The sequence below is a fragment of the Enterococcus sp. 9D6_DIV0238 genome, from assembly GCF_002174455.2.
Classification (GTDB): Bacteria; Bacillota; Bacilli; order Lactobacillales; family Enterococcaceae; genus Enterococcus_L; species Enterococcus_L dunnyi.
The window spans coordinates 2852672-2910342 of sequence record NZ_CP147246.1 but is presented as its reverse complement, the minus strand read 5'-3'; the positions used below and the strand labels follow the sequence as shown (position 1 = coordinate 2910342).

The window sequence follows — 57671 nt, the reverse complement described above, 5'->3', positions numbered from 1 at the left end:
AGTTTGATAATTCATGTATTCCTCCTAGCTGATAAATAATCGTTTTACCGGCTGATCAAAAGACTCGATCGGCCAGTGCTCTTGAATTTGTTCACTGAATACCAAACTACATGTTTCTCCTTGGAACTGCAGCAAAAATCGATCATAAAATCCGCCGCCAAAACCAATCCGAAACCCCGAACGAGTAAACACGATTCCCGGTACAATCAATAGATCGATCACCTCACGCCCTACTTCAGGTTCATCGACGGGCTCTTCGACACCAAAAGCAGTCTTTGTAAATTTAGTTTCCGGCCCAACTGAATGAAAGGACAGACGCCGCTCAGTATTTGTAACAGGGATCAGCATCGACTTGCCTTCTGCCCAGCCCTGCTTTAACAAAATATGCGTATCAAATTCAAAATCCATTGGCTTCGTGATTGCGATCGTTTGCGCTTTTTGCCAGAGAGGATCGTTGAATAACTGTTGACTGATCAAATATTCCTTTTGTTCTTTTAGTGCTGGATGATCATGGAGCCATTTCAAATTCGCCAAGCCTAATGTTCTTAAACGTGCCTTCTCCATCCAACCCCTCCTAGATAGAAAATTCCCTAAAATTCAGTATTCCAATACTTCTTATCTCAATTTTTGACTTACCTTATAAGTTTATAGAAAAATACCCGAAATAGCAAACAGATGCTTAGTGATTTTCAGAATCAAGCAACTTTTTTTGCAGCCAGCTGCTGATCGCTTTATAAACTTCCTTTTTCTCTTCTTCTAGCAAAATTTCATGCCGCAGCTCAGCAAAGAGAACCAACGCTACATCGATAGCCGCTTGGTCTAATTCTTTGGCAACTTTTCTAGGTCCTTTACCAAAGTCACCGACTGGATCTTGTTCTCCGCTAATAACCAATATCGGGATGTTTTTCTCAATGTTTTCAGCCCAGCCTTTTCGATTTGCCTTATCGACCAATCGAAATAGTGTATAAAAGCCGTTGTTGGTAAAAGTAAAACCTGTCAACGGGTCTTGCTCATATCGTCGAACATTTTCCTGATTTTTACTTAACCAGTTAAAAAATCCTGGTTCAGGAAAATGCTTATTGAATGAACCAAATGCTAGCTGATCCAATTTCTTATTGATTTTTTTAGGAAATGTCATGTTTAATCCGCCTGTTAAGGATAATGCAAGCGGCAGCATGGCAGCTTTTTGGCCCGTTCCCATGAAAATAGCCCCGCTGATTTGAGGGTTATATTCCTGTAAATACGTCCGCAAAGCAAACGAGCCCATACTGTGACCAAGCATAAAATGCGGAAGTTCGGGATATTTCTCTGCGACCCAGCTGTTGACTTGATCGATATCCTCTAGCACGAATCCGATCGAATCACCCTTGCCGAAATAACCATGCGTTGAATGTTCTGCAGAAATCGATTCTCCATGTCCTAAATGGTCATGACCAACAACGATAAAGCCTAGATCATTTAAGTAAACGGCAAAATCATGATAACGCTCGATATATTCTGCCATCCCATGAATCAGTTGGATCGTTGCGACCGGTGTTTTCTCTGTTGTCCAGTAAATCAAATGATTGTCTGTCTTCTGATCTGCTGACAAAAAAGTTTGATGTTCCATTGCCATCCCTCTTCTCGATTGATACTATATATTATATGTTAGCACTGAGCGAATTACTACCCATCTTTAGTTTTAGCTACAAAAAATACAGGCAGTGCCTTTAAAGAAAGGAGTGACATGATGAAAATTCAAATCATTGGTGCTTCTGGCACCGGAAAAAGTACTTTGGGCCAATATATTGCTGAAAAAGAACTAGTGAAATGGATCGATACTGACCGCTACATTTGGCAAGACGACACCTTCACAAAGGATTATGCTATCCCTGAACGTTTGAAACGCTATCAAAATGACCGCAAATTATTTAAAGACTTCATTGCTTCCGGCTCCGTCTTTGGCTGGAATCCTGAAGGCTTTATGGATCGTGACCTATTGGTTTTTCTTTTTCTCGATGAAGATCTGCGAATGGAGCGCCTGAAAAAAAGAGAAATCGAAAGAGGCGGCGATTCTGCACTGATTTTTGATGAAAATGGTGAGCAAACAAATGAGTTTATTGAATGGTGCAAAACCTACTATAATGCTCAGAAGCCTTCAGATATAGGAACCTATGCTGAGCACCGCTACCAAATTGAACATTCAGTAAGTCCGGTTCTAAAGCTAAATAGTGATAATTCCTTGGAAACATTACATCACTTAATCATCGACGCATTTCACAAGCAATATAAAGGAAGAAGCTGATACCAACAACGTGTTGCTCGGTATCAGCTTCTTCCTTTATTCGATTTCATTCTGATTGCAGCGTGATCACAGGATTGACCGATTGATCGACCACGATCTCCTCGGTCCCGTATCGTTCCCCTAAAATGTATTTTGCAATATGGATCGTCCGATCACTCATTCGTTCCAAATTCGACGCAATGTCAATAAATAAAACGCCATCTGCGGCACGCCCCTTACCACTGTTCATTGTTGAAATATATTTTTTCCGGAGCTTTTTGACCATTTGATCGATTTGTTCCTCTCGATCCAGCATGTGAGCAGCCATCTCTTTGTCATCATTTTCAAAGGCAACCAAAGAATCACGAATGTTTTTCATGACTTTTTCAAATAGATCGACCACATCTTCATCATATAAAATCAGAGAGTCCCGTTCAGACACTTTTCCAGCCTTCTTGTCTTTTGCTTTTTGCTTCTTTTCAAGCTGAATTGCTTCTGTAAGATTTTGGATAATGTTTCGGCAATGATCACCGATCCGTTCAAGATCTTTCGTCAGCTCCAGCATCATCGTTTGTTCATGACTTTCAGCTATCGATAATTCTACAGCCGAAAGCTGAACGAGATATTCCGTTAAACGGTTGTCGATGTCATTGATAGCTGTTTCATATTGACCAGCATTTTCTTTATCGATCTCATGTTGATTTTCATAATAGGCTTTCGTTGCATCGAAAGCGCCAAGAACATAATCACCCATTTGCAGCAACTCGATCTTCGCCTGATTAAGTGCTAAAGTTGTTGAGCTTTGAATAATGGATTCATTCAGATTTGATGGTTTGAAATCAATACTTTTATCTTTTCCTGGAATGATTTTTCGCACAAATAATTCGATTTTGTCGATAAACCAAAATTGGATCAATAAATTCGATACATTGAATAAACCATGAGCAACAGCGATCTGCATTGCCGGTTGAAGATTAAACACATCAGAAATACGGACAACAACAGCTGTGAACGGTGTCAACAATGTCGTAAAAATAATCGCCCCGATCAAATTGAAAATCACATGCGCTGCGGCAGTTCTCTTTGCAGCCACGCTGACACCTAAAGCAGCAATGACCGCCGTGATCGTCGTACCAATATTGTCACCAAATAGAATCGGCAGCACTGAACCGATCGCTAAACTCCCTTGACTATAAAGCTGTTGTAAAATTCCGATCGTCGCACTGGAGCTTTGCAGCACCATTGTCAATAACGTCCCGATTCCTACCCCTAAAACTGGATGATGAGACACATTGACCATCAGCTCCGAAAACTGCGGCAAATCACTTAACGGCGCCATTCCATCTCCCATCAGTTTCAATCCGTAAAATAAACAACCAAAACCAAAAAGAATCTGACCGATCGTATTGACTGTCTCACGTTTTGAAAAGAAAAGTAATATCGAACCGACGCCAATGATCGGTAAGGCATACGAGCTTAAATTGAACCCAATAATAAATGCGGTGACCGTCGTACCGACATTCGCTCCCATGATCACACCGATCGCCTGACGTAAAGACATAAAGCCGACACTGACCAAACCAACGGTCAAAACCGTTGTTCCCGAGCTACTTTGAATAATTGCTGTCACAATCAAACCTGCTAAAACAGAACGTAAAGGTGTCGAAGTAAATGTATTTAAAATTTCCCGCAACGAATCCCCAGCGGACTTTTGCAAACCATCTCCCATATACTTCATACCGAACAAAAATATTCCTAAACCGCCTAGAAAAGGAAATAAAACCTCTTGATAGGACACACGTGTTCCTCCTCTTACCTTGACTTTTTACTTTGTTACGCATTACACAAAAACGTTTTCACTTTTAAGAGTACAGAAAAATCCATAGGTTGTAAATAAAATATTGTTATTTTCATTAAAAATTCATGGTCCCTCATTTTCTACAAGCCACTGAAATACTCTACATGAAAAAAGGCTGAGATAAAAAGCGTTTAGCTCTGATAAATTAAGAAGGAGTTACTTTTTTTCTCGCCGTTTATTCAAAATCAAAGCCTGAAACAAAACTGTTTTTTAGTTTTGCCTCAGGCTTTTCATTTTATTTTATTCTTTCATTAAACCATCAACATGTATACACCAGCAGCGATCACTGCCCCGATAACAGGTCCGACGATCGGTACCCATGAATACGCCCAGTCAGAAGTTCCCTTTGTTGAAATCGGTAGTAATTGATGGGCTAAACGCGGACCAAAGTCACGCGCTGGATTGATCGCATAGCCTGTTGGTCCACCAAGAGATAGTCCGATCGCTAAAATCAAGGCACCAACGATCAGAGGAGTCAAACCATCAGTAATACTATTTTGTGAAAATGACAGCAGTCCTAAAACTAAAACAAATGTACCAATAATTTCTGTGATCATATTTGCCGGATAGTTACGAATCGCAGGTCCTGTCGCGAATGTCCCTAACACAGCTCCTTGATCTTCTGTTTGATTCCAGTGAGGCAAATAGGCCAACCAAACTAAGAATGCGCCAACAACAGCTCCTAGAACCTGCGCAATGATGAATGGAACAACTAATCCCCATTCAAAATTGCCAGCCATAGCCATTGCGATCGTTACAGCAGGATTCAAATGCGCCGGTCCCATAAATCCAGAGATATAAACCGCCATCGTTACCGCCATTGCCCAACCAAAAGCAATCACGATCCAGCCGGAAGCTTCTGCTTTACTTTTTTTCAGATTAACAGCTGCACAGACACCATCACCTAAAAGAATCAAAATCATTGTTCCTAAAAACTCACTAAAAATCTGTGTCATACTAGAAGTATCCATTTTACTTCGCTCCTTCTTTCAATGTCGTTAAATCAGATTCCGCTATTAGTTGATTCAATTCTTGTTCATAACCTGCTTTTTGTTGTTCGGACCAATCATAGTAATTGGCCATTTCAGAAATAACCCCTTGTTTGACTGTGTCCAGTGTATCTCGCATAAACAACACATGATTCGTTCTGCGAATGAGATAATCAGAAGGAGTCAACGTCATTTCATTTTCAAGTGCATAATGCAATCCTAAGGTTTCTGCTAAAGTCAATCCTTCAACTGGGGTTGTCTCAGAGATTTTTTCAAAGAGCTGTGTCACATTTGAGCCATATAAATGGGCGAGATATTCTGCATCCTCCTCAGGTAATCCTTGCTCAACGCCATATCTTGCTAACGCTTTCAATTCTGCTTCAGCATTAGTAGCATCGATATCTCCACCAGAGACTGCATATGTTTTCGAATCGATCAGCTCAATAGTTTTGTTAAATTCTTCTTTTAGGATACGTTGAATTTCTTTAAGCGCACCTTCAGCCATTTTACGGTAATCAGTGATTTTCCCGCCAGATAAGGTCAACAAACCATCCTCAGAACGCTCCAGCAAGCTTCCTCTAGAAACAGCCGATGGGTTTTCTTTGCTTTCAGACAAGGAATCTTCTAAGTGATTTAAGACATTTTCTACATCAAAACGAGTGGCCGTTTTTTGCTGATATTTTTCAACGATATCAATGACCTGATCAAAACTTTGGTCAGAGACCTTTCCATTGTTCCCGCCATTATAGTCTGAACCACCATTTTCAGAAATCAGCGGACGCAGTCCAGCCCAGCTTGATTCGATATCATCGATCGTCACATTTGCTTCAGGATAGCGATTATTGACGATTTCCAGCAAGTAATCTACATCTTCCTGAGTCACTGTTGGATGTTCATAATCACCCGTATAGTCCGTATCCGTCGTACCAAAATACGTTTTCTTTTCTCTTGGAACAACGAAGACCATTCGGCCGTCATGCTTCCCTGTATCAAAATATGTTGGTTGGGGCACAAACAGCTTACTGCTGTCGACAACTAAGTGAACACCTTTAGTCGGACGCATTTGCGGAGTTACTTTTTCCTTAGTATCTAGTCCGCGGACTTTATCAGACCATGGGCCAGTTGTATTGATCACGATATTGGCTTTGATCTCAAACTCTTCGCCTGTTAATAAGTCTTTTGCTTTGACTCCGCTGATTTTCCCGTGATCATAAATAAATCCGACTGCTTTGACTTTACTGACCATTGCTCCGCCATCTTGAGACGCGCGTTTGATATTTTCGATCACCAGTCTAGCATCATTGTTTCTAAAATCTAAATAGACACCGCCGCCTTGTAGTCCTTCATGTTTAAGCTGAGGCTCACGCTCTAAGACTTCTTCTTTTGTTAATGTATAGTTTTCATATTTGGTGCCGATCACGTTCGCTAAACGGTCATATAGATCCATTGCAACCTTGACTGAAAACATGTTGAAAGTCGCCTTCGGCTCATCGTAAATCGGTAAAAGCATAGGATCAGGTTTGGGGATATGAGGAGCAATGGCTTGAACAACTGCCCGCTCCTGCACTGTATCCGCCACGACTTCAACATCAAAATTTTTCAAATAGCGAATCCCGCCATGAACTAATTTCGTAGAACGTGAAGAGGTTCCTTCAGCAAAATCCTGCATTTCGATCAAACCGGTCTTCATTCCAGTCGCACTTGCTTGCAGCGCAACACCTGCTCCTGTAATTCCTCCGCCAATAATCAACAAGTCTAATTGTTCGTTTTTCAAGGTTTCAATCGATTTTTCTCTTGTTTTTATTGAAAATGTCATCACTGTTCACCTCTTCCTTCTATTTCGATTTATGCTTAAACATTTGCGTTGCTGCAACAGCCTGCTGCCAACCTTCATACAAATCATCGCGTTCAGCATCAGACATTTTTGTCTCAAAAATTTGTCCTTCTTCATAGAACGCTTTTAATTCATCTAGGTCTTTCCAGAAGCCAACTGCTAATCCTGCTAAGAAAGCTGCACCTAAGGCAGTCGTTTCAAGATTTTGAGCTTTTTGAACAGAGGTATTTAAAATATCTGCTTGAAATTGCATCAATAAATCATTATTGGCTGCACCGCCATCTACCTTCAAGATCGGGATATCGATGCCTGTGTCATTTTTCATCGTATCAATGATATCTCGTACCTGATAAGCCACTGACTGTAATGTTGCTTTGACGAAATCTTCTCTCGTTGTTCCGCGAGTTAAGCCAAAAACTGCACCTCTAGCATCAGAATCCCAGTAAGGAGCGCCCAGTCCAGTAAATGCAGGCACTACATAAACTTCATTTTTATTATGAGATTCATTTGCAACTGCTTCTGATTCTGCAGCTGTTTGGATCATTTTTAAGCCATCTCTCAGCCATTGAACAGCTGAACCAGCGACAAAAATACTTCCTTCTAGAGCATAATAGACTTTTCCATTGATCCCATAACCGATCGTTGTTAATAAATTATTATCTGAAAGTTGTGGTTTTTCTCCTGTGTTCATTACAATAAATGAGCCTGTACCGTACGTATTTTTGACCATTCCAGGTTCAAAAGCCATTTGGCCGAATAATGCTGCTTGTTGGTCTCCAGCCATACCTGAAATCGGAATTTCGCTACCATAAAAATGGTAATTCTTCGTTAAGCCGTATACTTCAGAGTTAGAGGTTGCTTTTGGTAACATCACACGCGGAATATTCAAAATATCTAAGATATCTTGATCCCAATCTAAGTCATGGATATTAAATAGCATTGTTCTGCTGGCGTTCGAGTAATCTGTTACGTGTGTTTCTCCGCCTGTCAGCTTCCAAACTAGCCATGTATCGATCGTTCCAAAAAGCAACTCACCTTTTTCAGCACGCTCTTGAGCACCTTCGACATTATCTAGGATCCAACGAATTTTTGTGGCAGAAAAGTAAGCATCTACGATCAAACCAGTTTTCTCATGGATCATATCACCATGTCCATCCTCTTTTAACTGATCTGCGATCGGCGAAGATTGACGTGACTGCCAAACCACTGCATTATGAATAGGAAGACCTGTCTGCTTATCCCAGACGACAGTTGTTTCACGCTGATTAGTAATCCCAATACCAGCAATGTCTGTTGGGCGAACACCAGATTCGATCAAAGCTCCAGCAATAACCGATTGTACTGAATTCCAAATCTCATTCGCATTATGTTCGACCCAGCCTGCTTTTGGAAAATACTGTGTAAATTCCTTCTGTGAACTTCCAACATTGTTCCCTTTTTTGTCAAAAATAATTGCTCGTGATGAAGTAGTCCCTTGATCGATCGCCATGATGTACTTTTGTTCTGACATTGTAATTCCTCCTAAATAATAAAAGTGTAATGGGCTCGTCCTGACTCGACAGAAAAATAGGAAAAAATTGAACGGTGTTTTTTCGCCGTTTCCATTTTTTATCTTTTTTCCGAGAGACAAGCCTGTGGAACTAGATAATAATAAAAGTGTAGTGGGCTCGTCCTGACTCGACAGAAAAATAGGAAAAAATTGAACGGTGCTTTTCGCCGTTTCCTTTTTTTATCTTTTTTCCGAGAGACAAGCCTGTGGAACTAAATAATAATAAAAGTGTAATGGGCTCATTCAGAATCAAATCATAATCCTAAACAAAATTGAAAACGCTTTATATTTCATGAACTTATAATATACGCAAATTGATTCCTAAAAATGTCATCTTTTTTTTTATTTTTAAAATAAATGAATGTTTTTACTAAAAATCCACTAAGGACAAGGAAGAAGCTGAAAAATTTTCCTCAACTTCACTCAGCCTTCTTTTTTCTTATTTCCATGATACCCTCGGATTTTCTTACGAATTTGCTCGATGTCATACGTTGATCCAAGTTCGGATAATATATAAATCTCTCCAACAGATCGGTAAACTGGCGGGTTCATTACATTAGTGATCAAAAGATCATAAGTATACTTCGGATCATACGGTTCGATCGTTAAGCCGTTCAAATTTTTCAAGCTTAAAACCAATACTTGAGTCATTGCTTCTTTGTATAGCAAATCCATTTTTAAATCGATGCCTACACGGACTTCTCCAATGATTTCAAAATCAATGATCGAAAGCACACTTAAATATTTCACCAACGACCATTCGTGCAAACTATTTCCAGGCTCATAACGTTCACCCAAGTAACTAAGACTTTTATCCAAAAGAACATGGGCAAATTCACCTAAACGATGACTGGATAATTGTTGCTCTTTTTGCCAAATATTCTCCTTGTCGAATAGCTCTAATTCTCCTTTAAAAAAATAAAGCCTGCTATGAATCTGTGAGAAGTAATAAAAGATCTTTTTTTCCAATTCAGGATAAAATTTTTGTGGACGATAGTATAGAATCACATGTTCCAAAACAAATGTGTCCGCTAGTGAAGACGGTGTGCGCCGTCCGCGTACCAAGCTATACTGGATAAAATCAGTTTCAGTTAAAACAGACATACTTGTTAAGAAAATAAAATGCAGCATACTTTCTTCTTCATCGATCTCAAGCGGATAACGACTAAAAAAACGCAATACGAACGAACGAATCGTTTTAAAAAAAGGATCTTGCTCAAGGTTTTGGCTTTTATTTCGGACTTCTTTAAATGTTTTAGACTGAACTGCCAATCTTTTTTTACTGATCGTCAACCACAGACTGATCTTCAGTTTTCCATATTCCTCAAAGGAGAGCGACAGTGCTTTTTCCAGTGCTTCGATAATGCGGATATTCTGCTGTGTCAAGGTGCGCTCCCTGTGCTGTTCGTATGGTGTCAAAAACCAATAAACTTGAAAATAAAAATATCGAATCTGCAGTTCTTCACCTTTTAGCTGTCCATTTCGGATTTTCAGACCGAATTCAGTCAGCAGCTGGTTCAACTCTTTGATTTTTCGAAATAAGGAAGATTCACTGATCATAAATTTTGTTGTCAACTGAGCCATCGTAAACTCTCGATAATGAAACAGATGGTCGATCAGCTGAAACTTGATCGATGCCCGTATATAATCATCAACGACTTTACTGACTGAAAATCGATCGGACATTTCTACAGAAACCCATTGTCCATCATAAAATAAGCGACAGTCTTTACTATATGGATTTAAATAATAACCTAATTCTTTTAAATCACTTTCAAAAGATGCCTTTGATACACCTAAATGATTCAACAGCTCAGTGTCTTCCATACGACCGCCGGCTAAGATCACTTTTTTCAGTATTTGGATTTCTCTTGCTTCTTTTTTGTCTAGTAATTCTTCAGTTTTCATCGGCATCACTCCATAAAGCAGTAAACGCGAGTTGATTTGTGATATCCATAGCTGTGGAGAAATAAGGATGGTATAAAAAATCTTTTTGATAAAATTGCTCTAATGTTTGTTCTGTCTGAATGCCTAAAGCAAGCGTGTTGATCTTATCCAGAATATCAGCTTTTGATACCAGCTGAGCGCCCAAAATCCGATGACTTTCCTTTTCAAAAATAATTTTCCCAGAAATCTCTTTTTCTCCAGAAAATAAAGAACTCGTTTGCTTTAAATGAGCAACTTCGATCGGCTGATCATGAAAAAGGCCTTCTGCTTCAGTCAAACCTGTACTTGCCACATAATAATCAACAAGCTTCGTACCGATCGTACGAATCGAGCCAATAAATTTTGTCGTAGGTTCTAGTAGATTTTGAGCAACTACAGCACCAGCTCTAACTGCATTATTCACTAAGGGTATATAGAAAGACTCATTCGTCAAGCTGTAAGGTACTTGAATACAATCACCTATTGCAAAGATATTTTGATGAGATGTTTGTAAATAGTGATCCACATAAACGGTTTGGTCTGTGTGGCTATCGATTTTTTCATCTAAATAACTTAAATCTGGCCGGACATTCATCGCAAAAACAGCTCGATCGACCGTTCGACGAGAATGTTGCGTTTCTATCTGTAATCCATCGTCCTTCTCTACGATTTTTTCAACCGTTTCATCAAAATGAAACACTACCCCTCTGTTTTCCATCTCCTGTTGCACAGGTAAAATCATTTCTTGATCAAAATATTTAAATAATAGATAGTCCATTCGTTCATATAAATGAACACTTATCCCTTTACTTAACAGCGTATCAGCAGCTTCTGCACCAATTTGACCACCGCCGATCAATGCAACCTCTTTGCAATTTTCCAGCTGAGCGATCGCTTGCTTGACGCCAGCTAAAAATTTATACTTGAGCACCTTCTCAGAATCGCTCCCCATGATTTTCGTTGACCATTGGCTAGAACCTGTAGCTAAAATCAACTTATCAAAAGATAAGATATTGAGCTCGTCTGATCGTTGATAGTGGATGACCTGCTGATTTGAATCCATGCTCACTACTTTTGCATTCAACAATAACTCGATCCTGTTTTCTTTCAATTGCTGTTCTGAAACAAAGCGAAGCTCTTCGACCGTATCTACAGCTTCGTTATAATAGAGAGTCAATCCACCTGGCAGATAACCGACTGTCGCTTGCTTTTCAACCAGATAAATCTCAGCTTCAGGGTATTTTTTTCGAATCGTAAGAGCTGCTGAAACTCCTGCGAATGATGCACCAATAATCACAACTTTCACTGCATGACCTTCTTTCAAAAATTACTAAACCGTTTTCTTAAAGGATAGCATATGCGTAACCAAAACGCATGAAAATAAACTAAAACGAAAAAAAAGCAGAACATAACCCATAGAGTTATATACTGCTCCTTTTAAATAGTTCTATTTAGTATCTTTCAAAAATTTCTGGATCGCATCTGCATTTTTAGGTGCATCCAGCTCGATCACACTGCCTGAAGGAGTATCATCATTAAAATTCCAGCTGCCTTCTATCGGAACTGAAAGTGATTCTAATGGTTTGACTTTTCCTGTCAGAAAATCCTTCGCTAAATCAATAAACAAGCTTGTCGGAACATTGGTGTCGATTTTCCCGACGATTTTTCCTGCGACCTGAGGCAGTTCCCAAATTGGGATCAAATCTTTCGATTGGTCGATCAACGCATCCATTACTTGCTGTTGTCGTCTGATTCGGCCAAAATCGCCTTCTTCATCCATTCTAAAGCGGGCATATTGCAATAAAGTATTGCCGTCCATGACTTGTTCCCCTTTTAGAATATCGACACCATCTAAATTAATGTCCTTCTCAGCATCTATTTTCACACCTTTTGGATAAAGCTCATCAATGATATCACTAAACTCTTTAAAATCCATCACAACATAATAGTTGATCGGTAGATCAAAATTAGTATTGAGGACTTCTTTTGTCATCTGTGCTCCACCATAGGCATATGCTGCATTGATTTTATCGAGGCTGCCAGCTGGAAATGTCATATAACTATCTCTCATAATAGAAATCAATTTTGGTTGCTTCGTTTTACCGTCATAGTGACCCACCATCAACGTATCAGAACGCCCTTGATCTTCATCATCGTCGCGCGAATCATTTCCTACGACCATAACAGTCAGTTCTTTCTCACTTGTTTGTTCATCACCAGTAAAATTTTGATTGATCGGTGATAGTTTTGCTTCACTTTCTTCTCTTGCTGACTGAAATGAGATTGCCGCATAACAGCCTACACTGACCACCACGAGAATAATAGATAACAACGTGATAATAAGTATTCTTACTGGTTTTTTCATTGTATATTCCTTTCTACAGCTCATATGTCTTCTTGCATAAAAGAAAAATCCTTCACCAAGAATACTCAGCGAAGGGATTAAAGTACTGGGATAAAAACAAAACACAGCTATTCAAAAGCTGCTCTCACCTAGTTCTTCTCTTCGTTGAGTTTTAGCACTATATAACGTAAAAAGCATTGCTTTTAGCTGCTTAGAAAAACGCCTTAATTCGACGATTTTTGTCCTACCCGTACCTGTCTTTCGACATTTCTGAGCAGCAGCCTGTGTTTACATAGGAGCCTCACCTAACAAGTATTTATTTCATTTAAAACTATAAGCGTATCGCTTCACAAAGTCAAATTAAAACATTACAATGGCATTTCGTTTTTGTGTCTAGTAGATTAAAATAAAATTACAATCCCTAGTACTGCTTGGTACGACTCAAAAAAGATCATCCACCAGTAAATTTTCTACCTAACTGAAAATATATAAAACTTTAATATTCTTAAAATAATATACCCTCACTTAAGACTACCAATCCAAAATCACCAAATAAACAGGAGCCTTAAAAAAACTAGTCTAAAGAGTAAAATTTATTTTTTCTAAGCCAAAAATAGTTGATAGAATAACATTGACCCTTTCTATCAGGCTGTTTTTATTTATAATGTAATCATTCGTTTCAATTTGTTCCGTTCCATTTGAATAGGTCAAATGATCGAATTCTTCTTTCATTCTGATTATCTGAGCTTCTTTTTTATATAAGGTGAAGTCGTCGATCACATCTGTTTCATAGCTTCTCTTGAAACCCTCTTTAAGGACGATCGCTGTGACAAGCTCATTGACTGTCAGTTCATCTAGCGGAACCGCTTGTTCATCTAGGACCAAGGTATAATTCTCATTTTCGATTATTCCGCAAACATTACAGCCCCCATCTAATAAATCAACTGTTTTAGAAATTGTTGCACATTTCATTTTTACAGATCCTCTCTCTTATCTTCATTCATCATTAAAAATAGCTTTTTACTCCTTTTCATTATAACAAAAACAACCAAAATGCGACCAGTTATTTTTAAAATAAGAAAGTAAAAATCTAATTCATATTCTATTTCTATAGACGGCCAACATCGATAAGTTATTCTTCTTTTTCTAGAAGCAGTTTTTCTAAATTATCTCTAATTCGAATAATATCTTCGGGTTTTAAATTTTCTGAGATATAAACAATCTTATCTGGTGAAATGAAATCCTGAAATCCTTCGATATAACTTGTCGTTAAAACAAGATCCACTTCATATTTTGAAAAAGTGGCATTTTCATTTACAAACATAATATTATATGATTCTTCAGTATAACGCTTGATTTGCCCAATAATTTTTTTTTCAGCTAAGAATGGCAAATCTGTATCGATGTAGATCAAGAGAAGCGGCTCAAATTTTGACACTTGTCCAATCATTGAAAAAATTAGCGCGTAACGCTCTCGCAAAAATTTCCTTTCTTGAAATAATGAGATCTTTGTTTCCATGTATAGTTCATCTATCAGCCTATTAAGTTTTTTTTCTAATTTAGGATGATTCGTTACTAAAACTTTTCCCCCAGTGTAATTGTTGATTCCCATGGAAAAATTATGAAATATCATGCAGAATAAATGGTATGATAGAAGATATTTATACAATTCAGCTTTCATTTGCACATCAATGAATTCAATTTGTTCTGAAAATTTTCGAAAAAAAGCTTCAACACTTTTGTAGAGTAGTGTCTTCTCCGTTTGATGAAATAAAAAGATTGGCTCTTCATACTCTTTAATCAAGTAAAATTTGGCATTCGTTTGTGCCAATAATAAAAAATATAAACCTTCGTTCTCCGTTAGATTGTAGTCACTAATCCAGGGCTTATCAGATGCTAAAAATTCTTTGGAAAAAAATTGCTGAAGCCACCGTTGGGAAAATTGGATCGGATACCCTCTTATTTGACGTGTTTTATTGATTGCGACAGTATAGTAGATTTCTTCGACATTCGATAAATTTCGAATAGCTTTAGATTGTTCAAAAACAGTATCCACAAAAGCTATTGCCCACTCTCTTTTTACTACTTGAAATACCCAAGTTCTGCCTTTGTACAGATTCCAAAATAAAATATACGCAAATAACCTGATTTGTAGCTCTGGACCATCGATCAACAACATCCCTTTTCTACTAATGATTCTAAGCTCATAATCCTTGATATGGTGGTTGATCTCTTGTATTCTCCTTTTTATCGTTGAATCACTGATATAATATTCAATAGAAAGTTGAACTAAGGAAAGTTGCTCACCTAACAGCAAATCCTGTAATAAAATAATCGAAAATGAAGTTGCTATAAGATACTGAACAAATCTATGATACCCCTTATAGTTTTCATATGTCACTTGTACATACTTATCATCAGAAACTATCACACTTATGTCATTAATTTCCGCATTTTTATGATCATAGCGTATATCTTCAACATATTTTTGGATCGTCCTTTGCTCGAATCCAGTTATGTGAGCTAATGCTTCAAAAGAGATCGATTTCCGGCTATCTTTTATTGTGTTCAAAATTTCTAGTTTATTTTGAGTATAGCTATCGATAAAATCCAGTAAGAAGTTCATATATACATCTCCTACATAAATCATAATCATTTCACTTTCTTCATTATACACAGCATTCAAATTTTTAGTTCTTTTTATGCTCTTGTTTTTTACTTTGCATTACCCAAAGTAAAAAACACCCCTTCAAAGAGTGTTTTTTAACTTAAAATTTAGTCATTTTATGAAGAGGGAAAATTCTCATAGTCACAACTCCGATGATTTCTTTTTCATCGATCAATCCATAAAAACGACTGTCGGTAGAATAGGGGCGGTTATCCCCTAAAATAAGGTACTTTCCTTTTGGAATCATATTTTCATTGAACAACTGCTCTGAAGTAAAATCCTTTGTATAGAAACTCCCGCTTATATCAGCCTGCTGAATCTCTTCAGCAATAAATTTCTCTTCAACAGCTTCATTATTGATATACAGTCGATCTTTGTCATACCTGATGTTTTCACCAGGCATCCCGACGATACGTCTAATGATGATCTCTTTTCTATCGGCTAGTTTAATAGCTACTAGCTTGAATCTCTTTTTTTCGCTCAATTTACTGACAAAAACAGTTTCTTTAGCTGCTAAAGAAGGCATCATCGCATAACCGTCGATCTTTACGAAGGTAAATGTAACGATCGATATCAGCCAAATCAGAACACTTGTCAAGATGACTGCGGAAATCAGTTCCAAAAACAGCCGTTTGATAAACCGGCCTCTTTTATTTTTCTTCTTGTTATTTTTTTTACGAGAGTTTTTTCTCTTAGGTTGTATTTTTTTCTTTTTTTTACGCGGATATTGTTTTTTTGGTTTATCTATTTTTTGCTTATTTTGAGATCCATTTGTTTGTTGCTTTCTGTGTTTAGATGTTTTTTTATGGGAAGATTTTTTGTTCATTTTTCCTCCTACCTATGACCTCTGACAACACCTATTTTTGTTCTGCTAATGATTTTTCATCAACATTAAACTTTTTAAATACCGCTTTTTCATTATTTTTAACTTTTTCAACATCTGCTTTTAAAGTCTCTAATTGTTTCGGGTCTCTATAAACTTCTAAGGACTGAGACGAAAGATTCACCCCTAATTCTTTCATCGAGGTGTAATAGCGATTGATCAATAATTGTCCCTCACTACTAATCCGATAATCCGCTTTGTTTAACGCAAATCCGGATAAACGAGATGCCAAAGTATTCATATTGGTACTGATCGTTTTTTCATCCCCATTGTCGGCAGCATCCGACAGCTGATTTTCAATCTCATTTAAATAATAATAGCCGTTCACGATCGCTTTTTGATCAGCTTCACTCAAGTTACTTGCCTGATAGTAAATCGTGTATGCAGAGCCTGCTCCAAAAGCAAGACTTGCGATCAAACAGAGGATAGACAAAAGAATATTCCTTTTTTGCTTTTTTTGTGCTTGTCTTTTTGCACGGATTATTCGCTTGCGTTTCTTTTTATTTTTAGTTCGGATCTTTGTTAGTTTGCTGACATCTTTTTTTGCTCGAATGAAGAGAATGAAAAAGAGTGTGACCGAAAGTAGAAATAAAATAGCCGTTGCCAAACAAATGACTGCTATCCAATCAAGTATTGTCATTTTATTTCTCCCTTCTAACTATTCGCTGTGCGATTGATCTCATTTATTTTTGAACATTCTTTCTTTTTTTCCGACGTTTCTTCGCTTTTGTTTTTTTATTCATCACGATACGAATCACAATAAATACAACTGCTACTAATACGACTACGCCGCCAACGATCATTGCAATCAATTTCCAATCGATTCCTTGATTTTGAACCAATCCGACAGCCTCTTTGTTGAATTTATCTGCTTCTTCTTGAGTAATTTTGAATTTTTCCGTCCATTCCCAACGTTTTTCTCCTGATGTAGCAATGACATGCGCCCGATAATTCCCCGCTTTCATCGCTTCTCCTGCCATTCCTACTTGGAAATTTAGAATAGAGTTTGGTGCCATACGCATTTTATTTTTCTTTGATTCATATAAAACGGTATCGCTTTTTTCACCCATGATTTGTGCTTCTACGGTCAAATCTTTCAGCACAGCAGCCTGTGTATTCCCTAAATCAATCGTCACGGTATTTCTAAAATCTGGTGATGACGCATAGGCTTTGACAAAGGTCATATCCATAGGTAATTCTCGATCAGTTTCCTTCAAGCGCATGCCGATCACATAAGCGTATTTATTGATGACCATGGTTCCACCATTATCGACTGCCTGTTCATCGTTGGACTCTCTTTGCAGTTGGATTCCACCTAATATGATGCCATCAAATTCTGTTTCAGGCATTGTGATATTCAGCTTCAAATTCTCTTCAGATTTTGGTTTTATTTTGACTGACTCTGTTGTTTTGACGATGTCGGTAAATTCGTATTTCATTGATTTATCAGCAGAAAACTTATTAGGGCCGTATTCAATGATTCCGTTAGAATTTGTTCGTGCACCAGTCAGCTTCGCATTGACTTTGATTTCTTTGTCACTTGGATTTTTTAAGGCAATTTCAACCGTTTGCTTTTGCCCTGGTACCATCCTTAAATCAAAAAAGCCAGAATCAGAATTTTGATTCTCCGGAAAAATCACTTGATATGTAAAGCCTGTTGCTCCAGCCGAATTCTCAGCTGTTTGCTCTTTTGATTCCTCTTTTGCATATGTAGAAATACCACCTATAGTTAGGAATTGAATTATCATGAACACAGTAAGTATGAGAAGTGTTTTTACTTTCATTTGTTTTTCCTTTCAAAAAAGCAGGCACTAATTGATTAGTGCTAATTAGTGCCCAGCCATTTAATTTAGTTACAAGTTTTGTATTAGTCGATCGCTACTGTAGAAATTGTCCACAATACTTCTGCTGTATAAGCAGATTTAGTTTTGATTGCATTACCTGGTACGAATAAGCTCACTGAACCATTATCGATTTTGTTTGCATCAGAAGCATTTGGTGTCCCTGTTGAATCTTCTGCAGTTGCTGATCCAAAGTTTTTACCTGCTGGTGCTGTAGGAGCAGTAAATCCAGCGGTGTTACCAAAAGCAACTGTAAATGTACCAAAGCCTTCATCTGCTGTTTTAGTTCCCATTACATTAACTGAGTTGTCAAGATCTTTAGATAAAGTAAATGTACTTGCAGCTGATCCTAAAGTTGGGAAAAGGTTTTTATCTGTACCTTCACCATTGATGAATGGGTTTGAGAATGTCAATGTTGAGCCTGCTAACGTTTTCGTTGCATCAGTTGTAGAAGTGAACTGTTTTGTCATTTTTGCACTCAAAGTCCAAGGAGTACGCGCGTCAATACGTTTGTCAGTTACTTGTACAAAGTTTCCACGAACGCCTTTATCTACTCCGTTTTCTGCTACTGGAACTTGTTTTGCAAAATAGTTTTGATCAGTTGTTACGGCTTTTTGTTGCATAAACTCAAGGTTTGTTAGTGCATCAACAGTTAATGAGCCTCCACCTGGGTTAGGTTTTACTGGATCTGTTGGATCAACTGGTTTGCCTGGATCTTCCGGGTCAGTTGGTGGTGTTGTTGAATTATCTTCAACGTACTCGATGTGACCTTCACTTGTAAATGCATCTGGTGCTGCATGTGCCGCAGTTGGAGCGACTAAGCTTGCTCCTAAAATTGTTAGTAGTGCTGCTGAGCATAATGTTCTTGTTTTCATGTGTGTGTTCCTCCAATAGTTATGTTTTATTTATGGTAACTCGGATAAAATCCAAGTCATCACCGTTTGGTATTGTCCTGGTTTAGTTGTTGTTGAACCAGGCATAAAAAAGTTTACTGCATTGTTCTTATATATTTGTTTGTTTTCAAAGGTTGCATCTAACACTGGTTTTCCCGCTTCGTCTTTCAGAGGCGTCAGTGTTGACTGCATTCCTGCTTCATTTTCGTCTGAAGCACCAAACTCAATTGCCCATGTGCCATAGCCCTGATTTTTACCTGCAGTAGCTAGGTTATAGGTCGTACCAACTTTATCTAACTTGATCACATCTGTTTGTAAACTCGGGGCATACTGTTTATCTATTGTGGAATTCGCCCAAGCTTTATCTAATGAAATATATGCACCTTTCAACGTCTCATTCGTATTTGAGGTAAATGCTGTTTCTTGACGAACTTGAATTGTCCAACCATCTCCAGTTGCTCGGCTGTCAGTTACTTGAATGTAGTTTCCACGTGCATTGGTTTCCCCATGGAAAAGCTGAGCATTAACGGGATAGGTTTGGTCTTTTTCAGAAAGTTTATTTCGGCCAAAATTAAATTTAGGGACAAAATCAATTCGCAAGTAACCATCTGTTGATGGACTTGGTCCTGGATCTACAGGTTTTCCTGGTTTTTCAGGATCTATTACTTGAGGCGGTTCTAAAGATGCCTCAAATTGAACATTCCCAGTTCCACCAAATGATTCAGCTTCTGCTCTCGCCTGTTGTCCTATGAAAAGAGATGAGAAGATCGCGAAAGAACTAAAAAGAAACGTCATTCTTTTCATTTTTCATCTCCCTCCTTCGCTTTGCGTTTTTTCAGAGCAAAGAATAAGAAAACAGCTACAATCAAAACACTTCCACTCAATAGCAAAGAGCGCTGAACGACTTCACCTGTACTTGGGAATCGACCTTTCGGTTTTTCGATCGGCGATTCACTTGAGCTTTTTGGTGGTTCAGAGGTTGATGGTTCCGACTCTGATTTGTCCGTATAAAACTCAATAACTGCATCTTGACCAACTTGACCACCTTCTGCAGCCAAACTATGAATAGGTGCTGTCAGAAAGAAGATACCCACAAAGATAGGAAGAGCACAGGCTAAAATATTTTTTGATCTCACTTTAACATTTCCCCCTTCATCTTTATGGCGCATCTGTCAGTTCCCATGTAATACTTGCCGTATAATCTCCAGAAGATTTTACTGCACCGATATCTGTTTGTAATTTCAATCCATCCCCAGATGCTGACCAAGTACTATTGACTTTATATGGTTTCTCATCTGCATTTGTATGTCCAGCGACTTCTTCTGCACCAGCATTCAAGACAATTTCTTTCCCCTTATATACATAACGTAACGCACCTGCTATAGTATCTTTACCGTTATTCAACGGCGTATCAAGCTTCGCTGTCAGCACCCAAGGTTTACGAGTTGCTCTACTATCTTGAATTGCTAAATCACCACTCATCGATTCTGGTTCATTGATTCGTTGTTTTGAGGCTTTAACGGTATGGGTTCCAAACTCAATCGTATCTGGTGCTGAAGCAATAAAGATGATTCCTTTGAACTGGTAAGTAACTTCTGAACCACCTGTTACAACCTGTACGACCTCAGAATCTGGTCTTGTTTCAAGAACATAATTTCTGCTCTGAATATCAGCGATAGCATCCAATACTTGTTGTTCTTTTGTTAAATCAACACTTGAACCAATATTACGTTTGAATGTTACTGGCAGATGCAATGAGTTACCTACTTCATCTACAAAGGTTACAACCAAGTTGGCTTCACTTGGAATCACATGAATTGTGATTTGTTTTATGATCGTCTCGCTTGGGGAATCAAATGCATACGTTACAGAAATATCTTTCGGTACATCTTCTGGAAGGACTGCTTGTAATTTCGCGAAATAATCATTCGGTGTACTCTGAACTGTTGAAACTACACCTTTTGAATTGATCGCAAATGCATGACTATAGTCACTTTCAAAAACAGACTGACTTGCTACATCAGCAATATCTAGTACTCGAATCGTTACATCTTTTGCATAAATCGCATCTTGACGATCTTTGGCAATCTGCGAGCCGTCTTTTACAACGATCACATTAACTGTTTGATTCATTACATTTGTTGGATTCACAGCTGCCGTTCCTGCTGTATAGTTGATTTGTGTTGTTCTAGAATATTGCCCCTCATCTAAAGGCCTTCTCAATTCTTGTAGCGTTGTTTCAGTAATCGTAGAAGTTAAAAACGGACGTCCTTCAACTTGTGTATACGCATTGACATCTGCTTCTGCTAATAGTTTAGCAGCTTCACTTTCAGTGAGGATTACATCTCTAGCAGCTAATTCAACCTTATTAGAATATTTAACTTCAACATCATAACTGTAATTGCCATCTTTAGAAGACCACTCGGCTGGATCAGAATTGGACTGTTCACCGATCACTTCATCTGTTGAACCAATCTTTGAAGACTTAGCTGTTACATTGTAAAGCCAAGAACCTGATGTTGCTTCTGGAGTAAACGTCAAGGTTGGTAAAATTCCTGTAGAGTTTGGAATGATCAAACGTCCTTTTTGAACTTTCACGCCTTTTTCTTCTGTTCCCCAAACGCTTAAGGTCAAAGGCTGGTTGTCTTTTTTGACTTCAGCAACATTATGTTCAATGAAGCCTCTACCATCAACGATTGGGTCAGTCACTGTATAATCAATAACAGATCCAGGAATCATGATTCCGTAACCATTGTTATTTTTCCCAGTCACATCATTATCACCAATAAATGTTTTTCCAGTTGATTTTTCCATTCCTTTAAAATTGAATGGCGTGATTTTAGATGCGTTTGCAATCGTCGGATTGATTGTTAATACTTGAAACGCTTGGTTAGCACCAAAGTAAGTTCCAGTACTTGCGACCATATTTGTCGATGTTGATGTATTTTTGATCCATGTCAGACGGTCTGCATTACTGTCAACAAACTCAATATCACTAATATTGATAATCCCAGTACCTTGACCTGACTCCAAGGTACTCTCGCCATCAATTGTCAATTTACCGCCGGACATATAATTTGTTGCACCCGCAACTCCTAATCCAGAATTATTTTTCAGATAGATATCCCCAAAATCATTGTATAAAGTTGCATGGTTTGCAGCAGTTGCACCTCCACCATTTTTAACATTTCCTGTTGTACCAGAAGCCGTTAAAATCGTTCCATTATCGACTAGCAGACTAGTGAAATTGATAATTCCAATGCCGCTAACTAAAATCGGCTCTTTTTGGAATTCAATTGAAGGGGCGCCTTCAACAGGAACACCTATTTGAAAATTGGAACCTTTATTGTTTGTTAAACTATTTTTCGCTACATTATTATTGATGTTATCACCAGCGTTCCCACCGGAAATACCACCAATGGATTTAACCCGCTGAATGTTAACATCTACATTTCTTAAAAGCTCATTAGAAGCAATATTACTATATTGTGTAGCATACAATGTTCCAATAGTAGAACCAGGAGCATCAATATTCATTTTGATATGACCGACTTTACTTGGAGCACTTGCTGTACCGCCATCTCCATAAATCGTTGCACCTTTTAATACATCTCCACTTTCTTCATTAGTGAAAATATTCAGCGTCACTATACTATTTCCTGTTCCCAATTCTACATTGGAACCAGAGCCATCATGTCGCCCAGCTGCAATTTTAACTGTTGGGGGTGGAACAAATGTCTTCCCGTTCTCCGTTGTTAGATCAAGAGTCAGTGTTGCATTGCCATTGATCGTACCATACTCAGACGGACCAGCAGAAAAGTTCTTATTCCCTGTATGGCTAGGCGTTCCAGAAAAATCTCCGCCCAAAATAGTTACAGAAACATCTCCATTGATTACGTGAGTTCCATTCACTATATCATATCCATAAGTTCCACCTACGGTACCATTATGAATTCCTTTGACAAATTCTACAGATGCATCTCCAAATTGCTTCCAATCTCCCCAACCAGCACCTGAGGTGAACCAATCGACTTGACCGTAATTAATTTGAGTATGACTTGGTCCATAGGTTCTTTGACCAATATACCCTGTACCTTCTGTGGTATCTGCAATACCACCATTCATTACATATTCAGAAGCATACGTGTCTGCGTCATAACCGTCTGGATGCTCAACTGTTCCAGAGAAGTTGCCTCCATAAGTCCAGCGTGCGATGGAATTGTTCATGACAGTTTTAGTCCTGCCGTAAATATAAATCGACCATTCATGCGATGGTGATCCACCTCCACCAACAATATCGTATCCTGAATTAAAGGATCTGGTATTCTTGGTTTTATCATATGCGGTGTTATTTTTGTTATACGTTTCTGTATAGTTGGAATAAACCATTCCATCTCCACCAACAGAACCATCTGCATTCAAGGTTCCTACAACAACAGTCGTATCTCCCTCAATATATCCACCATAACCAGCAGCACGAGTATACGTATCGTCAGAATCTATACTAACATTGCCTCCCAATAAGTTCAGATCAATATTTCCATAAACCTGAAATCGTGCCTTAGATTTTGCTAGCTCTCGGCGAGCATCTTTTCCCAATGCATCAAACGCTTCATTAGCAGCATTTACTTTTAATGCTGAAGTACCTAATAATGTTGCTGAAAGCTCCGCTACAGCTCGACTTCCTCCACCATAGGCCCCACTGATTGCTCCGCCTTCTCTATTCGACCCTGCTCTAACATTATTCACAATATTCCCTTGAATTATTCCTGACACTGCGTTTCCACCAGCGAATGGTAATCGACCTGAAGAATACTTACTAGAATCAAAGTTAGTTGTAATTGCATTTTTAGCGCGATCCGTTCCAATATTTCCTTCACGTGATCCACCAATATATCCTGGTGTTGTAGTGCCTCCTGGTGTTGCTGAGCCATAAAACGAACCATATCCAGTCAATGTATTAGTGATTGTGCCTGAGATATCACCAAACGAAACGCCACCATAAATCATTGGTGAAAGCACCATTTTTGTAGCACTATTCGTTACATTAATTTCATTGGTTACATTCCCTTTGACATTGGCTTTATTCACTGCTGTTCCTTCTCCACCTCCAAAATATGAGGTCAAGCGGCCACCTAGATCGTTAATCCTAACATTGACGTTTCCAGCAACAGTACCTACTTTGGCTCCTCCAGAAATTGTGTTTACAGCAGCAGAACTATTATTAAAAACTAAGCTGGGATTCCCAGTCAATGTTCCACCTGTACTATTACCACCATAGAAATTCCAAACTCCTGATCCTGTTGAGTTTACAGTGATTGTCGGAGAACCAGAAATATCAGAAGTATCAGAGCCACCATAGATACTTAAACCATTACCATACGAACCGCCGTTTAAGTTTAAATCATGACCATTCATATAAAGATTGGTTCCACGATAATCAACATTCCGAAAAATTACATTTGAGCCCATATAAGCATTCGACGCAAATGTCAGATATTTTGTTCCAGTAGGTAAGCTCGTATTATTGTTGATTGTATCTGCGGTTGTACTTGTAATGACCAATGTTTTTACTTTGCCTTCCAAAGTTGAAAATGTCATGTTTGCTGCACTAGGGGTTCCAGACAAATTTTTTGCATCAGCACCATTCATGGTAGTTATATTTGTTCCTACATACATCGCAAAATCTTGGTTGTTACCAAACTGGTAAAGGTCATAAAGTGCAGCCTTTAAGCCCACAGCATTTGAATCATACTCTTTAGCCGCACCACCGTTTGGAGCAGGAACAATAATTAGCTTCGATGTGTTCATCCCTGCTAATTCTCCCGATATTGATGTATCTGTTACTGAAGCTGCATTGGCTTTATCCGTAAAACTAACACAGATAAAAATCAAACTCAGTACAACCAACAAGGATTTTTTTGCTTCCATTTTTTTACCTCCTTTTCCTTTGATAAAACACTAAATTTTCTTATCCCCCCTTTCAAGTGAAAGAATTGGTAGATTCACTCACTCTGTGACCATGTATCCTTTTGAGCGAACTGTTTTGATATATTGGGAATCATCTTTAAGTTTTTTTCGTAGATGGAAAATGATATTACTGACTCTATATTTCACTGCTTTTTCTTCTTCTGGATGTTTATTCCATACTATTTGATATATTTCCTCATGAGTCAATGCAGTTCCGATATTTTCATTAAGTGCCGAAACCACTTGATACTCTAACCTGGTCAATGGTATTTCATCACCTGAATTGACAATGATGCTCTGATTTTCTGGTAATAGAACAACTGACTGATCACTTAATTGTCTTTCTTCTTTTTTTAACTGTTTGTAACCCATTGAATGAGTCACAATATTACGCATTTGTTGAACAGCAATCTCTTGTTCATATTCAGATGCTGCAACACCATCTGCTCCTAAGTCAAAATATAGATTTTTCTGTTTTCGTATGTCCTTTTCAGCCATTACCCAGATAAATGTATTACTGCTACGTCTGATTTTCATAATAAGTTCACATGTATTAAAAAAGTCTTCTGAACCAGACTCTTCAATAATAACAACATCACTGCTCATTTTAGATAGTTCAGTCCTTTCAAACTCATCCATTTTTGAAAGGATATTTACTTTAAAGCCTACCGATTTAATCTCATGTATATATTTTCTATTTGTACCACAATTATTAGATATAATCGTAATATTGAACATATTACTTTCCCTCCATTAAAAATTTTTATTTGTGAAAATGTTCTTCACCAACCATCCGTTTTTTCTGTAACTACAACCGTTTAAGAAATATGTATAAATCAGATAATCATTTCATTTTCATTTTTTCTTTTCTATTGTTATTATCTTTTAAAGCAAGATAAATAGATTTTTTCTTCATTGTTTCACAATGCAGAATCTCAAGCTGTAGTACTTTCTACACAAGACATTTCACAATTTCTGACTGTTTCATTGACGGCTTATAAAAATAAAAAAATGTGAAAGATACAGATTTTTTTGTATCTTTCACATTTTTTACTGAATCATCCCATATAGTTTAGCATCTTGTCCAGTGTTTCCATTGCTTCCTGACGTTTTTCAAACATTGAATCCGTATATGTATCCAGTGTCATTTTTGTCGATTGATGACCTAAAAGTCGACTTAAACTTGCAACATCAATCCCTTTCTCCAAACATCTAGTGGCGAATGTGTGTCGTAAAATATGAAAATGAACATCGTCTATCTCAGCTTCTTTAATAAGTTTTTTAAACCGATAATTGATCAATCGTGGTTCTGCTGCACTCCCTTTACGGTTAGAAATCACATATTCAGAATTAGCAGTTTTTCTTTTTTCCATTAAATACCTTTTTAAATTGTCCGCAATAGGAATCACTCTTTCAGATTCTGAAGATTTTGGTGTTCCAGAAGCAATTTTTGTTTTTGAAAAGGGATTTTCTTCATCCAATACTCTATAAAACGTTCTTCTTACATATAACTGGTTACTATCAAAATCTATATCAGACCATTTTAACCCACTAATTTCCCCAATTCTCATCCCAGTATATAAGGCGATGATCACGGGTGAACAGTCGGTGCTTTGGAAAGCTCGGATTTCTAATTTTTGTTGCTGTACAATATTTAACGCTCGAATCTTACTTCGTTTGAATTTAGGTAAAACGACATTGTCACAAGGATTTTGTTCTAAAAAATTTTGGATCGCTGCTTCGCGTAAACTTTTTTTCAAGATATTAAAAATATTTCTGATCGTTCCTGAAGATAGATTTATATCGACAAGATAGTTAATAAACTGTTGAATATTTTCACGTTGAAGCGTATGTAATCGAAAGGTTCCCATTGCTGGTATGATATGTTTGTTGATTAAACGATAATAATTATAAAACGTTGTACTCTTGATCGAACGCCGCATCATATGATCCATCCAGTAGCTAAGCCAATCGCTAAGTGTTCCATAATACATATTGATATTCAATGAAGCAGAAGTTATTTTAGCCTTGACTAGAGTTAATTTTTCTTTTACCTCGGAGTATTTTTTCCCATAGATATATCCATAAATTATTTTTCGATCTTCATCTCGCTTCTTTATATAGCGTCCCTCCCAACGTCCATCTTTTCTTTTATAAATATTCTCACCCTTTTTCGTCATCGTGAATCACTTCTCTTTCCTGTTAAATTTGACGATTTTTTTGACGGCTGATAAAAAGCATCATTTTTATTGGCAAAAAACATTGTTTTTATCAAATAAAACATTTTTTTTAATGAGATTTAAAAAAATGTTGACTTATCTATCATTTTTTTATAATATTAATTAAGTAAAAGGTTGATATTACAAAAAAAAGATATTTATTTATTCTGCATTGTGAAACAATGAAGAACCTTTTTATCACTCAATTTCTTATATAGAATACCAGAAGTATCAACTATTTTTTTATCAAACTATGTTGATAATCTGTGCATTGTTTGAGCTATAATAAATTTTTCAACTCAAAAGCGAAAAGCAACATGTTAGATTAATCCTTCTAACGTGTTGCTTTTATTCTCCATTAACCAAGTAATTACAAGTGACAACAATAATATTAAGTCAAAATCAACACCTTGATTATTTTCTCTACAGTGATAACCTAATCTTTAAATTATATAAAAATACTAGTGCCGTTCTTGATCAGCTTAGGGTAACTTTATATCTATCGAGCCATATCTCCCTACTATTTTCAATACATCATAAACAGTAAACTTTTTTATCTCTATGATTTACCTGAAAAGCTCATTCGTACAAAAGAAGGGCATGAATAAAACAAAGGTGACTAATTCTTTATAAAACAATGATAAGAAAAAACAATCGCTTTAATATTTTCTAGCCTTCAGTCATAGCTTCTAATTTTATGCAGTGGCCACCATCGTAGCTTCATTGTTCCAATAATTTCATCCTCATTAATCAGACCATAATAACGACTGTCTGTCGTAAACGGTCGGTTGTCCCCTAACACAAGATATTTTCCTTCTGGAAGTATCCCATTTGTCGTTTCTGACAATTCTTTTGAATCAAAGTTTTCTGTATATATATTTCCTTCTATTCTGATTTGTGCAAGTCTACTCTCTAAAAAACGTTCTACGACCAAACGATCATTTACATATAGCGCATCATTTATATAATAGATGCGCTCACCAGGCAAACCAATAATTCGTCGAATTGAAGATTCGTTGGTTCTAGGAGTCTTTATATTGACTAGCGAGAATCGTTTATATCTTGCCAAGCGATCTATATAAACAAGATCCCCATCGTCCAATGCCTCACGCATTCCATAACCAACATTTTTCTCAATTTTAAAGACTGTCTGAGTTAAAACTATTCCTAATAAACATGTAATAATTAAAGTTATCAATATTTCCTTCATTAGCTGCTGTATTTGCAGTTTTCTTTTTTTTTTCATATATCGTTGCTTATTTTTCATAGTGATTTATTCATTTCTTACTTTTTCTGCTGCAAGGCCCCTTCATTGACTTTAAAGTAATCAAAAACTTTTTTCTGCATCATCTGACCTTTCTTGATATCACTCATGTAGATATCATAAGTTTCTTTTCCTTTTAAGCTTTCAATTGACTGGTTGTTCAAGTTTAACCCTAGCTCTTTCATTTGAGAGTAATACCTATTTAATAACTGTTGACCTTCTACAGATAGTCTCGGATCTGCATAACGCACGCCAAAACTAGATAGTTTAGCTGCTAATTCTCGAATATTTTTTCTTGTTTTTTCTATATTTTCTGTTTGTTCGATTGCTTCTAGTTGCTGACTCGTCTCATTCAATAGATAATACCCCTCAACGATACCGTCTGAATCCCGATCACCTAAATTTGTAGCTTGGTGATATCGCATATATAGAGCTCCACTAGTAAAGAATAGCCCAACTATACAAAAACATATGCCTAATCGCATTTGTTTCTTTCTCTTTTTAATAAATACTTGAATTCTTTTTTTTATCAGACGTCTTTTTTTCTTATTCTTTACTTTTTTTTGTTTTAGCTCTGTTTCTTTTTTTTTCGTCAGAATACTGGCGATAAAATAAATAATGCCCAAAATAACGCAGAGAATAGCTGTTGAAAGCATTCCAATAAAAATTTTATCTAAAATTGACATTTCTCTCTATCCTCCAGAAATATTGTGTCATTACTACTTACCATTTTTCTTCGCTTTCTTTTTCTTTTTTTCAACTGCTTGTCGTTTTTTTTCTTTTTGTCTTTTAGCATAGTACAGACGAACAGCGAAGAAAATGATCGTAATAACTACAAAAACTCCTACTACAACGAAAATAATCATACGCCAATCGATTCGACTTTCCTGTAATAAACTAACATCTTCCTTGTTAAACTTATCTGCTTCTTCATCTGTGATGGTGAAGTCTTCCAGCCACTCCCACTTACCATTATTTTCTGTTGTCACTACAATATGGGCACTGTAATCTCCAGCAATCATTTTTTCTCCATTCATTAAAACAGGGAAATTAATTTGCGAGTTAGGTGCCATCCTCATTTTTGTTTGTCGCGTATCATAGAGAACTTCCTCTGAGCCTTTCTTCATAATTTGAACATTGATAGACATATCATCAATGTATACTGGCCGAATGTTCGAATAGTTTATAAAAATTGCATTACGATAGTTCTGTTGTTCAGCGTAGGCTTTATTGAAATTTAATTCAGATTTTACCTCAGTATCTGTTTCAGATAAAATCATTCCTACTAAATAACCAAACTCATTTTTTATCATAGCTTTTTGATCTTTTGTCTGATCTTTTTGAATCATGTATATCCCACCAGAAATAAGACCATCATATTGGGAATCGGGCATTGTTATTGTAAGAGGATACTCCACAGTTTGCTTCGGAGGAATCTTGACGCTTTTTTCACCTTTTACAATTTCTGCAAAATCAAATTTTAAGGAATTATCTTTTTCAAGCTTCGATGGACCGTACTCAATTACCCCATTCGTATTTGTTTTTGCACTGTTTAATGCCACATCTACAGTAATTTCTTTATTGGAGCTGTTGTTCATCTTGATAAGTACGGTTTGTTTTTGACTAGGTGTCATTCTCAAATCAAAGTAATTTGAGTTCTTATCATGTTGATTTTCAGGAAGAACTACCTTATAAGTAAATGCATTACTAACATTCTCAGTCGCACTTACTTGTGTGGAAAAAGCGGTAATCATAAAAACTATGTATAGGATAGTCGATAATTGTATAAGTAATTTTTTTTTCATATTTTGTTCCTTTCTCTTAAAAAAGGAACAAGTTCGTATATATTATCGAACTTGTTCACTTCCACTTATTTATTATATTTTAAAAAATATAATTTTAGCGGGCATCTGCTATTGTCCAAGTAATTGTTGATACATATTCGCTACTTGTCGATAATTTGTTACTTGCTGGGATATTTAATTTTACTGAGTCTCCCATAGTAGTTTCATCTCCAAAATCTAAAGAGAATTGGCCAAATCCTTTTTCAATATCATCTTGGTTTACAAATTCAGTTGGCGTTACTCCATCTGTAGCTAATGAGTTCGTAGGCTTTGCAGCATTTTCATTTACCTTTGTTGGGTCAGCTGAATTCGTAAGTTTGATATTCGAGAAATTTAATGTTGCTGATTTCAGTTCCGCACCTTCGGCATTTTTGAATGTAGAAGCTACAGCAGTCAATTTATGAGTATTTGGCTGGTTATCAGCACGCGTATCTTTGAATTGTACAAAGTTTTGTGAAGTTGCTTTTGTTCCATCTTGGTATTCGATTGCTGCTGGTTTTGCAACATATTCCCAACCGTTAGATGTCGCTGGAGTAACTTTATTTACATCAAAATCAAGCCCTGTTATAGCAATGACTTTTAAAGGTCCAACTCCTGGATTTACTGGTGGTTGCGTAATTGGATTCTTAGGATCCACATCTTCTCCACCTGGAGGTAAAACTACATCATCTCCATCATCTTCTGTAAATTTGATTTTACCATTGTTGCTCCAAACTAATGGATCTTCTGCTGCATATGTTGCTACTGGTAAAAGTGCTCCTGTGCTAATTGTTGCTAATAGCGCAACTCCGCATAATTTGTGTGTGAATTTCATTTGTGTTTCCTCCTAGAGTTTTTTAAATTTATGGTAGCTCGGATAAAATCCAAGTTAACACCGTTTGGTAGTTTCCTGATTCTTTTTGAGTTTTGCCCGGTACAGATAGTGTAACTGCCTGATTTTCATACATTGGCTGATTCCCAAAATTTGGATCAAGAATTGGTTGATTTTGGTGATTCATTCGAGGTTTCAAGGTTTCAGCATGCTGTTCATTTGAAGTTGAAGAGCCAAATATAATCGACCAAGTACCTTCTCCCTCATTTTGCTTTGCTTCCGCCAGATTATACAATTCCCCGATATTTGAAATTTGAATGACTTCTTTTGATACCGTCGGCGCCGAAGAAAAATCAACGGCTGAATTTGTCCACGATTGGTCAAAAGAAAGTACTGCACCATTAAGCTCTTTGTGTTTTTTTGCAGCTGAATTCGTAAATTGTGTCTCTTGCTTCAACTGCAAAGTCCAGCCACTCTTATTTTCTCTATAATCAGAGATTTGAAGGAAGTTTCCCCTTGCTCCGATATCATTTTTGAACAGTTGAGCATTACTATAGTAAACCTTATCTTTCGCCGAAATTTTAGCTTGATAAAAATTCAGTTGGGGGACAAAGTCAAAACGTAGATTCCCATTTGTTTTCGGACTATCACCTGGATCAGCTACTTGTGTTGGATTTTCTGGATCCATTACTTGGGTTTGGACCTTGCCTTCAAAACGAATATTTCCATTCCCAGAATAGCTACTTTCATCTGCATAAGCACTTGATGTCAGCCCAACACTTAAAAGGAGTCCGGCTAAACCTAGGAATACATTGATCTCTTTTTTCATCTTAGACTAGCCTCCTCTTTTTTTGTGCTGTACTTTTTTCAGTAAAAAGAGTCCAAAAACGATGAGTAGCAATGCTCCTCCTGTAATACTCAAACTCTTTTTAACCAGTTCACCAGTAGAAGGTAATCTCCCGATAGGCTTTTCTTCCTTAGGAGTATTATTACTACTAGACGAGCTAGATGTGGATGAATCTGACGTTGAGGAGTCATGTGGCGGTTTACTATCCGAAGATTCTTCTCCTGAAAAAACCAATCCTGCATTTGTCTGAACTTGACCACCCTCTTCAACCGCCTGTACTACTTCTCCGCCGAAGACAATCAAAAGTCCTATAACAGAGAATAATACAAAATAAATACTGAATAGATAATTCTTTTTCTTCATTATTTTTCTCTCCATCATTTAATAAACTTCTTCAATTGTCCATGTTAGAGTTGTTTCATAGTCACCTACTTGTTTCACTTTTCCAGCAGGAATATCTAGACGTAGTCCCTCTTTTCCTGGTCCCCAAGTGTCTTTACTTACATCAAATTTTCCTCGTGTATTAACCTTTGAACGGAAAACTTCCTGATTCTCAGTGGAAAGTGTTTTATTGTCAGTGCTTGTCTGATAACTTAAAGCATCTACTAATTGTGCGGAAGGGTCTCCAGGGATGCTTAAATTTCCTGATTGTTTCAGCAGAATTCGCCATTCTGTTGTTTGTGAACGATTATCATACACTACTAATGGCCGATCATATTTTGGATTATCAAAAAATAGATTTTTTGCGCTAACTTTTTGGTTACCAAAATCGATTACTGTTGGAGCTGAAGACAATTCTAACGCTCCTTCATAGATAAATTCTAGTGACGTATTAGTCCCTATTTTAACTTTTGGCTTTTGCACAGTTCCAACACTACTACCATCTATCTTCGTATCAGACAGCGTATAGCCAGTGATTTCTTTAGCTACAATTTCTATTTCTTCACCATGTTCCCCATTAATATCCTCCGACAAGTCCTTTTGAAGTTCAAGCTGTCCCGTATTCGGATCAATAACAAAGTAACGCACGGCAATTGCCATTTTATCGACAATTGTGAATGTTGCTGTTGCTGATTTATCATCCGCATATGGTGCTTTTGAAGACGTACCTGTAAAGGTAACCGCTTGTTCTATCGGCTGACCGCCGGCAGAATTGCTGGTCGTATTTACGTTATACGTAACGACAATTTCCTGATCAATGCCTAAACCGGAAGGAAATCCAGTTAAGCTAACCGTTAGCTGTCGTGTTTCTGTGTCGAATACAGCCTGAAAGGCACTCGTTGGCACGCCATTAACAGTAACAGTGACACTCTTAGTATCTGGCGTTACACGCGCGTCAAACGGTTCTGTAATAAGCTTCGGATCATGGAAACGAGCATCCGGATGACCACTTGTTTTCACTGTTGCTGTATAGCTATTCGCTGTTCCTTGCAGAACAGACGGCTTCGCTACTTTTAAGTCAACAGCTATTGTCGGCTTCGGCTCTCTTTCGATATCAAAATAAGCAGTTTCGCTTTCCTTATCAGTCACGCGATTCTTATCCTCTATCCAAAAACGAACACGTTGCTTTTTACTCTGCAATTCAGCATCCGGAATCATCACCGCATATTTTTCATGAAGAGTATTCAATGGTTCATTGGTTAAATCAATGGTCGTTGGTCCCGGTACCGGTTCACCTAAGTTTCCATCAGCATCAAACGGCAGAACTTCATAATGTAGCGTCAGCTCTGAACTATCCTCATCTTTATAATCAATCAAGATCGGATATTTTCTGTCCACCAGTTTACTGCCGTCATAGAAAGCAGCATTTGCCGCATTGACAGCTAATTCCGGTGTCCGATTGTACTTGAAGACAACCGTTTCCGACTCTTCTGTTACTCCGTTATAGCCTGTGAACACAAACGTATGATCCTTATCATCAGCTAAGTACTTAGATATGTCTAAAGACCACGGCTCGTCCACTCGTACAACTGACTCACCATTTTCTCGGTTCGCCCCATCAGTTTCAGGAACGTTCCAAGATTTTACAAGAATTTCTTCTCCGCCATCAACAGAATACTTCAGCTCTAGCTTTGTTCGATCATCATTTGTATCCGCAAAGCGTCCATTCAACGTATATTGCTGATCATAATAAATGATTGGGCTTTTCGCATTCTCTTCTTGAGCAAATGTAATTTCCGGCTTAGCTTCCATTAAACTTATCCCATGGTAATAGCTCGTCCGAATATATGATTTCGGTGCTAGATCAACTGGTTGAGTTTTCATAAACAGCATCGTGTCCATCGAACCCTGCTGAGCTATTCCCGGCAGCGCATTGGTATCTCTAGGTGCATCTAGTGTCTCGTCTCCTATAGAATCACGCTGCGGGAAACGGTTAAATGTTGTACCATACATTTCACCAACACCTGCAGTCATGCTCGAAGTGAATCGCGTTCCAGCACGCCAGTTATTTACTGCATGATCATCTGTAAACAGAAAGTCCATTCGATAGCCATAGGGTTTACCAACGTTATCGGTTCCTATTTCCCGCTGAATATACAGCCCACGGTTATTTCCGACATAATAGAAAGGAATCGGTCCCGAATTCCCCATGTTTTCCAGCAGTGCCGCATCCATATTAGAGCCAAAGGTAAAGCCCGGATATACCGTACTTCCGATATTCGTAACTTTCCTTTCAATAAGAACGCGTTTCCCTTTTGGAATCATCGTCGTTTCAACTTCTACAAGTATATCTTGACCAGCTTTATTACTTGAGCTTGGCAGTTTAAGTGCTAAATTGGAACTTGTCTTTGTCACTGCGACCTGTTTCAACAGGCGACTTCCATCAGGTAGATCTTTATAGTAATACTTAAAGAGCTTTGCCATGAAACCTTTTACATTAGCGTGGTTGTCTGATACATACATAGGATTAATGTAGCCTGAATAAAAAGTAGAGTAAAGAAGTGACCCATTTGCAGGTGGCGTAACACTTATAACAAATGGACTGGAACTAGATATTCTATTACCAAGCTTGTCATCTGTTTCCAGACTAGAAAAAGAATTAACCACTACTCCTTTTTCATTTACTGGTCTGGCGTCTGTGTTTTTGTCGATAAAAAACACGGATGGAATTAAAGAGAAATTGTAAGTGCTGAGCTTTAAAGAATCCGGAGTAGGGCTAATATCAAGACTCAGATATGGCCCAAACGTATAACGCAAATACTCTTGATTCCCTAGCTTAATCTCGCCGCTTTTCGTATCCGTTCCTGTATAAACCCATCCAGGATTAATCACGCCATTCTCATCATACAGGTCATAGGTTGGGTCACCCCCATCGACAACCGCTCCTTTTCGAGTCTGCTTTTGCGTGCCCAAAAGTGCCTCTTGCCGATTCTGTATTGTTTCCAGAGGATTAGCCGTTGCTTCCTGTTTTTGTTCCGTTTTCGCCGCTTTACTTTCCGCTCGAATCGGATCAATCCTATAAGTTAAAACTGTCGTTAATATAAGAAAACAAGTTGCTCCTGCCAAAATGCCCGCACGTTTATTTTTCCATTTCATTTTTATCCTCCTTTCTTCTAGTATTTTTTTGACTGAATCAGTCATATATTTTAATTTATGGAAAAATTTTCCATAAATTAAAACCTCTTTTAATTCTCAGTGTAGTTGTAATCTGTAGCCTTTCGAACGGACGGTCTTAATTTCTATACCACTATCTGGGTACCTTTCAATTTTGCATCTTATATGAAAAATTAAATTGGCTACGCGATAATTTTTATGATCCTTCGAAATATCCCACATACTTTGATTTAATTCTTCGTATGTCACCGTCTCATTGAGTTTGCTTTCCAATAGTGTAAACAACCTGTATTCCAACTTGGTAAGCTCTATTTCGCTTCCGTCTTCTAACAAAATACTTTGATTATCAACCAACAATTTAAAATGGCGATCACCAGATACATGCCGCTTATTTAAAGTTGACAATTGATGTGCCATAGTTCTTTGAACAATCAATTGCAACTCTTCTGGTATGCAGTCCTCACTAAAATTATTATCTGCTCCTAACTGAAGATAAATCAGTCGATCCATTTCTAGATTTTGCTTTGAAAAAACCCAGACAAAAGAAGTAGCACTCTCGCGAATTTTTAAAATCAATCGGCAAACTTCTCCCATCTTTTGGCGTTCATCATTATAAATGATCACAGCATCTGTCTTTTCAACAATCCTTTCCAGATTCTTTGAAGAGACAGACTCGACCATATGTTTACTTTTTTTCAACTCTTCTATGTACGATTGCTCCATCTCTCCAGATACGTTAATAACACTTATTTTGCCCATCATCATGTCCTCCTGTTCATCATTAATACTCATTCTTTGAATTTTTAAATAAAAGAAACTATAATAACAACATATAATACTTTTTTTACAATTTTGAACAAACATTGATATTATTCGTTATAATATATTTCTGAATTGTACAGCAATCCAGAAATCCGGAAAAAATGCTTTCCCCTTAGGGATAAAATGTTTTTTTTTGACGGCATAGTGACGGCTATTAGATAAATATTTACGAAAAATTTTAGCCTTACATTCAAATTGGTATTTTGGTAAACAAAAAAATCCAAAAGCTAGATTTTCAGGTCTAACTTTTGGAGTCTGGACAAAGGAATATCTTGTTTTTATTTATGCCAAACGCTGATCTAGGGTTTGAATAACTTCCTGACGTTTCTCAAGTAATGAATCTGTATAAATATCTAATGTCATTCGAGTAGATTGATGTCCCATGAGCCGGCTTAAACTGGCTATATCTGCGCCATTCTCTAAACATCTCGTAGCAAAGGTATGCCTTAATACGTGAAAATGAATGTTTCCTATGTCAAGGTTGCTTACTATTTTTTGAAATCGATAATTGATTACTCTTGGCTCTGCAAAGCGGCCTTTGCATGAAACCACATACTCAGAGTCTTGTTTTCTTCTTCTTTCGAGAAGATATTTCTTTAAATTTTCGGCTAATGGAATAATTCTCTCTGAATCCCAGGTTTTCGGTTTATCCATATCAACTTTTGTTTTATAAGTTATTCCCTCTTCATTCAAGATTCTTGAAACTGTCCGTTTTACTTGGATCAAGTTTTCTTCAAAATTGATATCTGTCCATTTTAGTCCACTGATCTCTCCTATACGCATTCCTGAGTAGAGCGCAAGTATTATCGGAGAACATCCTTGCTCTTGAAAAGCTAATACTTCTAATTTTTTTTGTTGTGCTAAAGTCAAGGCCTGCACCTTTTTTCTTCTGTATTGTGGTAAAACAATTCCACTACAAGGGTTACTCTCTAAATAATTCTTATTGACTGCACTGTCCAATCCTTTTTTTATGATATTAAAAATATTTCGGATAGTGCCAGAAGAAAGTCCTTTCATTTCCAGCAAATCAACAAAATCTTGTAAATCATTTTTTGTGAGATCACAAATTTTTTGGTCTCCAAGTATACTTAAAATATGATTTTTAGTTAATCTGAGATAACTGTAATACGTTGTTCTTTTAATTTGTTTCTTTGCCACATTATCTAACCAGTAGATCATCCAATTCTCAACAGTTCCATTATAATTGCTTGTGAAAGTATGTAGTGTTAGTGTTTTTGCTTTGATGATCGTCAGTTTTTCTTTGACCTCTGAGTATTTTTTTCCATAGACATATCCGTAAGTGATCTTCTGATATTCATCTCGTCCCTTTCGATAGCGGCCTTCCCAACGACCATCTTTTCGTTTATAAATATTTTCACCTTTTTTTACCATATCTGTCACTCTCCGATACATTTGACGATTTTTTTGACGGCGTATGCAAAAAATCGTTTTTTTTTCAATAAAATTCACTTATTTTGTTAAAAAGCACAAAAAAAACTATTGACTAAACTAAATAAAAACGATATTGTTATTAAGTACTACACATAGAACCCTTGATATTACTCACTATTTCTGGATTGCTGTACAATTCAGAAATATTTTGTTTTATATCTTTAATCTTTTTTCATTTTAACAAAGGAATTCTCTTAATTCGTTTCAATTATACTTGTTATTTAAAGTGCTTTTTGACCTCAATTCTTTTTTATTCTCTATGCAAGAAAACATTTTAAAGTTGAAAATGTATAACTACCTCGATACGTAATTTTAAATTAAATTGGAAAGTACAAAAACACTGTGATATCCATATTAAATATCACAGTGTTTTTATTGATGATGCGATGCCTAAAATTCTTTTTCTATGATTGCTTTGAAACAGCGTTACTAAAAATTTATTACAATATATAAGCGTTATTGTAGAAACTCAAGTAAGTATTGCCATTTCCTCGTACTCTTTTTTCCTTATTTTCTTGTCAATGATTATTTCAAAATCGTCGACATATTCTCAATTAAATTTATAAAGTATAGAAAATAATACAGAACAGTTCCTCTCAGCATTCTTCCTATTATCAAAATGCTTTTTAACTCCGTTAGAATATTTTAATGACAATTCCTTCATTTAGTAGCTAATCATAAGTCGATAAAATTTTTCTATTGTCATTTTAACACTGTTTTTCAACGTATTGTACTATTTATTGATAAAATACTCTCATCAATTCTTTGACATTCTCATTAATACTTTTATACTAAAGAAATGTAAGGAGGCTACAATCATGGAATTAGGAAGTATCATAGATAATTTTACAAAAAGAAAATTGTTGCTACTGGAGCAATTAAAAACAGCAGATGACTTTGTATCTATTCAAGAACTCATTACCACTACTCACTGGGAAAGAAAAACGATTTTAAAATATCTTGATGCTTTAGCTGAAGACTGTTCATCTTTTTCTTCTGACGAGATAGTTCTGATTAAAGCTGAACAAGCCATTATACTCTCTTATTCAACTTATAAATCTTATCGTTCACTTTACTTATCAATCATCAATCATAGTTTACCAATAAAATTGCTTCAAGACCTCTTACTCGGCGATTCAGTTTCTATTGGTCGTTGCTTAAATGAATACTTTATAAGTGAATCGACACTTAAACGCCAACTAAAAAAACTAAATCAGCTATTATCAACTTATTACTTAAAGATTGCTCAAAAAAAAGGGGTATTCATTTTAATTGGCGCAGAGCATCAAATCAGAATATTTGCTTACACCTTCTTTTGGCTATTATATAGAGGAAAGGGTTGGCCTTTTACCGCTGTCGCAGAGCAAAAAATCACTGATCTATTGGACTATATGGAAGAATTTTCACGTCCATGGAATCACTCAAAGCATCGCCAACTACATTATATTCTAGCTCTTAATTTAATAAGATATAGAAAAAGTTTCAAAATTCAACTTTCAAAAGAACAACTGCATACTTATTTTTCACAAGCATATTTAGATACACCTAGAGGCTGGCTTAATAGATTTAATTATCCCGAATCGGAGATTCTATTTTTCTTTATTTTATCTCAATCTCACGAAAATTTTCTCTCAGTTCCCAGTTTTAAAAAAGAGATTTTAACTTTTCATCGAGCAACCCATACAGAAGTTTTTGAGTCAACTGAACAATTTTTTGATTTGTTTTCTGAACAGATAATTCCTTTATCAGAAGAAGAAAGAGAAAAATCTTATATTTCAATTTTTGCAAATCACCTATTTTGCTCTGTCTTTCCAGCTTTTCCTGAAGAAATGACTGGCTTTACGAATGCTTCTCAATTTTCTGAACAATTTCCTGTTCTTTTTAAGAAGCTAGCTAACATGGTTGAACAATTAGAAAGACAGACACAGTTCTCACTATTCAAAAATAAAGATTTTTTGATTCCAAATTATGCTTTACTGTTTGCTTCATTGACAGATATAACTTCATTTGAATCTGAGATCACTGTTTGCTTTGATACAGACTACCCTATACTTATGGAAAAAAGAATCATGGATATATTTGAAAGCTATTTTGGGCGTTCCTTTAATTTGACTATCTTTTTTAAAATTGATGTACTTGATACAAAGTTTGACCTATTATTAACTTCAAGCTTTATTCCCTGCTTTGATGAAATGGCTACCTATACTATTTATATCCCAGATAGATTAAGAGCTCAAGAAATACTAGATATAGAGAAAGTATTAATAAAGATCCAACAATCTAAAACTATAAAATAACATGTATCTTTAAAAATACCCCTCCAATGCACAGATGATAACATTTATGCTACGAATTTCAGTTACCAGTCATCGCTTTGGAAAAGTCCCCATGTGCAATACACTTACTCACAATTCCTTAAAAAAGTTCTTCTTCAAATATACGTGTTGGATTGTCTCTATTCTAAATATCTTTTCCAACACATAAAAAACCTCCAAAAGTTAGATTTTCAGATCTAACTTTTGGAGATTAGAATACTAATGATACCTGTTTATCTAATTATGCACCATATTCTATAAACTAATATATTATAAGATATCTAATTAAGTTCCCTTAAAAATCTACTTCTGCATAGTACCTGTAATTGATTACTTTAGGATTTTCATTTCTACTAGCAATAAAGTTCCCTCTATCTGCACCTACATAAGAATGTTCCGTAAAAGAGAAATCCAGTTTATAACTATTAATTTGTACATAGCTTCCTTCTTCTACTGTATATCTTTTTTCTTTATAAAATCTAAAGCCTTTATTAGACTTTAAATCATCTACATAATGTCTTGTTACTATTACTACCTTAGTATTTTCAATTGGTTTTTCCGGCTCTTCCTGCTTAGGTTCCGCTCCCTTTAAAGACAGTTTTCCATAATCTTCAAGACTAAACTTTTGATTTCCACTTAGATCCCCCATGATAAATAGAGTCTTACTATCACATAGTTTACCAAAATCTATCGTAAACCCTTGCCCCCCCTGAAATGATTCAGCAGCAGGGGTCTGGTACTCACCACCTATTTGCTTCCAAGCGGAGATACAATCAATATTGGCACCATTAATTTTTGTATTCGTTGAATAAAATAATTTTGAATTTGGACGTCTGTTTGCTACTTCAAAATTAGTTGGATTTCGCAAGTTAATTGTTACACCTTTATACTCACTCTCAATCACCGATTTTGAACTATCTCCGACAACAATTAGTTCTGCATTAGGCTCTAAATTGACTTCAGCTCCATAATACTGAAGTTTTATCGTTGAGTAGTTCCCACCACCGCGTCCATTCAGGTGAACTTTACTTCCTTTAGCTAAATTGAATGTTGGTACCTTGTTCACGTAGTCTGCACGTGGAATAAATTGAAAAGCTACACCAGCTGCATCCACGTTAAATACAGCATCTTCACCTACGTCAACTTTTTGAACTTTATCGTAAAATACTGGATAGTAATGATTCACAGTACTTTGTGGTCCAATTTTTACATTTATATTCGCATTGTCACCAATGATTGCTTCACCGGTTGCTTTACCCTTTATCAAAGCTCCATTGAAGTAAAATGCTGAAAATTGTCCGTGATCTTTGTTTGCTGCAACACCATTATAAATTGTTCCAGGTAAGAATTCTAAATCATGGACCCATGCATTTTCAGCTCGTGTATTAACATTGTTATCTTTACCAGAGAACCTTAGTTTTCCTTCACTTAAATGAACAAAACGTGCTCCTGTATAGTGAACATCTTCTGCATCCACATTCCAACCATAACTTGAAGGACCGTTTCCTGCTCCGCCAGTGAAGAAACGTCCATCGTTATCTGCACCAATGATTTTGATGTTCTTAACAGAAAAAATATTTGTTCCGTTGTAGTTTTGCTTACCATAAATAGAGTAATGACCGGAGTTGATAACTACACCGTTTTGTTTGTTCCCATTGATTGTTACATCACGATTAGGAATATCCACTATATTGCATTTCAATTGAATGCTTTTATTAACATTTATCGTAGTTATTGTTTTATTTTTTAATGCTGTTTCAAATTCTTGAACGGTATTGATTTCCGCTACATTTTCCGAAGCATATGCAATAGTTGGCTTTTCTAAAAATATTTCTGATATACTTAATGTAATACTGAACAAAATTATTGCGCTAATTACTACCAATATTTCTTTTTTTAATAATTGTTTAAACTCCATTTTCTTTTAACTCCCTTTAAATTCATATTTTATTATGTCTTATTTCCACAATAAGGGAAGATAATCCTATTTACTACTTTGTGAAGCAGCATATATCATAAATGTTTAAAGTGAACAATTACGTTCAGAATATTTTGATAAACTTTCTGAACTTTTTCTTTTAAATCCAGTGGCTTATGTATAATCTTGATCGATAAGTTCATGTGTTTCCATCCCTGAATCGTAAATTCTACATGCCTCATACGTAGCAAGACTTCCACCTCAATAATACAATTTTACTCCCTGCTTCCCTTGATTAAATCCTGTTACTACATTAACAAAAATATCAGGATTTGGATTTTTAGCATACACTTTCAATTCTCGAATTATTCTTACACATAGAGTTGTACTTAATATTCCTAAAACTTTTTTGAAAATCACCCGTCTTTCTTTCTCATATCTACAAAACCTCCTTCATGCAATTTTTCGGTTTTTACACCACAAGTACACATTAACATACAAAAAGAACGATTGAAATGTTTTTATTGTTTTTAAATCTTCATCAAAATAATATTCAACAGAAAATGATATAAAAAAAATGTAATCATACCATCAATCGATTCTTACAAATCTGTTATATACCTTTTTGTTACGTTATCTTACAGTTTTTGGAGAATATCTGATTATCTACCCCATCTTTATCTGGTAACGTTATGTAAGATGGAACATATCTTATTTTCAGGCAATATTATCGAGGTAATGATTCAGCTTTTTACTCAGACTGGAGATATCATTAAATGTATCGGATCGTGTCTTATTCACTAAAATCATTTATTTTTACTAAACTGTTGAAGATGAGATTGAAAAAATTCTTATTAAAGGCAAGCGTACTTACGTTCGATTATTTGAATAAATCAGCGAAATACATTATGGAATGCAGGACTTAAATCATTTACTCCCTGGAACAGACTCTTAGCCTATAAATCTGGAATAATTGCGTTATTGATTTAGAAATGAAAAATAGCTGATAAAAATTATTTCGATTACAATAAGAGAGTAAAAAACATCACTGAAATTAGAAATATAGACGTTGAAACCAGCTCTAGCATACAGAAAAAGGCAGCCCTGGAAATATATATATATATATATATATAGGACGATTCAATGGAAATAGTGCTGAAGGCTGTATAGTAAAAAGGAATGCCCACTCTGAAAGTTGGGCATTCAAAAACAGGCAATGATTTAACATTAAATGTAACTAATACAGAATCTAATCTGCTCTTCAGTTTATTGATTATAGTGAACGATTGCGTTCAGCAATATTTTGATAGAATTTCTGGACCTTCCCTTTTAAGGCTGGTGCTTGTATATAATCCTGACCTACAAAATCCATATGTTCCCATCCTTTTATAGTGGGTTCCACATACCATGCACCTGTGACAAGATTTCCATCAGCCATCTTATTATTTTGTCCAAAAGGATACAATGCAGAAATCACCGGAACTAATCCATCATTTGCTCGCCATTCTTTTCCACCGGTCGCACCAATATATGTTGCTGAAGCAGAATAAACCGGAAACATAGAAAGTAATGGGTAGTAATTATTTGAAAACGGACCTTTATATGTTGCGTTCCCTGAGTAAGAAAAATAATAGACCTCATCACTCAAACTCGTTTGCTCATTTAGTTTCCCTGCCCCCTCTGTAGTAAGGTCATATAAAACGATATCCTCATTTGCTTTCCAAACAGAGCTGTTAAAAACTCGTTTTAAATAATTCTTATTGGATTCACCAGCTGCTTGTCTTAATCCCCATTGATCTAATTTAAAATCGTAACGCAAATTTACTGTTGAGCTGTTAGCAATAAAAGCCGAACCATAAATTATATCATGTAATAAATTCTTAGCTAATGCTGCTACCTGAGTTCCATTGTGTGGAGTGGCAATTGCTGTAATACTTCGAATCCAGCTTGCCCTATTTCCTGAAAAGATATCAGATAACTCTATACCATTCGCAAGTGCATACGCTCTTTCTTCTTCACTTCCTTCACGAATCAAAGTATCTAGCATTCTACTCGTCATCCCACCTTGACTATGTCCAATCAAGTGAACCTTATTGTTTTCATCCCATTGAGGATAGAGGCTTGGAAAGGTTCTGCCATAACGGTCGTGCCCATGTTTTGCAGCGTGTGCAGCTCCATAATCAACAGTACCTCCTTTAATATAATAATACAACTCGATCGCACGATCCCAATTACTTCCGAAAGGACTGACAACTGCTTCCATACTTGTGTATCCTTTTTTTGATAAATCTCCAATGATATTTTGTGTACTTCCACCCCAATAATATAATTTGGGTCCTAACTCTCCTTCTCCAAACCCTGTAAGTCCATGTACGAAAATATTAGGATCTGAATTTTCAGCATACACTTTTGACTCTTGAATAACGCCTACAAATAAAATCATACCTAACATCACTAAAACTTTTTTTAAAAACCCTTTTCTGTTCCCAATTTCTTTTTCCATAGCTATAAATTCTCCTTCATACCAACAATTCATATTGATATTTTTTATTTGTCACAAGTATATTTTAACATACAAAAAGGATAATTAAAATTTTTTCATCCTTTTAATACTTTTTTGTTATCCTTTTTAAAATAAAAAAATCATATATTTTTATTTACCTATAAATGTACCTTCACTTTTCCATTACCTTTGCTACTGGCTATCCTTAAAGTCCCTGCTATCTGCTACCTTAGTTTTTATAACCTTTCTTGAAGAAAAAATAAGGAAATATTATTTACTCAATAAAATTAGTATAAAAAATATTTTTTCAACTGACGTAATCCGTTTTTATCAGATTCATTAGTATAATAGATTTAATCCAAATTAAAAATTTTATACGACCGATTTTTAAAATAGGAGTCAGAGAAAGGAACTCAAAGTTCATTTTGAGTTCCTTAAATATCTAGTTTTCATTTAGCATAAATTCTATTTACTTTGAAATTTATCTTATTAGATATCCTTTTAGTTATGCCTTTCTGATTTATTCTGCTTGTGAACGAAATTATGTCTGGATATGAATCCTCTATAGAATTATTTTTCTCTCCTTTGTAGCACGTATGATTGTTTTTTGGGTGGCGAGATCTCTAAATGATCCGACATCTGTTCATACAAATCTTCATTGAAGGATATGATCTTCTCCTTGCCTGCCTCAACATCATATTCCACAAAATCATATTTGCTTGCGGCTGGTGCTTCTTCTGCATGTATCTGTGAAAAGCTTCCTCCCCAAAATAAGGCTAATAAACTAATAAACAATACTTTTTCTTTCATTTTTTTCCTCCCTAGTATTTCTCTTTTTCTCTTCCGCTAGACACTATATTCATTTTCTCCTTTCTTCTTTTTTTTCCTGCCTCTCTTTTTTCCTGCATTTTTAACTAGAGAAGTCAGCTCTTTTTTAGTCTATCGTAGAAAATACGGTAGATATAGGTTTTTCCATCAAAAAAAAAACAAAAAAAGGAAGTGTTTTTTTGTTTTTTTGATAATTATTTATTTTTTTATCATTCTAGACTGTTGTATTGTGCCTATCTTTGGTTCTTCTAGATATATTTCTTGTTTATTGATTACTTTTATAGGAATTTCTTTCCTTTGTTCTATGTAATACGTTCACTTTGGTTCATTCATTGGTTACCTAAATCAAAACTTGTTACATGAAACTAAAAGCCGCAGAAGAAGCCCCTCCTGCAGCTACTGGCTTATTTAGTTTGTTACTTTTACAACAAATCGTTGGATCTCGATCCCTGCATCGTTTAACACAGCCACTTCTACTTTATCTGTTAGGGACTGTATCGATATATCTAATAGATTGAAAATTCTTCATAAACCAAATTTTGAAAAGGATAATGTTTCTATAAAGCAAACAACTAAACCAAATCGTTAAAACAAGTACTCTTTTGGCTTTCTTTCAATTTACATTAATACCAAACAATAGGTATTTCACAGCTGAATGTAGCATAAAAATTTGAATATGAGTTGGAAAAACGTTCTCCTTCATCATTTGAAGAAGCCTCAAATAATAGGTTAATCGCCGAAACATCTTCTTCTAAATTTTCGATTTCTACGGCATTCCCTTTAAGCACAGCACCTGAAACTCCAGAAACAACCTTTTCACCATCAAATTGTTTTGAGTATTTTACTGGATGTTCCATGATAAATTTTTTTGTCGCTTTATCCACATACACAGTTGGAAGTTTTACCGGATAACCACCAAAAGCTGTTACTGATTTTAAATTAGGTAAATCAGATAACATACTAAAATCTTGAATATTTGCATACCCAAAAGATAGTTTTTCAAGATTTATTAGTTTTCCAAACGGCGATATATCTAGAACTTTCAATGGATCTCCTTGAATTATTGAAGAGTATGAATAGTACTCTTTCAAGTTTTTCATTCCTGAGATTGGCCGAAAATCAATAATTCCATAGCCACCTGAAGTATTTATTGATTCTGCATTCGTCGCATATTGAACACCTTCCAACGAGCCATTGTTCCCACCATATACTGAGACAACCTGTTCTATTTGCCGTGTTGTTGGAAGCTCATTTTCTACTGGCTCTTCAATTTGTCTAACTACATCTTGTCTAAGCGCTCTATCAGGAATATATACCTTATTTTCATCCGCAGTCGTACTTTTTCCTAATGTTAGTGCTGTTACTAAAACAGTAGTCATCCCCATTGCCACTAACAGTTTCTTTGTGCTTTTTTTCACTTGATCACTCCTAAAAAATTTTTTGTTCAATTTAGTTTAACTAATTACTACTATATCTGTCAATTTCATTTTTTTTAATAAAATCTTCCTTTTTTGATTATGTTTATTCTGTCTTTTTATTATTTCTTAAAACCTCCCTTTATCACTGCTCTTTGAGATTACGATGTTTCAGTTCAAACCAAAAGCTGCTGAAGACCATTCTCCTGCAGCTACTGGCTTATTTAGTTTGTTACTTTTACACCAAATCGTTGGATCTCGATCCCTGCATCGTTTAACACAGCCACTTCTACTTTATCTGTTGGGGACTGTATCGATACACCCAATAACTTAAAGCTGCCGTCTTCTAACACATTGACTGTTTGTTGGCGTTTGCGATTCACATATAATCGCACGCTTGACGCTGATTTTCCTTTGACAGTTCCTTGCACATACAAGGTATCGATCGTATATGTCTCTAAGTTCATCTCCACTTGAGGTTCTTCAATCGTTACTTTTTTTCTCGAGACTTCTTGATCATAACGATAACCAACCACTTCCACCTCATCATCTTCATACGCAATGTGTTCTTCTGCATCAAAAGTAAATGTCCTTGTGGCGGTCAGTAGTTTTCTTTCAACCTCTTCCCCATTGAGCATGAATGCTACATGGGTGTGATAGTAATCCGTTGTACCGCTCACTTGTGTATCTTCATACAGCACATAGGGATTCACTGTCAACTCATAGTTTTTTTCTATGATCGGTACCTCTATCCGGCCTACTTCGCTGTTTTTTCGGTCTAAAACAACGACTTCTACTTTGTCGCTTTCTTTGGTGATCCTTCCTTCTGCCGCTAACTCATAACTGCCAGATCTATTCACGGTTCCTGTGGTGAGCACTTCTCCACTAACGAATAGCTGTGCCTTCTTCGCACTTAGAGAGGCATCAACTTCTCCTGTTACGTACTCATCAATCCCTAGATAAAAGTTGTCAACGAACAGCTTTGGTGCGTCTATAACAGTAACGGTACTTTTATCTGAAAACTTGCCGTCTTCTGTTGTTACAGTAATTTCTGCCGTACCTGCACTCATCCCTGTGACAATACCATCCTCCGAGACACTTGCGACAGCTGGATTCGAAGAAGAGTAACTAACTGACTTATTTGTAGCATTCTCTGGTGTAAAGCTAAGTATCAATACTTTTTCTGTTCCCTCAATCAGTTCCACACTTTTAGACAATATCTCGACTGAAGTTAGAGGAAATAACCTTTCTCGGGTACATGTTCCAGGCCTCGATCCATCATAGTTTTCTATAAAGTTCTTACTGGGAGGAAGAATATAAATCGGCTTAGAATCAGCTAGAAACCATCTCTGCGTATAACCCACTTGGTATCTTTCTGGCAAAAGTGGAGACTATGCAAAATTACTTTTCTCCCCTAGTTTTAATGTATCCAAACTTCTAGATTGATAAAACATATGACCCGTATTAGCTTTTGACAAATCAAAACTACTCATATCTATAGTTGAAAGCTTATCATTACCAGCAAACATTCAAGACATACTCGTTACTTTAGAGGTATCAAAGCTACTAACATCTAGTTGCTCTAATCTAGGCATACCACAAAACATGGCACTCATATTTGTTACTTTTGAAGTGTCTAGGTTGCTTATATCTAATTTGGATAGACCTGCTCCATTAAACATGCTACTCATATCTGTTACTTTCGAGGTATCAAACTCACTCAAATCTAATGCAGTTAATTTGGAATTCCCAGAAAACATCCTATTCATGGTTGTTACTTTTGAGGTATCCAAATAGGTCAAGCCTTCAATCGCTTCTAGTGTTTCAATTCCTTCAAATAAATAACAAGATCTTTTATTAGCTATTACTGGTTTCGTAAATTGTAGTTTAGAGTACTTGTCGGAAACTCACCTCCCCCAAAGACAATCGTTTGTGTTTCTTTTTCCCATATCCATGGTACCGTTCCATATACTCCATCAGGAATTTCATTCTCTTCAATAACTGTTATTGTGCTTTCTGATTTCTTTTGACCATCTTCTGTCAAAACAGTTATTCGAGCCTTTCCTTTCTTCTTTGCACTTACGGTTCCATTTTCATCTACTACTGCCACTGCTTCATTTGAGCTACTCCAATGTACTGTTTTGTCTGTCGCATTCTCTGGGGAGATAGTCGCTGATAATTGAATTATTTCTCCTACAAGTAATTCTGCACTTTCTGGATCAGTTTTTACATCTGTTACAGCTATTTCTTCTGTTTCAACTATGTCTGTATAGGCACTGATATATGCATTACCTTTGAAGCTTCCACCATAAAACTCCCCATTTGAGATACCTCGCCAATACATACTATCTTCTTCGTTTTCACGGCTAATAAAAGTTTTCCCTTCGGGCAAATCAGGATATTTTCCTTGCGCTGCATCACTCATTTCCTGCAAGGCTACATGAAATGAACTGACGTCTTCTGGATATCGAACTTTTATAATGATTGAGTAATTTTTATTCTTCTCAATCTCTACTACTTCTGTTGAAAGTTCTCTCATACCAGCTGTATCCAGTCTGCCTGACGCAATTTTTCTTAGTTGATCGTCTGTCCCTCTTTGATAAGTTTGAATATTGTCGTCCTTATAGAAGACCTCATATTCGATTCCTTTTTGTTCACTATACATTACTTTAAACGTCATAAAATAATAATAAATATATTTAAATAAAAAAATACGTATTTGTATTTTTTATCAAAATCATATTTTTCAAACATATTATTCCTTTTATGTTTTTGATTCTTCTTGAAAAATGATTATTTTTAATTGAAATATTTTACCGTAATCTACTATTTCTCCCTGTAATTCATCTCTAGAATGAAAATACCACTAGAATGATTCTTTTGGAACCTATCCTAGTGGTATTCGTTATCTTTACAATTCTGTTTTTTAACTGAACATATGGCTGTTAGAATTAGAATGGATTGCTATCCGCATATCTACTCAATAAAATAGTCCTTTTCCCTTTGGATTATTCTGAAATATAGCAGCTTGCTTTAGAAGCACTCTGTTCCTTAGAATAGAGTTTATAACATACAATAACCCCTACCTCATACGTTCAAATCTTGTTATATAGGTTCACTCAAATCATCTAACTGCCTAATATTTTTTAGTAACAATGAACTACGGTAAATGCTTGGTTTTTCTCTAAGTAAAACGGACGTAAATAAGCAACCGTATTTGATAATGGTAATACTTCCTCAGCAAGTTCAATATTTAATTCATTTTTTATATATGCTCTTCTAACTATGATACGTTCCCATAGTTCTGGATACTGCTTTTCTATTGTTTGTTGAAGCTTGACATCTGCAATCGCGATACATTCTTCTGCACTAACTCCTGTATAACCCTTGATCGAAGGAATGATATCGATTTGGAAGATCATTCCACTCTTGATCGTTTCTCTTGAATCAGCATAAATTGGCGAAGACATCCATTCTTCATCTGAAACTAAGTGGCCCGGATTTAAATGCCAGTGATACTTTTCTTTAGGAAAAACAGCTTCAATTTTATCATATAATACGCGTCCTTCCATTCCGATCTTGATCTCTTCTAACCAATGTACAACAGCATTATAGTAAGGTTTTGCTACTCCTTCCAGATAATCTCTTTGATTCGTTGGGAGCTGATCTTCTGTTTCTACAACAAAACCTGTGCGACTTGATAAGCCGCCTTTAAAGGCAGTCGTCATCGATAGTGGATCACCTAACTGGACTTTTTTATGTGTAGGATACACATTCGCTTTTTCAAAACGCTGGCCTGTCGCCGCGATCGTTACCACTGTATTTGTCTGACCTTCTGCCGTCAGACATGCACCAAGTTCAGCCTCCGTTACACCAACATCTACTGCGTTCATCGCATTCAAAATACACGAAGAGGCTAAATTTGCTCCATATTCATAATGAGCGATTTCATTGGCATTATTGATCGTACGTACACCGGCATCTCCACCGATAAATAGATGAGCTGCATTGACTACTTCACTATTTTCTGTTAAACAATTCAACAACGCTGACACAATAAAATATGGAATATCAAAGAATCCTTTAGGATCATGAAGTGTTGTGGTAAACATTTTCCAGCCAACTAGCCCGATCTTTTGTTGATCAGCGAGACCGATTTCCTTAAAGATATCTTCTAAATCAGCATCATTATCCATAGGTTGGTTCGGCAATGAAAAAAGTGGACTATGCTTTAGTGTCACTTCAATACGGGAAACTGCCGCCATCTTTAGATTTTCATTTCCTAAAATGACTGTACTTTTTCCTGAAGCCTCAACCACTAACAGCCCTTCTTCAAAGCGGGGAATAAAACCTGTCAGGTACTCAAAATTTCCGCCGTGTTCTTTATCTGCATAAATGACAACCGCATCAAAATTTGATTTTTTCATTTCTTTCAGCAATTTTTCTTTCCGCTCATTGATCGTATCGTCTGTTAAAAAAACAGGTGCGACATGTTCAAAGAGAGTCGGCTCTTTTACTTGCCCAAGTACAATTTTTTTGTCCATCTTTTTTTGCTCCTTTTCATTCTGCTGTTATGACTACATCGACATCATTTTCTTCTAACTTCTGCATAAAGACTTTCTCCAAAGGCTCGTCTGTGACCAATATATCTATATCAGCTAACGAACAAATCTTGAAAAAACCAGTAGTATTTATTTTTGTATGATCCGCAAGAGCAATGACTTTTTGACCTTGCGCAATCATTTGGCGTTTGACCAGCCCTTCTTCTTCTGTGTGGATAAAAAGACCTTCTTTAGAAATAGCAAAAACGCCTAAGATCGTATAATCGACCTGATATTCTTCGATCTTCTTTACAGTTTCAGCGCCATATAAAAAAAGTTGTTGTTTGTGAAGTTTGCCCGGCAGTATGCTGATTTGAGTTTTATCATATTTCGCTAAAAGTGTCGCATGGGTCAATGAATTAGTAATTGCGTACATTGTCTGATTGCTCAACTCTCTGATGACCGCTTCAACTGTCGTTGAGGAATCGAATAACACACTTGTATTATCTTTAATGAGCATTGCTGCTTTTTGCGCGATCTTTTCTTTGATTATGGTGAATTTACTTGAGCGTTCTTCATAATTCAAGATCAACGCCTCACGATTGGCAGCTATTGCGCCACCATGCGTTCTGCGAATAACATTTTGTTGTTCCAATTTGATCAAATCTCTTCTGATCGTGTCTTTTGACACATGAAGTTTGTCCGCTAACTGTTCAATCGTCGCACTTTTATGTTCATCAATGTGTTCTTTGATTTTCACAAGCCGTTCTTCCATCAGCATTATCATCACTTCCTTTATTTAAAGGTAACATTAAATGCATTATTTTGCAACGATGCGTTAAAATCAATGAAAAAAATGCAAATAAATGCATTTAATATCTTTTTTAACGTTTGATGCCAATCATAAAATGTATCACTTATCTAGTATTATAAATAAATAATAGTCATACATACATTTCTCCAAGAAAATTAAATTTTACTTAAAATTATGAGAATTGATTAATAACCCTTTACTTTATGATCTATCTGTCCAATAATGTAATCAAGCTATTATTCATAAAATAGTAGCAAGGAAAAGGAGGAATTTTTTATGAAATTTTTTAAAGGTATCGTAGCAGCAAGTTTAGCAATGAGTTTTTGTGCAGCAAGTTTAGGAACAGCAGTACATTCTGTCGATGCAGCAACTGTTGTTGAGTCAAACTACGCGAAAACAATCACTCTATTTAACAAAGCAGATCTATTAGAGTACACTGGTTTGTCTTTGACAAGTAAAAATGTAACTGAGGTATACAACGAATTGAAAAAGGCTGATACATGGGAAGCTGCAGGCTATAGTGCTTCTGAGGCAAGTGTGATCGCTCGTGATTTTGGTTTGTACTATTCTAAGTCGATCAACCTTTTGAAAAAAATGACTTATCAAGATGACTTGCACTTAAAAGTGATCTTAATTACAAAAGGCTATGTGAAAGCTGAGTTTGGTTTACAATCTTACTATGTTGGTGAAACACCAGAAGTACCAGAAACGCCAGAGGTTCCTGAAACACCTGAGGAACCAGAAACCCCTGAAACACCAGAAGCTCCTGAACAGTCTGATTTGAAAAAACTTGAAATAGAAGTAGATTACAAAAATGGTCAAGAAGTTGAGCTACAATATGAAGTAAAATCTAATGGAACAGTGAAAGCACAATATCAGGACAAATCAAAGAAAATCCAATTACAAGGCAGCGCAGCACAAACGAAGATCGAAGGAATCATTGCCGGCTTGGATTTGAAAACAGCTAGTCAAAAAGAAGTAACTACTCATATCTTAAACAAACTAGGAAATGGTTCAAACTACAAACAATTCCAATTCCAAGGACAATTCAATGATAATACAAAAGTAAAATTTAAATTAAAATAATCAGTCGATGATATTGAGCCCTGGACAAAACTTAAAGACAGTTTTGTCCAGGGCTTTTATTCCGAATAAACACCGAGATAAAAGCAGCTTCTTCTTATTTCTCAAAGCTAGACACTTTTGTCTCAGCTTCATTATATATGCTACAATAAAAGATATCACTCAGTTCTGGAGGTATGACACATGAACGATCACGATATTTTACATTTTTGGTTCGAAGAAACTGAACCCAGCCAGTGGTTCAAAAAGGATTTGGCTTTTGATGCATTGATCAAAGAACGGTTTTCTGCTATTCACGAGCAGGTAGCTCGAGGAGAAAAATCAGACTGGCGAAAAACCATTCACGGGCGTTTAGCTGAGATCATTGTTTTAGATCAGTTTTCCCGCAATTTGTTTAGAGAGCAGCCTCAATCTTTTGCTTATGACGGAATGGCGCTTGTTTTAGCTCAAGAAGCAATGACTTCAGGCAAGCTAAATGAGTTGACTACTCAAGAACGCAGCTTTCTCTATATGCCTTTGATGCATTCTGAGTCTTTGGTGATTCATGAAGAAGCAGTCAAACGCTTTGCAGAAAAAGGAATGGAACAAAATCTTGATTTTGAACAGAAACACCGTGACATTTTAATCCGATTTGGTCGCTATCCGCATCGAAACGCCATTTTATGCAGAACTTCTACGGCAGAAGAGATTGCCTTTTTAAAAGAGCCAGGCTCTTCATTCTAGCAAATAACAAGACACTGAACGTAAAATACGTCAGTGTCTTGTTGATTATTCTGCTGTTAAAGCCGCCATCGTAATGTAGTTATAGGGCTGATTAAAATGCGGTAAGAAGAAGATATCCAATAATTTTAATTCATCGATCGTTACATTTTGCTCGATCGCTAATGAAAATAAATGGATCCCCATTGAAATCTCTGCTCGTGAACACATTTGTGCTCCAATGATCCTACGTGAGCCTTTTTCATAGACAATCCGGATTTTTACTTGGGCGTTATCAGACATAAATCCAGGTTTTTGCAAATCTTCATAATCTGTATGCAATACGTCGATTCCATTTTTTTTCGCAGCCTCTACTGAAAGTCCCGTTGACACCATATTCAGTCCAAATATCGAGATCCCGTTTGAGCCTTGAACACCTGAAGAAGCAAGCTTGGTTCCGCCAATATTATGGCCTGCAACCAAGCCTGTTCTGACAGCATTTGTTGCCAATGCAATATAGCTGATCTTCTTAAGTGCGTTTGAATAGATCGTGGCACAATCTCCAACAGCATACACAGAACGATCACTCGTTTGTTGATATTCGTCTACTACGTAAGCGCCATTATGAAATAACTCTAAATGCTCTTTTCCAAGTTCATTGTTTGGCAAAAAACCGATCGCATTGATCACTAGGTCAACGTTGTAGGTTCCTTTATTCGTTACGATTTCTTCAACAGCCTTCCTTCCTCTGTATTCTTTTGCTAACTCACCAAAATGCAGCTCAATGCCATTCTCTGACAAATTTTTATCCATTTTATCGGTAAATTCTCTGTCATAGTAGCTAGGAAGTGAACGGTTTGCTCCGTCAAAAAGTAGAACGTGCTTCCCTCTGCGTTTTGCCGCCTCAGCAATCTCTACACCAATATAACCGGCACCGATCACCGCAACTGTTTTGATATTTGGTTCTGACATTCGTTTATCTACTGCCTGACCATCTTGGAATCGTTTTAAAAAATGGATATTTTCTAAATCAGCTCCTGGAATATTTGGTGCGATCGGTTTAGAACCTGTCGCTAAAACCAGCGTATCATAACTTTCACAAAAACGTTCTCCTGTACTGGACTGACATTGAATGTTCTTTTGTTGAAAATCGATCTTCTCTACCGTTGTTTCGGTATAGATTTTAGCTCCTTTCGCTTCAAAGTCTTCTTTCTTTGTATAAAATAGACCTTCATAAGAATCGATTTGTCGACCGACCCAAAGTGCTGTGCCGCAGCCTAAATAGCTAAGATTAGAATTTTTTTCGATCATCACTACTTCTTGGTTTGAGTACTGATCCAACAATGTATTTGCAGCTGCGATTCCTGCATGGTTTGAACCAATGATCACTGTTTTATTCATTTTTTCCTCCCTTTCCCTTTACCGCTAAATAAAAAGGTGAGGCACGATTGACTTCTATGCTTCACCTTTTCAACTTTATGGATTATGCTTCTGTCGGTAAAATATTTTCTACTTCTGAGTGCGGACGCGGAATCACGTGAACAGATAATAGCTCACCAACACGCTGAGCAGCGGCAGCACCAGCATCAGTCGCCGCTTTAACAGCACCTACATCTCCACGTACCATCACTGTCACGATTCCGCCACCAACTAATTCTTTTCCTACTAGTGAAACATTTGCAGCCTTGACCATTGCATCAGCCGCCTCAATAGAACCAATTAGTCCTCTTGTTTCGATCATTCCTAAAGCATCTGATTTCATTATAATTTCCTCCTAAAGATTTATATTAATTTTTTTGGATAACAATCGTTGTGCCGGGTTTTACCCCAAGAGCATTTGCTTCTTCTGTATCGATATGACACTCTAAACCAGAATTTTCAGCCGCTCGAATAATAACATTGTCCAATGCTCCGCCACGCTCGCCAGTAAAGGCAATCGTTACAGCTTCACCATCACGTACACCTAAACGCTCAGCATCAGCTGGCAGCATATGGATGTGACGCTTTGCTACAACAACACCTTCGGTCAATTCAACTGAACCATGCGGTCCAATCAATGTGATGCCAGCCGTTCCAGCCAAGTCACCAGACAAGCGCAAAGGAGCTTTGACACCAACTTTGAACGAATCACTTTGTAAAATTTCGACTTGTGTCTGTTTTCTGACCGGCCCTAAAATTCGGACATTTTCGATCATCCCTTTAGGACCGCAGATCATTAGTGTCTCTTTACACGCATACTGCCCTGGCTGAGATAGATCTTTTAATTTGGTCAATTGGTATCCTTGACCAAATAGTTTATCCACGTCTTTTTGCGATAAATGGATATGGCGATTGGAAATCCCTACAGGAATTGCATTGCTGTTAGAGGTTGTTTCTTTTAGTCCGCCTTCTGCCAGTTTTTCTAGTATTAGGCCCAATAACTCTTCATAATTATTCATTGATTCAGCTCATTTCTTTATTGATTCATCCCAGCCAACACTTGACGAACAACTTTTGCTAACGTTTCTAGATCATCATTAGCTATCTGACTTCCTCCAGTCACCTTTGTATCCGGTACAGAAACTGTTGGACAAGTCTGATCATCAATTGTTTTTTCAAAGGTAAAGGTTGGATCGTTTTCAATCAAAGTAGTGACATCTTTTAAGCCGTACGCTACTTTTTTGATATTTAATAGGTGTTTCGGTCCAACATTTTCTGAGACTGAACTACCGCCAAACGTTCCACAACCTAAGGTAAAGGATATCGGCAAGCCAGTGCTGATCCCTGTACCGCCTTGACTGCCGCCAGTATTGACTAAGATTCTTGAAGCCGGTTTTGCTGCAAATTTCATCACAATATCACGGTCATTCGTATGGATACTCATGGTATGTCCAATACCATTTTGTAATAGCTCGATACTCAAGTGACAAGCTTCTTCCCAGTTATTGACCACATAAAATGCCAATACTGTTGTCAGTTTCTCAAAAGATAACGGATAGCCGGCACCTACGCCGTCTTGTGCACCGACCAAAACTTTTGTATCCACTGGAATTGTTATTCCAGCTGCTTCAGCAATCACATCGGCAGAACGTCCGACAAATTTAGCATTCATTGCATATCCATTTTTGAATAATAGCTGACAAACCTTATCTGTTTCCTCTTTAGACATAAAATAGCCGCCCTGAGCTTTTAGTTCACGAATAACTGCTTCTTTATTGCCTTCTTCACAAATGATCGATTGCTCAGAGGCACAAATAGTTCCGTTGTCAAAGGTTTTTGATGCCATGATTTTTGCGACAGCGCTTTTTACATCAGCTGTTCGTTCAATATATGCCGGCGAATTTCCCGCGCCGACACCTAATGCAGGCTTGCCAGAACTGTACGCTGCTTTGACCATACCTGGACCGCCAGTGGCAATGATCAAACTTACCTCTGGAGCATGTAGTAATTCATTGGTTCCAGCCATTGTTGGAATCGCTGAACAGCTGATGATCCCTTCTGGTGCGCCAGCGGCAACAGCTGCACGATTCAACATTTCTGCTGTTTTTTTCGTACACTCAAGAGCCGCTGGATGCGGAGAAAAGACGATCGAATTTCTTGATTTGATCGCGATCATTGCTTTAAAGATCACAGTAGATGTTGGATTGGTTGAAGGGATGATCCCCAAAACTAAACCAACAGGCTCAGCAACATCAAAGGTCCCTTTAGCTGGATCTTCGGCAACAATGCCGACTGTCTTTTCAT

The 57671-nt window shown here is 36.6% G+C and carries 47 protein-coding genes and 1 riboswitch (2 of these 48 running past the window's edge); of the genes, 4 read left to right on the top strand and 43 right to left on the bottom strand.

Annotation, left to right across the window (positions count from 1 at the left end):
• The 3 genes from A5889_RS13665 to A5889_RS13655 form a co-directional block, all read right to left on the bottom strand.
• Positions 1-15, bottom strand: the start of a protein-coding gene (locus A5889_RS13665) for a rhomboid family intramembrane serine protease (protein WP_087639350.1). 687 nt of this gene lie to the left of the window's left edge; only the first 15 of its 702 coding nucleotides appear in the window; the start codon lies at positions 13-15; its stop codon lies beyond the left edge, outside the window.
• A 9-nt stretch (positions 16-24) separates the two neighbouring features.
• Entirely contained in the window at positions 25-564 is a 540-nt protein-coding gene (locus A5889_RS13660) for a 5-formyltetrahydrofolate cyclo-ligase (protein ID WP_087639349.1), read from the bottom strand.
• Positions 565-679: 115 nt separating this feature from the next.
• Positions 680-1609: an alpha/beta fold hydrolase gene (locus tag A5889_RS13655; RefSeq protein WP_087639348.1), complete on the bottom strand. Its 930-nt coding sequence runs from the start codon at positions 1607-1609 to the stop codon at positions 680-682.
• A 120-nt stretch (positions 1610-1729) separates the two neighbouring features.
• Here A5889_RS13655 and A5889_RS13650 point away from each other — a divergent pair, with 120 nt between their 5' ends.
• On the top strand, positions 1730-2284 hold the full coding sequence (locus A5889_RS13650) for an AAA family ATPase (protein ID WP_087639347.1): 555 nt from the start codon (positions 1730-1732) through the stop codon (positions 2282-2284).
• 46 nt (positions 2285-2330) lie between these two features.
• Here the strand turns inward: A5889_RS13650 and A5889_RS13645 are convergent, their stop codons facing one another.
• The 27 genes from A5889_RS13645 to A5889_RS13515 form a co-directional block, all read right to left on the bottom strand.
• Complete coding sequence (locus A5889_RS13645; protein ID WP_087639346.1) at positions 2331-4061, bottom strand: Na/Pi cotransporter family protein; 1731 nt, start codon at positions 4059-4061, stop codon at positions 2331-2333.
• A gap of 311 nt (positions 4062-4372) precedes the next feature.
• Positions 4373-5092, bottom strand: coding sequence for an MIP/aquaporin family protein (locus tag A5889_RS13640; RefSeq protein WP_087639345.1), 720 nt, complete (start codon positions 5090-5092; stop codon positions 4373-4375).
• A 1-nt stretch (position 5093) separates the two neighbouring features.
• The gene (gene glpO, locus A5889_RS13635; RefSeq protein ID WP_087639344.1) at positions 5094-6926 is read right to left on the bottom strand and encodes a type 1 glycerol-3-phosphate oxidase; all 1833 of its coding nucleotides are present in this window, start codon (positions 6924-6926) and stop codon (positions 5094-5096) included.
• A 19-nt stretch (positions 6927-6945) separates the two neighbouring features.
• Positions 6946-8454 (bottom strand): glycerol kinase GlpK, encoded by a 1509-nt coding sequence (glpK, locus tag A5889_RS13630; protein ID WP_087639343.1) that lies wholly within the window; start codon positions 8452-8454, stop codon positions 6946-6948.
• 462 nt (positions 8455-8916) lie between these two features.
• Positions 8917-10401 (bottom strand): helix-turn-helix domain-containing protein, encoded by a 1485-nt coding sequence (locus tag A5889_RS13625; protein WP_087639342.1) that lies wholly within the window; start codon positions 10399-10401, stop codon positions 8917-8919.
• Positions 10391-11725 (bottom strand): FAD-dependent oxidoreductase, encoded by a 1335-nt coding sequence (locus A5889_RS13620; protein WP_087639341.1) that lies wholly within the window; start codon positions 11723-11725, stop codon positions 10391-10393. The genes A5889_RS13625 and A5889_RS13620 overlap by 11 nt, the downstream gene beginning before the upstream one ends.
• Positions 11726-11866: 141 nt before the next feature.
• A complete protein-coding gene (locus A5889_RS13615; protein WP_087639340.1) occupies positions 11867-12784 on the bottom strand; it encodes an LCP family protein in 918 nt (305 codons plus the stop codon).
• A gap of 130 nt (positions 12785-12914) precedes the next feature.
• Positions 12915-13083: riboswitch (M-box (ykoK) riboswitch) on the bottom strand.
• Positions 13084-13342: 259 nt separating this feature from the next.
• On the bottom strand, positions 13343-13735 hold the full coding sequence (locus tag A5889_RS13610; protein ID WP_087639339.1) for a DUF4809 family protein: 393 nt from the start codon (positions 13733-13735) through the stop codon (positions 13343-13345).
• 160 nt (positions 13736-13895) lie between these two features.
• Positions 13896-15389, bottom strand: a complete 1494-nt coding sequence (locus A5889_RS13605) for a helix-turn-helix domain-containing protein (RefSeq protein WP_176372731.1) — start codon at positions 15387-15389, stop codon at positions 13896-13898.
• A gap of 142 nt (positions 15390-15531) precedes the next feature.
• The gene (gene lepB, locus A5889_RS13600; RefSeq protein ID WP_242585690.1) at positions 15532-16257 is read right to left on the bottom strand and encodes a signal peptidase I; all 726 of its coding nucleotides are present in this window, start codon (positions 16255-16257) and stop codon (positions 15532-15534) included.
• Positions 16258-16288: 31 nt separating this feature from the next.
• Positions 16289-16954 carry a hypothetical protein gene (locus tag A5889_RS13595; RefSeq protein ID WP_087639337.1) on the bottom strand — a complete coding sequence of 222 codons (666 nt, stop codon included), beginning with the start codon at positions 16952-16954 and terminating at the stop codon, positions 16289-16291.
• Positions 16955-16997: 43 nt separating this feature from the next.
• A complete protein-coding gene (locus tag A5889_RS13590; RefSeq protein WP_087639336.1) occupies positions 16998-18098 on the bottom strand; it encodes a DUF916 and DUF3324 domain-containing protein in 1101 nt (366 codons plus the stop codon).
• A gap of 83 nt (positions 18099-18181) precedes the next feature.
• Positions 18182-19030 carry a WxL domain-containing protein gene (locus A5889_RS13585; protein WP_087639335.1) on the bottom strand — a complete coding sequence of 283 codons (849 nt, stop codon included), beginning with the start codon at positions 19028-19030 and terminating at the stop codon, positions 18182-18184.
• A 30-nt stretch (positions 19031-19060) separates the two neighbouring features.
• The gene (locus A5889_RS13580; protein WP_087639334.1) at positions 19061-19852 is read right to left on the bottom strand and encodes a WxL domain-containing protein; all 792 of its coding nucleotides are present in this window, start codon (positions 19850-19852) and stop codon (positions 19061-19063) included.
• Positions 19849-20184 (bottom strand): LPXTG cell wall anchor domain-containing protein, encoded by a 336-nt coding sequence (locus tag A5889_RS13575; protein ID WP_176372730.1) that lies wholly within the window; start codon positions 20182-20184, stop codon positions 19849-19851. Before A5889_RS13575 ends, A5889_RS13580 begins: the two co-directional genes overlap by 4 nt.
• A 22-nt stretch (positions 20185-20206) precedes the next feature.
• Entirely contained in the window at positions 20207-24979 is a 4773-nt protein-coding gene (locus A5889_RS13570; protein ID WP_087639332.1) for a beta strand repeat-containing protein, read from the bottom strand.
• Positions 24980-25057: 78 nt separating this feature from the next.
• Positions 25058-25756: a winged helix-turn-helix domain-containing protein gene (locus A5889_RS13565; RefSeq protein WP_087639331.1), complete on the bottom strand. Its 699-nt coding sequence runs from the start codon at positions 25754-25756 to the stop codon at positions 25058-25060.
• A 320-nt stretch (positions 25757-26076) separates the two neighbouring features.
• Positions 26077-27198, bottom strand: a complete 1122-nt coding sequence (locus tag A5889_RS13560) for a tyrosine-type recombinase/integrase (RefSeq protein WP_087639330.1) — start codon at positions 27196-27198, stop codon at positions 26077-26079.
• Between the two features lie 715 nt (positions 27199-27913).
• Positions 27914-28504, bottom strand: coding sequence for a signal peptidase I (gene lepB / locus A5889_RS13555; protein WP_254909534.1), 591 nt, complete (start codon positions 28502-28504; stop codon positions 27914-27916).
• Positions 28505-28521: 17 nt separating this feature from the next.
• On the bottom strand, positions 28522-28926 hold the full coding sequence (locus A5889_RS13550) for a hypothetical protein (protein ID WP_087639329.1): 405 nt from the start codon (positions 28924-28926) through the stop codon (positions 28522-28524).
• A gap of 294 nt (positions 28927-29220) precedes the next feature.
• Entirely contained in the window at positions 29221-30306 is a 1086-nt protein-coding gene (locus tag A5889_RS13545; RefSeq protein WP_207114658.1) for a DUF916 and DUF3324 domain-containing protein, read from the bottom strand.
• Between the two features lie 94 nt (positions 30307-30400).
• On the bottom strand, positions 30401-31159 hold the full coding sequence (locus A5889_RS13540; RefSeq protein WP_087639326.1) for a WxL domain-containing protein: 759 nt from the start codon (positions 31157-31159) through the stop codon (positions 30401-30403).
• 28 nt (positions 31160-31187) lie between these two features.
• Complete coding sequence (locus tag A5889_RS13535) at positions 31188-31985, bottom strand: WxL domain-containing protein (RefSeq protein ID WP_087639325.1); 798 nt, start codon at positions 31983-31985, stop codon at positions 31188-31190.
• A 6-nt stretch (positions 31986-31991) separates the two neighbouring features.
• Positions 31992-32366, bottom strand: coding sequence for an LPXTG cell wall anchor domain-containing protein (locus A5889_RS13530; RefSeq protein ID WP_176372729.1), 375 nt, complete (start codon positions 32364-32366; stop codon positions 31992-31994).
• Between the two features lie 18 nt (positions 32367-32384).
• Entirely contained in the window at positions 32385-35540 is a 3156-nt protein-coding gene (locus A5889_RS13525; protein ID WP_087639323.1) for a WxL domain-containing protein, read from the bottom strand.
• A 96-nt stretch (positions 35541-35636) separates the two neighbouring features.
• Entirely contained in the window at positions 35637-36320 is a 684-nt protein-coding gene (locus A5889_RS13520; protein ID WP_176372728.1) for a winged helix-turn-helix domain-containing protein, read from the bottom strand.
• 342 nt (positions 36321-36662) lie between these two features.
• On the bottom strand, positions 36663-37772 hold the full coding sequence (locus A5889_RS13515; protein WP_207114657.1) for a tyrosine-type recombinase/integrase: 1110 nt from the start codon (positions 37770-37772) through the stop codon (positions 36663-36665).
• 878 nt (positions 37773-38650) lie between these two features.
• On the opposite strand from A5889_RS13515, the gene A5889_RS13510 reads away from it, so the two are divergent.
• Positions 38651-40129, top strand: a complete 1479-nt coding sequence (locus A5889_RS13510) for a helix-turn-helix domain-containing protein (protein WP_207114656.1) — start codon at positions 38651-38653, stop codon at positions 40127-40129.
• A gap of 313 nt (positions 40130-40442) precedes the next feature.
• On the opposite strand, the gene A5889_RS13505 is transcribed toward A5889_RS13510, so the two are convergent.
• From A5889_RS13505 to A5889_RS13470, 9 genes are all read right to left on the bottom strand, one after another.
• On the bottom strand, positions 40443-42065 hold the full coding sequence (locus A5889_RS13505; RefSeq protein WP_207114655.1) for a pectate lyase-like adhesive domain-containing protein: 1623 nt from the start codon (positions 42063-42065) through the stop codon (positions 40443-40445).
• Positions 42066-43338: 1273 nt separating this feature from the next.
• A complete protein-coding gene (locus tag A5889_RS13500) occupies positions 43339-44568 on the bottom strand; it encodes an esterase/lipase family protein (RefSeq protein WP_087639320.1) in 1230 nt (409 codons plus the stop codon).
• Positions 44569-45138: 570 nt separating this feature from the next.
• Positions 45139-45378 (bottom strand): hypothetical protein, encoded by a 240-nt coding sequence (locus A5889_RS13495; protein WP_207114654.1) that lies wholly within the window; start codon positions 45376-45378, stop codon positions 45139-45141.
• A gap of 641 nt (positions 45379-46019) precedes the next feature.
• Positions 46020-46814 (bottom strand): hypothetical protein, encoded by a 795-nt coding sequence (locus tag A5889_RS13490; RefSeq protein ID WP_087639319.1) that lies wholly within the window; start codon positions 46812-46814, stop codon positions 46020-46022.
• 221 nt (positions 46815-47035) lie between these two features.
• Complete coding sequence (locus A5889_RS13485; RefSeq protein WP_254909533.1) at positions 47036-48175, bottom strand: immunoglobulin-like domain-containing protein; 1140 nt, start codon at positions 48173-48175, stop codon at positions 47036-47038.
• Between the two features lie 165 nt (positions 48176-48340).
• Positions 48341-48640 (bottom strand): BspA family leucine-rich repeat surface protein, encoded by a 300-nt coding sequence (locus A5889_RS16505; RefSeq protein WP_422389720.1) that lies wholly within the window; start codon positions 48638-48640, stop codon positions 48341-48343.
• Positions 48641-48675: 35 nt separating this feature from the next.
• Positions 48676-49476: an Ig-like domain-containing protein gene (locus A5889_RS13480; protein WP_242585688.1), complete on the bottom strand. Its 801-nt coding sequence runs from the start codon at positions 49474-49476 to the stop codon at positions 48676-48678.
• A 481-nt stretch (positions 49477-49957) separates the two neighbouring features.
• Positions 49958-51355, bottom strand: a complete 1398-nt coding sequence (locus A5889_RS13475; protein WP_087639314.1) for a M24 family metallopeptidase — start codon at positions 51353-51355, stop codon at positions 49958-49960.
• 16 nt (positions 51356-51371) lie between these two features.
• Positions 51372-52133, bottom strand: a complete 762-nt coding sequence (locus A5889_RS13470; RefSeq protein WP_087639313.1) for a DeoR/GlpR family DNA-binding transcription regulator — start codon at positions 52131-52133, stop codon at positions 51372-51374.
• A gap of 309 nt (positions 52134-52442) precedes the next feature.
• Between A5889_RS13470 and A5889_RS13465 the strand changes: the two genes are divergently transcribed.
• Positions 52443-53252 carry a YusW family protein gene (locus A5889_RS13465; protein WP_087639312.1) on the top strand — a complete coding sequence of 270 codons (810 nt, stop codon included), beginning with the start codon at positions 52443-52445 and terminating at the stop codon, positions 53250-53252.
• Between the two features lie 180 nt (positions 53253-53432).
• A complete protein-coding gene (locus A5889_RS13460; protein ID WP_087639311.1) occupies positions 53433-53972 on the top strand; it encodes a DUF924 family protein in 540 nt (179 codons plus the stop codon).
• Positions 53973-54017: 45 nt separating this feature from the next.
• Here the strand turns inward: A5889_RS13460 and nox are convergent, their stop codons facing one another.
• The 4 genes from nox to A5889_RS13440 form a co-directional block, all read right to left on the bottom strand.
• Positions 54018-55349: a H2O-forming NADH oxidase gene (gene nox / locus A5889_RS13455; protein WP_087639310.1), complete on the bottom strand. Its 1332-nt coding sequence runs from the start codon at positions 55347-55349 to the stop codon at positions 54018-54020.
• A gap of 82 nt (positions 55350-55431) precedes the next feature.
• Positions 55432-55710, bottom strand: a complete 279-nt coding sequence (gene eutM, locus A5889_RS13450; protein WP_087639309.1) for an ethanolamine utilization microcompartment protein EutM — start codon at positions 55708-55710, stop codon at positions 55432-55434.
• A 25-nt stretch (positions 55711-55735) separates the two neighbouring features.
• Entirely contained in the window at positions 55736-56386 is a 651-nt protein-coding gene (locus tag A5889_RS13445; protein WP_087639308.1) for a phosphate propanoyltransferase, read from the bottom strand.
• 17 nt (positions 56387-56403) lie between these two features.
• Positions 56404-57671: the 3' portion of an acetaldehyde dehydrogenase (acetylating) gene (locus A5889_RS13440; RefSeq protein WP_087639307.1), read on the bottom strand. Its footprint extends 259 nt past the window's final position; only the last 1268 of its 1527 coding nucleotides appear in the window; its start codon lies beyond the right edge, outside the window — the gene reads right to left on this strand; its stop codon occupies positions 56404-56406.

What these genes read in the sequence shown, in the direction of transcription:
- A5889_RS13595 (WP_087639337.1), bottom strand. Translation starts at nt 16,954, where the DNA reads ATGACAATACTTGATTGGATAGCAGTCATTTGTTTGGCAACGGCTATT.
- A5889_RS13500 (WP_087639320.1), bottom strand. Translation starts at nt 44,568, where the DNA reads ATGGAAAAAGAAATTGGGAACAGAAAAGGGTTTTTAAAAAAAGTTTTA.
- A5889_RS13650 (WP_087639347.1), top strand. Translation starts at nt 1,730, where the DNA reads ATGAAAATTCAAATCATTGGTGCTTCTGGCACCGGAAAAAGTACTTTG.
- A5889_RS13660 (WP_087639349.1), bottom strand. Translation starts at nt 564, where the DNA reads ATGGAGAAGGCACGTTTAAGAACATTAGGCTTGGCGAATTTGAAATGG.
- A5889_RS13540 (WP_087639326.1), bottom strand. Translation starts at nt 31,159, where the DNA reads ATGAAATTCACACACAAATTATGCGGAGTTGCGCTATTAGCAACAATT.
- A5889_RS13615 (WP_087639340.1), bottom strand. Translation starts at nt 12,784, where the DNA reads ATGAAAAAACCAGTAAGAATACTTATTATCACGTTGTTATCTATTATT.
- A5889_RS13445 (WP_087639308.1), bottom strand. Translation starts at nt 56,386, where the DNA reads ATGAATAATTATGAAGAGTTATTGGGCCTAATACTAGAAAAACTGGCA.
- A5889_RS13590 (WP_087639336.1), bottom strand. Translation starts at nt 18,098, where the DNA reads ATGAAAGTAAAAACACTTCTCATACTTACTGTGTTCATGATAATTCAA.
- A5889_RS13585 (WP_087639335.1), bottom strand. Translation starts at nt 19,030, where the DNA reads ATGAAAACAAGAACATTATGCTCAGCAGCACTACTAACAATTTTAGGA.
- A5889_RS13465 (WP_087639312.1), top strand. Translation starts at nt 52,443, where the DNA reads ATGAAATTTTTTAAAGGTATCGTAGCAGCAAGTTTAGCAATGAGTTTT.
- glpK (WP_087639343.1), bottom strand. Translation starts at nt 8,454, where the DNA reads ATGTCAGAACAAAAGTACATCATGGCGATCGATCAAGGGACTACTTCA.
- A5889_RS13545 (WP_207114658.1), bottom strand. Translation starts at nt 30,306, where the DNA reads ATGAAAAAAAAATTACTTATACAATTATCGACTATCCTATACATAGTT.
- A5889_RS13640 (WP_087639345.1), bottom strand. Translation starts at nt 5,092, where the DNA reads ATGGATACTTCTAGTATGACACAGATTTTTAGTGAGTTTTTAGGAACA.
- A5889_RS13505 (WP_207114655.1), bottom strand. Translation starts at nt 42,065, where the DNA reads ATGGAGTTTAAACAATTATTAAAAAAAGAAATATTGGTAGTAATTAGC.
- A5889_RS13515 (WP_207114657.1), bottom strand. Translation starts at nt 37,772, where the DNA reads ATGGTAAAAAAAGGTGAAAATATTTATAAACGAAAAGATGGTCGTTGG.
- A5889_RS13495 (WP_207114654.1), bottom strand. Translation starts at nt 45,378, where the DNA reads ATGAAAGAAAAAGTATTGTTTATTAGTTTATTAGCCTTATTTTGGGGA.
- A5889_RS13530 (WP_176372729.1), bottom strand. Translation starts at nt 32,366, where the DNA reads ATGAAGAAAAAGAATTATCTATTCAGTATTTATTTTGTATTATTCTCT.
- nox (WP_087639310.1), bottom strand. Translation starts at nt 55,349, where the DNA reads ATGAATAAAACAGTGATCATTGGTTCAAACCATGCAGGAATCGCAGCT.
- A5889_RS13520 (WP_176372728.1), bottom strand. Translation starts at nt 36,320, where the DNA reads ATGATGGGCAAAATAAGTGTTATTAACGTATCTGGAGAGATGGAGCAA.
- A5889_RS13550 (WP_087639329.1), bottom strand. Translation starts at nt 28,926, where the DNA reads ATGCGATATCACCAAGCTACAAATTTAGGTGATCGGGATTCAGACGGT.
- A5889_RS13565 (WP_087639331.1), bottom strand. Translation starts at nt 25,756, where the DNA reads ATGTTCAATATTACGATTATATCTAATAATTGTGGTACAAATAGAAAA.
- A5889_RS13560 (WP_087639330.1), bottom strand. Translation starts at nt 27,198, where the DNA reads ATGACGAAAAAGGGTGAGAATATTTATAAAAGAAAAGATGGACGTTGG.
- glpO (WP_087639344.1), bottom strand. Translation starts at nt 6,926, where the DNA reads ATGACATTTTCAATAAAAACAAGAGAAAAATCGATTGAAACCTTGAAA.
- A5889_RS13470 (WP_087639313.1), bottom strand. Translation starts at nt 52,133, where the DNA reads ATGCTGATGGAAGAACGGCTTGTGAAAATCAAAGAACACATTGATGAA.
- A5889_RS13655 (WP_087639348.1), bottom strand. Translation starts at nt 1,609, where the DNA reads ATGGAACATCAAACTTTTTTGTCAGCAGATCAGAAGACAGACAATCAT.
- A5889_RS13625 (WP_087639342.1), bottom strand. Translation starts at nt 10,401, where the DNA reads ATGAAAACTGAAGAATTACTAGACAAAAAAGAAGCAAGAGAAATCCAA.
- lepB (WP_242585690.1), bottom strand. Translation starts at nt 16,257, where the DNA reads ATGAACAAAAAATCTTCCCATAAAAAAACATCTAAACACAGAAAGCAA.
- eutM (WP_087639309.1), bottom strand. Translation starts at nt 55,710, where the DNA reads ATGAAATCAGATGCTTTAGGAATGATCGAAACAAGAGGACTAATTGGT.
- A5889_RS13610 (WP_087639339.1), bottom strand. Translation starts at nt 13,735, where the DNA reads ATGAAATGTGCAACAATTTCTAAAACAGTTGATTTATTAGATGGGGGC.
- A5889_RS13475 (WP_087639314.1), bottom strand. Translation starts at nt 51,355, where the DNA reads ATGGACAAAAAAATTGTACTTGGGCAAGTAAAAGAGCCGACTCTCTTT.
- A5889_RS13525 (WP_087639323.1), bottom strand. Translation starts at nt 35,540, where the DNA reads ATGAAATGGAAAAATAAACGTGCGGGCATTTTGGCAGGAGCAACTTGT.
- A5889_RS13570 (WP_087639332.1), bottom strand. Translation starts at nt 24,979, where the DNA reads ATGGAAGCAAAAAAATCCTTGTTGGTTGTACTGAGTTTGATTTTTATC.
- A5889_RS13460 (WP_087639311.1), top strand. Translation starts at nt 53,433, where the DNA reads ATGAACGATCACGATATTTTACATTTTTGGTTCGAAGAAACTGAACCC.
- A5889_RS13510 (WP_207114656.1), top strand. Translation starts at nt 38,651, where the DNA reads ATGGAATTAGGAAGTATCATAGATAATTTTACAAAAAGAAAATTGTTG.
- A5889_RS13535 (WP_087639325.1), bottom strand. Translation starts at nt 31,985, where the DNA reads ATGAAAAAAGAGATCAATGTATTCCTAGGTTTAGCCGGACTCCTTTTA.
- lepB (WP_254909534.1), bottom strand. Translation starts at nt 28,504, where the DNA reads ATGAAAAATAAGCAACGATATATGAAAAAAAAAAGAAAACTGCAAATA.
- A5889_RS13580 (WP_087639334.1), bottom strand. Translation starts at nt 19,852, where the DNA reads ATGAAAAGAATGACGTTTCTTTTTAGTTCTTTCGCGATCTTCTCATCT.
- A5889_RS13605 (WP_176372731.1), bottom strand. Translation starts at nt 15,389, where the DNA reads ATGAACTTCTTACTGGATTTTATCGATAGCTATACTCAAAATAAACTA.
- A5889_RS13480 (WP_242585688.1), bottom strand. Translation starts at nt 49,476, where the DNA reads ATGTATAGTGAACAAAAAGGAATCGAATATGAGGTCTTCTATAAGGAC.